The 54,448-nt window shown below is 72.4% G+C and carries 56 protein-coding genes and 1 other RNA gene (2 of these 57 only partly in view); 26 read left to right on the forward strand and 31 right to left on the reverse strand.

Annotated features, from left to right (window positions below; all coding sequences use genetic code 11):
- Positions 1–198, forward strand: partial view of a hypothetical protein gene (locus tag OG514_RS04965; protein ID WP_266891234.1) — the 3' end only. It extends 861 nt beyond the left edge of the window; 198 of the gene's 1,059 nt are visible here — the last part of the coding sequence; the start codon falls outside the window, past its left edge; it ends in the stop codon at positions 196–198.
- Between the two features lie 168 nt (positions 199–366).
- Here OG514_RS04965 and OG514_RS04970 read toward each other — a convergent pair whose 3' ends face one another.
- Together OG514_RS04970 and OG514_RS04975 are read right to left on the reverse strand one after the other, a co-directional pair.
- Complete coding sequence (locus tag OG514_RS04970) at positions 367–1,146, reverse strand: bifunctional DNA primase/polymerase (RefSeq protein WP_266891236.1); 780 nt, start codon at positions 1,144–1,146, stop codon at positions 367–369.
- 136 nt (positions 1,147–1,282) lie between these two features.
- Positions 1,283–1,903, reverse strand: a complete 621-nt coding sequence (locus OG514_RS04975) for a TetR/AcrR family transcriptional regulator (protein WP_266891238.1) — start codon at positions 1,901–1,903, stop codon at positions 1,283–1,285.
- A gap of 209 nt (positions 1,904–2,112) precedes the next feature.
- Here OG514_RS04975 and ddaH point away from each other — a divergent pair, with 209 nt between their 5' ends.
- The gene (gene ddaH, locus OG514_RS04980) at positions 2,113–2,943 is read left to right on the forward strand and encodes a dimethylargininase (RefSeq protein ID WP_353962702.1); all 831 of its coding nucleotides are present in this window, start codon (positions 2,113–2,115) and stop codon (positions 2,941–2,943) included.
- Positions 2,944–3,198: 255 nt separating this feature from the next.
- Here the strand turns inward: ddaH and OG514_RS04985 are convergent, their stop codons facing one another.
- Positions 3,199–4,182 (reverse strand): small ribosomal subunit Rsm22 family protein, encoded by a 984-nt coding sequence (locus tag OG514_RS04985; protein WP_266891240.1) that lies wholly within the window; start codon positions 4,180–4,182, stop codon positions 3,199–3,201.
- A 113-nt stretch (positions 4,183–4,295) separates the two neighbouring features.
- Positions 4,296–5,606, reverse strand: coding sequence for a Bcr/CflA family multidrug efflux MFS transporter (locus OG514_RS04990; protein ID WP_266891242.1), 1,311 nt, complete (start codon positions 5,604–5,606; stop codon positions 4,296–4,298).
- 80 nt (positions 5,607–5,686) lie between these two features.
- Between OG514_RS04990 and OG514_RS04995 the strand changes: the two genes are divergently transcribed.
- Positions 5,687–6,691 carry a Gfo/Idh/MocA family protein gene (locus tag OG514_RS04995; RefSeq protein WP_266891244.1) on the forward strand — a complete coding sequence of 335 codons (1,005 nt, stop codon included), beginning with the start codon at positions 5,687–5,689 and terminating at the stop codon, positions 6,689–6,691.
- Positions 6,692–6,714: 23 nt separating this feature from the next.
- Here OG514_RS04995 and OG514_RS05000 read toward each other — a convergent pair whose 3' ends face one another.
- The gene (locus tag OG514_RS05000) at positions 6,715–8,355 is read right to left on the reverse strand and encodes an alkaline phosphatase (protein WP_266891246.1); all 1,641 of its coding nucleotides are present in this window, start codon (positions 8,353–8,355) and stop codon (positions 6,715–6,717) included.
- 102 nt (positions 8,356–8,457) lie between these two features.
- Between OG514_RS05000 and OG514_RS05005 the strand changes: the two genes are divergently transcribed.
- Positions 8,458–9,249 carry an SDR family oxidoreductase gene (locus tag OG514_RS05005; RefSeq protein WP_266891248.1) on the forward strand — a complete coding sequence of 264 codons (792 nt, stop codon included), beginning with the start codon at positions 8,458–8,460 and terminating at the stop codon, positions 9,247–9,249.
- A gap of 64 nt (positions 9,250–9,313) precedes the next feature.
- Here OG514_RS05005 and OG514_RS05010 read toward each other — a convergent pair whose 3' ends face one another.
- Positions 9,314–9,637, reverse strand: a complete 324-nt coding sequence (locus tag OG514_RS05010; protein ID WP_266891250.1) for a nuclear transport factor 2 family protein — start codon at positions 9,635–9,637, stop codon at positions 9,314–9,316.
- A 103-nt stretch (positions 9,638–9,740) separates the two neighbouring features.
- The gene (locus OG514_RS05015; protein WP_266891252.1) at positions 9,741–10,766 is read right to left on the reverse strand and encodes an excalibur calcium-binding domain-containing protein; all 1,026 of its coding nucleotides are present in this window, start codon (positions 10,764–10,766) and stop codon (positions 9,741–9,743) included.
- A gap of 224 nt (positions 10,767–10,990) precedes the next feature.
- Here OG514_RS05015 and OG514_RS05020 point away from each other — a divergent pair, with 224 nt between their 5' ends.
- Complete coding sequence (locus OG514_RS05020; RefSeq protein ID WP_266891254.1) at positions 10,991–11,425, forward strand: hypothetical protein; 435 nt, start codon at positions 10,991–10,993, stop codon at positions 11,423–11,425.
- Positions 11,426–11,566: 141 nt separating this feature from the next.
- On the opposite strand, the gene OG514_RS05025 is transcribed toward OG514_RS05020, so the two are convergent.
- Together OG514_RS05025 and OG514_RS05030 are read right to left on the reverse strand one after the other, a co-directional pair.
- Entirely contained in the window at positions 11,567–12,313 is a 747-nt protein-coding gene (locus OG514_RS05025; RefSeq protein ID WP_266891256.1) for a response regulator transcription factor, read from the reverse strand.
- A complete protein-coding gene (locus tag OG514_RS05030; protein ID WP_266891258.1) occupies positions 12,310–13,590 on the reverse strand; it encodes a sensor histidine kinase in 1,281 nt (426 codons plus the stop codon). Before OG514_RS05030 ends, OG514_RS05025 begins: the two co-directional genes overlap by 4 nt.
- Before the next feature lie 242 nt (positions 13,591–13,832).
- On the opposite strand from OG514_RS05030, the gene OG514_RS05035 reads away from it, so the two are divergent.
- Positions 13,833–14,903 (forward strand): serine hydrolase, encoded by a 1,071-nt coding sequence (locus tag OG514_RS05035; protein WP_266900748.1) that lies wholly within the window; start codon positions 13,833–13,835, stop codon positions 14,901–14,903.
- Between the two features lie 399 nt (positions 14,904–15,302).
- On the opposite strand, the gene OG514_RS05040 is transcribed toward OG514_RS05035, so the two are convergent.
- Positions 15,303–15,764: a VOC family protein gene (locus OG514_RS05040; protein WP_266891260.1), complete on the reverse strand. Its 462-nt coding sequence runs from the start codon at positions 15,762–15,764 to the stop codon at positions 15,303–15,305.
- A 190-nt stretch (positions 15,765–15,954) separates the two neighbouring features.
- Here OG514_RS05040 and OG514_RS05045 point away from each other — a divergent pair, with 190 nt between their 5' ends.
- The 3 genes from OG514_RS05045 to OG514_RS05055 are packed head-to-tail and all read left to right on the forward strand — an operon-like array spanning position 15,955 to position 17,899.
- Positions 15,955–16,941: a YafY family protein gene (locus OG514_RS05045; RefSeq protein ID WP_266891262.1), complete on the forward strand. Its 987-nt coding sequence runs from the start codon at positions 15,955–15,957 to the stop codon at positions 16,939–16,941.
- Positions 16,942–16,950: 9 nt separating this feature from the next.
- The gene (locus tag OG514_RS05050; RefSeq protein ID WP_266891264.1) at positions 16,951–17,505 is read left to right on the forward strand and encodes an SMI1/KNR4 family protein; all 555 of its coding nucleotides are present in this window, start codon (positions 16,951–16,953) and stop codon (positions 17,503–17,505) included.
- Positions 17,506–17,515: 10 nt separating this feature from the next.
- A complete protein-coding gene (locus tag OG514_RS05055) occupies positions 17,516–17,899 on the forward strand; it encodes a VOC family protein (RefSeq protein ID WP_266891266.1) in 384 nt (127 codons plus the stop codon).
- Positions 17,900–17,950: 51 nt separating this feature from the next.
- Here the strand turns inward: OG514_RS05055 and OG514_RS05060 are convergent, their stop codons facing one another.
- A complete protein-coding gene (locus tag OG514_RS05060) occupies positions 17,951–18,169 on the reverse strand; it encodes a hypothetical protein (protein WP_266891268.1) in 219 nt (72 codons plus the stop codon).
- A 363-nt stretch (positions 18,170–18,532) separates the two neighbouring features.
- On the opposite strand from OG514_RS05060, the gene OG514_RS05065 reads away from it, so the two are divergent.
- On the forward strand, positions 18,533–19,051 hold the full coding sequence (locus OG514_RS05065; RefSeq protein ID WP_266891270.1) for a DUF1203 domain-containing protein: 519 nt from the start codon (positions 18,533–18,535) through the stop codon (positions 19,049–19,051).
- Positions 19,052–19,073: 22 nt separating this feature from the next.
- On the opposite strand, the gene OG514_RS05070 is transcribed toward OG514_RS05065, so the two are convergent.
- Positions 19,074–20,033 carry an SMP-30/gluconolactonase/LRE family protein gene (locus tag OG514_RS05070; protein WP_266891272.1) on the reverse strand — a complete coding sequence of 320 codons (960 nt, stop codon included), beginning with the start codon at positions 20,031–20,033 and terminating at the stop codon, positions 19,074–19,076.
- A 102-nt stretch (positions 20,034–20,135) separates the two neighbouring features.
- Between OG514_RS05070 and OG514_RS05075 the strand changes: the two genes are divergently transcribed.
- Positions 20,136–20,597 (forward strand): Lrp/AsnC family transcriptional regulator, encoded by a 462-nt coding sequence (locus tag OG514_RS05075; protein WP_266891274.1) that lies wholly within the window; start codon positions 20,136–20,138, stop codon positions 20,595–20,597.
- A gap of 73 nt (positions 20,598–20,670) precedes the next feature.
- Here OG514_RS05075 and rnpB read toward each other — a convergent pair.
- Both rnpB and OG514_RS05085 read right to left on the reverse strand, forming a co-directional pair.
- Positions 20,671–21,069, reverse strand: an RNA gene (gene rnpB, locus OG514_RS05080) — RNase P RNA component class A.
- A gap of 46 nt (positions 21,070–21,115) precedes the next feature.
- A complete protein-coding gene (locus OG514_RS05085; protein WP_266900749.1) occupies positions 21,116–21,694 on the reverse strand; it encodes a Uma2 family endonuclease in 579 nt (192 codons plus the stop codon).
- A gap of 133 nt (positions 21,695–21,827) precedes the next feature.
- Between OG514_RS05085 and OG514_RS05090 the strand changes: the two genes are divergently transcribed.
- A complete protein-coding gene (locus OG514_RS05090) occupies positions 21,828–22,601 on the forward strand; it encodes a MerR family transcriptional regulator (RefSeq protein WP_266891276.1) in 774 nt (257 codons plus the stop codon).
- Positions 22,598–23,488: a hypothetical protein gene (locus tag OG514_RS05095; protein WP_266891278.1), complete on the forward strand. Its 891-nt coding sequence runs from the start codon at positions 22,598–22,600 to the stop codon at positions 23,486–23,488. Before OG514_RS05090 ends, OG514_RS05095 begins: the two co-directional genes overlap by 4 nt.
- Here the strand turns inward: OG514_RS05095 and OG514_RS05100 are convergent.
- Positions 23,433–24,875 (reverse strand): RNB domain-containing ribonuclease, encoded by a 1,443-nt coding sequence (locus OG514_RS05100; RefSeq protein WP_266891280.1) that lies wholly within the window; start codon positions 24,873–24,875, stop codon positions 23,433–23,435. The two genes, OG514_RS05095 and OG514_RS05100, sit on opposite strands and share 56 nt — an antisense overlap.
- 145 nt (positions 24,876–25,020) lie before the next feature.
- Between OG514_RS05100 and yaaA the strand changes: the two genes are divergently transcribed.
- Both yaaA and eda read left to right on the forward strand, forming a co-directional pair.
- Positions 25,021–25,788 carry a peroxide stress protein YaaA gene (gene yaaA, locus OG514_RS05105; RefSeq protein ID WP_266891282.1) on the forward strand — a complete coding sequence of 256 codons (768 nt, stop codon included), beginning with the start codon at positions 25,021–25,023 and terminating at the stop codon, positions 25,786–25,788.
- A 64-nt stretch (positions 25,789–25,852) separates the two neighbouring features.
- The gene (gene eda / locus OG514_RS05110) at positions 25,853–26,527 is read left to right on the forward strand and encodes a bifunctional 4-hydroxy-2-oxoglutarate aldolase/2-dehydro-3-deoxy-phosphogluconate aldolase (RefSeq protein ID WP_266891284.1); all 675 of its coding nucleotides are present in this window, start codon (positions 25,853–25,855) and stop codon (positions 26,525–26,527) included.
- Here eda and OG514_RS05115 read toward each other — a convergent pair.
- The 5 genes from OG514_RS05115 to OG514_RS05135 all read right to left on the reverse strand — a co-directional run bounded on the left by OG514_RS05115 (position 26,508) and on the right by OG514_RS05135 (position 31,375).
- The gene (locus OG514_RS05115) at positions 26,508–27,347 is read right to left on the reverse strand and encodes a GNAT family N-acetyltransferase (protein ID WP_266891286.1); all 840 of its coding nucleotides are present in this window, start codon (positions 27,345–27,347) and stop codon (positions 26,508–26,510) included. The two genes, eda and OG514_RS05115, sit on opposite strands and share 20 nt — an antisense overlap.
- 68 nt (positions 27,348–27,415) lie before the next feature.
- Positions 27,416–28,711 carry a bifunctional RNase H/acid phosphatase gene (locus OG514_RS05120; protein WP_266891288.1) on the reverse strand — a complete coding sequence of 432 codons (1,296 nt, stop codon included), beginning with the start codon at positions 28,709–28,711 and terminating at the stop codon, positions 27,416–27,418.
- A complete protein-coding gene (locus tag OG514_RS05125) occupies positions 28,711–29,454 on the reverse strand; it encodes a zinc ribbon domain-containing protein (protein ID WP_266900750.1) in 744 nt (247 codons plus the stop codon). Before OG514_RS05125 ends, OG514_RS05120 begins: the two co-directional genes overlap by 1 nt.
- Positions 29,451–30,269 carry a Nif3-like dinuclear metal center hexameric protein gene (locus OG514_RS05130; RefSeq protein ID WP_266891290.1) on the reverse strand — a complete coding sequence of 273 codons (819 nt, stop codon included), beginning with the start codon at positions 30,267–30,269 and terminating at the stop codon, positions 29,451–29,453. Before OG514_RS05130 ends, OG514_RS05125 begins: the two co-directional genes overlap by 4 nt.
- 71 nt (positions 30,270–30,340) lie before the next feature.
- Positions 30,341–31,375 carry an ABC transporter substrate-binding protein gene (locus OG514_RS05135; RefSeq protein ID WP_266891292.1) on the reverse strand — a complete coding sequence of 345 codons (1,035 nt, stop codon included), beginning with the start codon at positions 31,373–31,375 and terminating at the stop codon, positions 30,341–30,343.
- 256 nt (positions 31,376–31,631) lie between these two features.
- Here OG514_RS05135 and OG514_RS05140 point away from each other — a divergent pair, with 256 nt between their 5' ends.
- Both OG514_RS05140 and OG514_RS05145 read left to right on the forward strand, forming a co-directional pair.
- Complete coding sequence (locus OG514_RS05140; RefSeq protein ID WP_266891294.1) at positions 31,632–32,804, forward strand: hypothetical protein; 1,173 nt, start codon at positions 31,632–31,634, stop codon at positions 32,802–32,804.
- A gap of 48 nt (positions 32,805–32,852) precedes the next feature.
- Positions 32,853–32,987, forward strand: a complete 135-nt coding sequence (locus OG514_RS05145; RefSeq protein WP_266891296.1) for a hypothetical protein — start codon at positions 32,853–32,855, stop codon at positions 32,985–32,987.
- Between the two features lie 109 nt (positions 32,988–33,096).
- On the opposite strand, the gene OG514_RS05150 is transcribed toward OG514_RS05145, so the two are convergent.
- Genes OG514_RS05150 through OG514_RS05160 form a run of 3 tightly spaced genes read right to left on the reverse strand, consistent with a single transcriptional unit; the run spans position 33,097 to position 36,011 of the window.
- The gene (locus tag OG514_RS05150) at positions 33,097–34,041 is read right to left on the reverse strand and encodes a 3-oxoacyl-ACP reductase (RefSeq protein ID WP_266891298.1); all 945 of its coding nucleotides are present in this window, start codon (positions 34,039–34,041) and stop codon (positions 33,097–33,099) included.
- A 14-nt stretch (positions 34,042–34,055) separates the two neighbouring features.
- Entirely contained in the window at positions 34,056–35,132 is a 1,077-nt protein-coding gene (locus OG514_RS05155) for a Zn-dependent alcohol dehydrogenase (RefSeq protein WP_266891300.1), read from the reverse strand.
- 24 nt (positions 35,133–35,156) lie between these two features.
- On the reverse strand, positions 35,157–36,011 hold the full coding sequence (locus OG514_RS05160) for a MaoC/PaaZ C-terminal domain-containing protein (protein ID WP_266891302.1): 855 nt from the start codon (positions 36,009–36,011) through the stop codon (positions 35,157–35,159).
- A 275-nt stretch (positions 36,012–36,286) separates the two neighbouring features.
- On the opposite strand from OG514_RS05160, the gene OG514_RS05165 reads away from it, so the two are divergent.
- The 4 genes from OG514_RS05165 (at position 36,287) to OG514_RS05180 (ending at position 39,883) form a co-directional block, all read left to right on the forward strand.
- The gene (locus OG514_RS05165; protein WP_266891304.1) at positions 36,287–37,222 is read left to right on the forward strand and encodes an ABC transporter ATP-binding protein; all 936 of its coding nucleotides are present in this window, start codon (positions 36,287–36,289) and stop codon (positions 37,220–37,222) included.
- Positions 37,222–37,941 carry an ABC transporter permease gene (locus OG514_RS05170; protein ID WP_266900751.1) on the forward strand — a complete coding sequence of 240 codons (720 nt, stop codon included), beginning with the start codon at positions 37,222–37,224 and terminating at the stop codon, positions 37,939–37,941. Before OG514_RS05165 ends, OG514_RS05170 begins: the two co-directional genes overlap by 1 nt.
- A gap of 10 nt (positions 37,942–37,951) precedes the next feature.
- Positions 37,952–39,124, forward strand: a complete 1,173-nt coding sequence (locus tag OG514_RS05175; protein ID WP_266891306.1) for a sensor histidine kinase — start codon at positions 37,952–37,954, stop codon at positions 39,122–39,124.
- Positions 39,125–39,250: 126 nt separating this feature from the next.
- Positions 39,251–39,883, forward strand: a complete 633-nt coding sequence (locus tag OG514_RS05180; protein WP_266900752.1) for a response regulator transcription factor — start codon at positions 39,251–39,253, stop codon at positions 39,881–39,883.
- Positions 39,884–39,893: 10 nt separating this feature from the next.
- Here the strand turns inward: OG514_RS05180 and OG514_RS05185 are convergent, their stop codons facing one another.
- The 4 genes from OG514_RS05185 to OG514_RS05200 form a co-directional block, all read right to left on the reverse strand.
- Positions 39,894–41,180 carry a phospholipase D-like domain-containing protein gene (locus tag OG514_RS05185; RefSeq protein WP_266891308.1) on the reverse strand — a complete coding sequence of 429 codons (1,287 nt, stop codon included), beginning with the start codon at positions 41,178–41,180 and terminating at the stop codon, positions 39,894–39,896.
- Between the two features lie 19 nt (positions 41,181–41,199).
- Entirely contained in the window at positions 41,200–42,663 is a 1,464-nt protein-coding gene (locus OG514_RS05190; RefSeq protein WP_266891310.1) for an MFS transporter, read from the reverse strand.
- Between the two features lie 74 nt (positions 42,664–42,737).
- On the reverse strand, positions 42,738–43,934 hold the full coding sequence (locus tag OG514_RS05195) for a lipid-transfer protein (protein ID WP_266891312.1): 1,197 nt from the start codon (positions 43,932–43,934) through the stop codon (positions 42,738–42,740).
- A 12-nt stretch (positions 43,935–43,946) separates the two neighbouring features.
- Positions 43,947–46,178, reverse strand: a complete 2,232-nt coding sequence (locus OG514_RS05200) for an acyl-CoA dehydrogenase (protein WP_266891314.1) — start codon at positions 46,176–46,178, stop codon at positions 43,947–43,949.
- Between the two features lie 149 nt (positions 46,179–46,327).
- Between OG514_RS05200 and OG514_RS05205 the strand changes: the two genes are divergently transcribed.
- Positions 46,328–46,774 carry a DUF4259 domain-containing protein gene (locus OG514_RS05205; RefSeq protein ID WP_266891316.1) on the forward strand — a complete coding sequence of 149 codons (447 nt, stop codon included), beginning with the start codon at positions 46,328–46,330 and terminating at the stop codon, positions 46,772–46,774.
- A 143-nt stretch (positions 46,775–46,917) separates the two neighbouring features.
- Here the strand turns inward: OG514_RS05205 and OG514_RS05210 are convergent, their stop codons facing one another.
- The 3 genes from OG514_RS05210 to OG514_RS05220 all read right to left on the reverse strand — a co-directional run bounded on the left by OG514_RS05210 (position 46,918) and on the right by OG514_RS05220 (position 50,104).
- On the reverse strand, positions 46,918–49,116 hold the full coding sequence (locus OG514_RS05210; protein WP_266900753.1) for a DUF4157 domain-containing protein: 2,199 nt from the start codon (positions 49,114–49,116) through the stop codon (positions 46,918–46,920).
- Between the two features lie 287 nt (positions 49,117–49,403).
- Positions 49,404–49,826 carry a hypothetical protein gene (locus tag OG514_RS05215; RefSeq protein WP_266891318.1) on the reverse strand — a complete coding sequence of 141 codons (423 nt, stop codon included), beginning with the start codon at positions 49,824–49,826 and terminating at the stop codon, positions 49,404–49,406.
- Positions 49,827–49,828: 2 nt separating this feature from the next.
- On the reverse strand, positions 49,829–50,104 hold the full coding sequence (locus OG514_RS05220; RefSeq protein WP_266891320.1) for a DUF397 domain-containing protein: 276 nt from the start codon (positions 50,102–50,104) through the stop codon (positions 49,829–49,831).
- A gap of 138 nt (positions 50,105–50,242) precedes the next feature.
- On the opposite strand from OG514_RS05220, the gene OG514_RS05225 reads away from it, so the two are divergent.
- From OG514_RS05225 to OG514_RS05235, 3 genes are all read left to right on the forward strand, one after another.
- Positions 50,243–50,404 (forward strand): ATP-binding protein, encoded by a 162-nt coding sequence (locus tag OG514_RS05225; protein WP_266891322.1) that lies wholly within the window; start codon positions 50,243–50,245, stop codon positions 50,402–50,404.
- Positions 50,405–50,450: 46 nt separating this feature from the next.
- Complete coding sequence (locus OG514_RS05230; protein WP_266891324.1) at positions 50,451–51,083, forward strand: class I SAM-dependent methyltransferase; 633 nt, start codon at positions 50,451–50,453, stop codon at positions 51,081–51,083.
- Between the two features lie 124 nt (positions 51,084–51,207).
- On the forward strand, positions 51,208–51,330 hold the full coding sequence (locus tag OG514_RS05235; RefSeq protein WP_266891326.1) for a hypothetical protein: 123 nt from the start codon (positions 51,208–51,210) through the stop codon (positions 51,328–51,330).
- Between the two features lie 129 nt (positions 51,331–51,459).
- Here OG514_RS05235 and OG514_RS05240 read toward each other — a convergent pair whose 3' ends face one another.
- Positions 51,460–53,121, reverse strand: coding sequence for a hypothetical protein (locus tag OG514_RS05240; RefSeq protein WP_266891328.1), 1,662 nt, complete (start codon positions 53,119–53,121; stop codon positions 51,460–51,462).
- Positions 53,122–53,693: 572 nt separating this feature from the next.
- On the opposite strand from OG514_RS05240, the gene OG514_RS05245 reads away from it, so the two are divergent.
- A protein-coding gene (locus OG514_RS05245; protein ID WP_266891330.1) for an N-acetylmuramoyl-L-alanine amidase crosses the window boundary here: on the forward strand, positions 53,694–54,448 show its 5' portion. 181 nt of this gene lie beyond the right edge of the window; only the first 755 of its 936 coding nucleotides appear in the window; its start codon is at positions 53,694–53,696; its stop codon lies off the right edge, out of view.

Raw genomic sequence — 54,448 nt, forward strand, 5'->3', positions numbered from 1 at the left:
CGGCAGACGGCGGCGCCCGGCTACCGGCCCAAGGTCGGCCCCGACGTCAAGGCGCTGCTGACCGGCGAGGTCAAGAACACCGTCACCAAGGAGTGGGTGTCCAACCAGGCGGCCCTGGTGAAGCCGGCGGGCACGGACCGCGACGGCGTCACGATCAAGGCCCGACTCCAGGGCGTGGTGGGCGCGCAGGGCTCGTAGCAGCCTTCGCCCGGGCACGGTCGGAACCTCGTGCAGGCCTGGCCGGAGCCTCGAACGCGCCTGGGTCGGAACCTCGTGCAGGCCTGGCCAGCGTCTCGAACGCGCCTGGGTCGAAGCCTCGTGCAGGCCCCGCCCGATCCTCGTACGGCCCTGGTCCCGCCCCGGTGGTCAGCGGGTCAGGGGCCAGGCGATCTCGTGGGCCGTGTGCTCGCCGTCGCCCTCCGCCTCGCGCGCGGCCGCGTGGCGGGCGCAGGCGTCCTGGAGGGTCTCCAGGAGGTTCAGCGGGTCGGGCAGCGGGTGCTCGGGGCCGCGGAGCCAGGCGACGACCGGATGGGCGCTCTCGTCCCCGGGGAGCCGGGCGGGCGGTACGAGGACGTAGCTGCCGCGGCAGTGCCAGCGGAGCCCCGGGTGCTCGTCCATGGTCTCGGGGTGGCAGTCGAGCTCACACGGCCACCACTCGTCCTCGTCCTCGGGGGTGCCGCGAGTGGCGGTGAAGAAGAGCATCCGCCCGCCGACCGTGTCGACGTCGGCGGACTCGGCGACGGGCCCGACCTCGACGCCCTCGGCGAGGAGGCGCTCCAGGGCGGCGCGGCCGGCGGCGAGCGGTACGTCGAGGACGTCGTGGACCATGCCGGTGGCGGTGACGAAGTTCGCCTCGGGCTCGTTGCGGGCCCAGCGCTCGATCTGGGCGCGATCGGTGGTCGACTGCGTCTGCCAGGCGAAGGAGACGGGGTGCCGGGCGGGGGTGGGACAGCCGATCCGCTCACAGGAACAGCTGTAGCCGACGGGGTACGCGGCGGGGGCGAGGGGCAGCCCTGCGGCGGCGACGGCCAGGAGCAGCTTCTCGCGGTCGTTCTCGTCGTCGGCCGCGGTGCGTTTCGGGCGCCTGCGCAGCCACTGCGCGAGTTTGCTCTCCGTGCCGCGGTAGCGGCCGATCCCGTCGCCCATCTATCCCCTCACACCTCATGCTCGCCCGTTCGGCTCTGCCCATGGTCCCACCATCCTGCGCCTCAGGTGACCGGAGTGTGGAACCGGGGTGCCGATCCGGTGTGCGGAAACGTCGCGGAGAGGTCGCGGAGACGTTTCAGCCGCGCGGTGCGAGGCCGCGCAGGGCCAGGTCGACGAGGCTGTCGGCGTAGGCGTGGGTCAGCGGCAGGGTGCGGTGGAGCCAGCGGTGGTGGAGCGGACCGACGAGGAGTTCCAGGGCGATGCGGGGGTCGATGTCGGGGTCGACGTGGCCCGCGGCCTGGGCGGCCTCGATGCGGCGGGCGTAGTACGCGAGCTGGGGTTCGAGCAGCGCCTCGGTGAAGCGGGCGCCCAGCTCGGGGTCGACGATGCCCTCGGCGGCGAGGGCGCGGGTGGGGGCGTCGAAGGCGGGGTTGTTCATCTCGTCGACGGTGGCGCGCAGGACGTACTTGAGGTCGGCGGCGAGGTCCCCGGTGTCGGGGATCTCACTGTCGGCGTCTCCGCCGAGCGCTTCGTTGGCCTGCGCGGCGAGGTCGAGGAAGGCGTCGAGGAGGACGGCCGCCTTGGAGGGCCACCAGCGGTAGATGGTCTGCTTGCCGACGCCGGCGCGGGCGGCGATGCCCTCGATGGTGGTCTTCGCGTATCCGGTCTCGGAGACGAGGGCGAGGGCGGCGTCGAAGATGGCGCGGCGGGAGCGTTCGCTGCGGCGGGAGGCGTCGGGGGCCTTGGTCTCGGACATGGCTCCAACCTAGCAGCACGCGAGACGCCGCGTCTCGCCATGGGTGGCCCGGTGCGACCGGGCGGGGCCGGGTGCGCCCGCGTGCGAACCACCCGAACGGTCCACTGCGCGCGGGGCCCGGAAGGCGGACCATGGGGTCCACCGATCCGGCGGATCTTTCCGGCGCCTCGGTCTTCGCTTTCCGTCCGCCCGTCCGTGAGGAGCCCTCATTGCGCACCACTCCGCGCACGTCCTCGCCCCGCCGTTATCTGATGTGCCCACCCACGCACTTCAAGGTGACGTACTCCATCAACCCCTGGATGGACCCCACGAAACCGGTCGACCTGCCGCTCGCCCTCGCCCAGTGGGAGGACCTGCGCGACCGCTACCGCGCGCTCGGCCACAGCGTCGAGCTCCTCGACCCGGACCCGGCGCTGCCGGACATGGTCTTCGCGGCGAACGGCGCGACCGTCGTCGAGGGCCGGGTCCTCGGCGCCAAGTTCGCCCACGCCGAGCGCGCGGCCGAGGCCGGGGCGCACGTGTCCTGGTTCCGCGGAAACGGTTGGGCAGAGGACGCGGTACGGGTCCCGGACCACGTCAACGAGGGCGAGGGCGACTTCGCCGTCACCGCCTCCTGGATCCTCGCCGGGCGCGGTTTCCGCTCCAGCCCGCTCTCCCACGACGAGGCGCAGGAGTTCTTCGGCCGCCCGGTGATCGGCCTGGAGCTGGTGGACCCGCGGTACTACCACCTGGACACGGCGCTCTGCGTCCTGGACGACGCGGCCGACGAGGTCATGTACTACCCGGACGCCTTCTCCCCCGGCAGTCGCGCGGTGCTCGCCCGGCTCTTCCCCGACGCCCTGATCGCGACGGACACGGACGCGGCGGCCCTCGGCCTGAACGCGGTGAGCGACGGCCTGCACGTCCTCCTCCCGCAGGCGGCGGTGGACCTCTTCGACCCCCTGCGCCGACGCGGCTTCGAACCGATCGGCATGGACCTGGGCGAACTCCTCAAGGGCGGCGGCAGCGTGAAGTGCTGCACCCAGGAGCTGCGTCCCTAGGGGGTGGGCGGCCACGGGGGCCGACGGCCCTGAACCGCCTCCGTAAAGTGCCCCTCCTGGTCTGCGGAAACGTGACTGCGGGGGGCATTTGCGGTGGGTACGCACGGCAGGTCCCGGCCTACGACCGCAGCGCCCCGTTCACCCTGCGCAGGAGTGCCCCCGACGGCGAGGCCTGCGGCCCCGTCGTCTGGCAGGCCGGAGTCCGCGCCGACCCCGTACGCGGTCCGGTCTCCCCCGTCCGACCGGGGCGGAAGGTCAGTCCTGGTCCTCCGGCGGCCAGGAGTCGCCCCACTCGGCGTCACGGGCCTGCTTGTAGAGCGAGCCGTGGCGCTTGGTGACCGTGTCGCGGCCGAGGCCGTCCGGGCCGCACAGGTCGAGGAGGACCAGGCCCTTGCGGATCTGCGGCCTGCGGGTGATGCGGGAGGCCGCCGGCGCCGGCGGGAACCGGGTCGCCGCCACATAGCTGTACTTCTCGTCCTCGTACGGCAGCGAACCGCCCTTCACCTGCCGGTGCAGCGAGGAGCGGCTGACCCGCGCCGAGAAGTGGCACCAGTCGGTGCCCGGTTCGATCGGGCAGGCCCCGCTGTGCGGGCAGGGCGCGGCGACCGTGAACCCGGCCTCGATCAGCAGGGTGCGGGCCGCGATGATCCGCTCGTAGCCGTCGGGGGTGCCGGGCTCGACGATCACCACGGTCTGCGCGACGCGCGCCACCTCGGTCACCAGCGCCGTCCGGTCGGCCTCGGTCAGCTCCTTGAGGACGTACGAGACGGTGACGAGGTCCGTGTCCGCGAGCCGCAGCGCGCCGCCGATCCGGGCCGTGCGCCATTCGGCATCCAGGTTCCCGGCGGCGAGTTCGCGCCCGAGGGCGAGGGCGGGCTCCGCCCAGTCCAGGACGGTGGTGCGGGGCGGCTGCTCCTCCCAGGCCTCGGCGACGGCCCAGGTCGCCGCACCCGTACCGCCGCCGACGTCGGTGTGGGTACGCGGCTCCCAGTCGGGTGCGGCCGCGCGCAGGGCGTCGAGGACGCCCCGTACCGCCTCGAAGGTCGCCGGCATCCGGTACGCGGCGTACGCGGCGACGTCGGAGCGGTCGCGCAGCACGGGGGCGTCCGTCGGGGTGGTCCCCCGGTAGTTGGCGATCAGCCGCTCGACGGCCTGGGCGGCCTGCTTGGGCGGCAGCCCGTCGAGGAGCCCGGCGAGGGCGGCGCGCAGGGAGTCGGCGGAGGGAGCGGAGACGTTCACCGAGACAGTCTAGGCGGCGGGCACGGGGGCCTCGGCAGGCCTCGGGACCACCGGACCGGAGGGCCGCCCGGGCGGCAGCCCCGCCTTCCCCGGCGCGACCCGTCAGACACCCCCTAAATCCCCGTGGCCGCCTTCGCCGCGTTCGTAGCCCTGGTCGTCTGCCACGGCCTGCACAGGCCCAGGAAGCAGGCCAGGGCCAGGACGGCGCAGGTCAGCTGGACGACCGCCATCGGGACGGCGGTGTGTTCGCCGGCGATGCCGACGAGCGGGGAGGCGACGGCGCCGACGAGGAACGACGTCGTGCCGAGCAGGGCGGACGCGGACCCGGCGGCGTGCGGGGTGCGCATCAGGGCCTGGGCGTTGGTGTTCGGCATGGCGAGGCCCATCGCGGACATCAGGACGAAGAGTCCGGCCGCGATCGGCACGAGCCCGACCTCTCCGAAGACGCCGCTGGTCATGAGGAGCAGCGCGAGCGAGGAGACGAGGATGGTCCCGAGGCCCCAGCCGAGCGCCTTGTCGAGGCTGACGCGGCCGACGAGCAGTTTGCCGTTGATCTGGCCGACGGCGACGAGTCCGATCGAGTTGAGGCCGAAGAGCAGGCTGAAGGTCTGCGGCGAGGCCCCGTAGATCTCCTGCACGACGAACGGCGACGCCGATATGTAGGCGAAGAGGGCGGCGAACGCGAGCCCGCCGGTCAGCATGTACCCGGCGAAGACCCGGTCGGTGAGCAGGCCCTTCATGGTGCGCAGGGCCTGACCGACCCCGCCCTCGTGCCGGCGCTCGGGCGGCAGCGTCTCGGCGAGGAAGCGCCAGACGACGAGGGTGAGGAGGATGCCGATGACGGTGAGGACGTAGAAGACGCCCCGCCAGTCGGTGATCCGCAGGATCTGGCCGCCGATGAGGGGCGCGATGATCGGGGCGACGCCGGAGATCAGCATCAGAGTGGAGAAGAACCGGGCCATCTCCACGCCGTCGTACAGGTCGCGGACGACCGCGCGGGCGATGACGATGCCGGCGGCGCCGGCGAGGCCCTGGAGCAGCCGGAAGCCGATGAGCGTCTCGGCGGTGGGGGCGAGGGCGCAGACGGCGGTGGCGAGGACGTACACGATCATGCCGATGAGCAGCGGGCGGCGTCGGCCCCACTTGTCGCTCATGGGGCCGACGACGAGCTGGCCGAGGGCCATGCCGGCGAGGCAGGCGGTGAGGGTGAGCTGGACGGTGGCGGCGGGGGCGTTCAGCGCGCCGGTGACCTCCGGCAGGGCCGGGAGGTACATGTCCATGGAGAGCGGGGGCAGGGCGGTCAGCCCACCCAGGACGAGGGTGACGAGCAGCCCGGTCCGCCGGGTGGCGGTGACGGCCGGGGCGCTTTCGGTTATGTGTCCTTGTGTTGTTTTCTGGCCGCTCTCCGGCATCAACCGCTCCATTTCGTTGAATCCTTGCCTATGCTCTCAGCTCGATCGGCATGGTCGAGACCTCTGTGGGACGGATGGGACGGGTGGGGAACATGGGCGACACGGTGCGCTGGGGAATTCTGGCGACGGGCGGCATAGCGGAACGGTTCACCACGGACCTGCTGACGCTCGACGGCGCGGAGGTCGTCGCCGTCGCGTCCCGTACCGAGGCGTCGGCGAAGGCCTTCGCCGACCGGTTCGGGATCCCGCGAGCGTACGGCGAGTGGGACGGGCTCTTCACCGACGAGGACGTCGACGTCGTGTACGTGGCGACCCCGCACCACGCGCACCGGGAGGCGGCCGGGCGCGCCCTGGAGGCGGGCAAGGCGGTGCTCTGCGAGAAGGCTCTCACGCTCAACGCGCGCGAGGCAGAGGAACTCGTCACCCTGTCCCGGGACCGCGGCCTCTTCCTGATGGAGGCCATGTGGATGTACTGCAACCCGCTGATCCGACGCTTCACGGAGCTGGTCCGCGACGGGGCGATCGGCGAGATCAGGACCGTACAGGCGGACTTCGGGCTCGCGGGCCCGTTCGCGGCGGACCACCGGCTGCGGGACCCTGCGGTGGGCGGCGGGGCGCTGCTCGACCTGGGCGTGTACCCGGTGTCGTTCGCACAGCTGCTGCTCGGTGAGCCGGACAAGGTCCACGCGCACGCGCTGCTCTCTCCGGAGGGCGTCGACCTCAACACCGGCATGCTGCTCGGCTGGTCGGACTCGGGGGCGTCGGCCCTGCTGTCCTGCTCGCTCGACGGGGACACGCCTCTGACGGCCTCGGTGACGGGTTCGCTGGGCCGGATCGACATTCCGCGCGGCTTCTTCTTCCCGGATCGGTTCACGCTCCACCGCGACGGCCACGAGCCGGAGGAGTACGTGGCGGAGAACGACCCGCACTCCCTCCGGCACGAGGCCACCGAGGTGATGCGCTGCCTGCGGGCGGGCGAGACGGAGTCCCCGCTCGTCCCCCTCGATGGCTCCCTCGCGGTGATGCGGACGCTCGACGCGGTACGGGACCGCATCGGCGTCCGCTATCCCCAGGAACAGCCGGTCGAGCAGGCGTGATCAAGCGGGCTTGAGGCCCGGGATCACGCCGGCCTGAGGCCCGGGTCGCCCGCCTCCGTGACGAAGGAGGCGGCCGTGGTGACGGGGGCGCCCTGGGTCGTCACGTACGGCACCGTACGGAAGTCGGCCCGGGCGCTCTCCTCGCCGAGCGCGACCGTCACATAGCCGCGCCGCCCGTTGAAGAACCTCAGGTGCGGGTTGGACTGCATGAGCTTGTCGTAGTTCGACGGGCGGTCGGCGCCGTCCTTGCCGCTGCTGATCGAGGTGGCGACGATCTCGGTGCCGACGGTCCGCGAGGCCGGGTCGCGGAAGTCGGCCTTGATGTCGAGGCCGTAGCCGACGTGGACGTCACCGGTCAGCACCATCAGGTTCTCGACGCCGGCGGCCTCCACCCCCGCGAGGATCCGCTGCCGGGACGCCGGGTAGCCGTCCCAGGAGTCCATGGAGAGCTTGAAGTCGGCGGTGGGCCGGTCGCGGCGCTCGGCGAAGACGACCTGCTGCGGCAGCACGTTCCAGCGGGCCCGGGACCGGCGCCAGCCGTCCACCAGCCACCGCTCCTGCGTGGCGCCGGTCATCGTCCGCGCCGGGTTCTCGGACTCCGGTCCCGGCACCTGCCAGCCGTCGCCGTACGCCTGGTCGGAGCGGTACTGGCGGGTGTCGAGGATGTCGAACTGTGCGAGCCGCCCGAAGCCCAGCCGCCGGTAGAGCCGCATGTCGGGGCCCTCGGGCCGCTGGGGGGCGCGGAGCGGCTGGTGCTCCCAGTAGGCGCGGTAGGCGGCGGCGCGGCGGAGCAGGAACTCCTCCGGCGGGACGCCGTTCTCGGGGATGCCGCCCGCGTAGTTGTTCTCGGTCTCGTGGTCGTCCCACGTGACGACGAAGGGGTGGGCGGCGTGCGCGGCCCGCAGGTCGGGGTCCGACTTGTAGAGCCCGTACCGGAGCCGGTAGTCGTCCAGGGTGAGCGTCTCGCGGTTGAAGACGGCCGGGAGGGTCCGGTCGGTGTAGGCGCGGGCGCCGCCGGTGGCGTTCACGGCGTACTCGTACAGGTAGTCGCCGAGGTGGAAGACGACGTCGACGTCCTCCTGCGCGAGGTGGCGGTAGGCCGTGAAGTACCCGTCGTGGTACGCCTGGCAGGAGACGGCGGCGAGCTTCAGACCGGCCTTGTGGGCCCAGGGCGCGGGCGCGGTGCGGGTGCGGCCGACGGGGCTGGTCCAGTCGCCGACCCGGAAGCGGTAGAAGAACTCGCGGTCCGGGTCGAGGTGGTCGACCTCGACGTGGACGGTGTGCGAGAACTCCGGGTGCGCGGTGGCGCGCCCGCGCCGCACGGTCCGCCCGAAGCGCTCGTCGCGGGCCAGCTCCCAGTGCACGGAGACCCGCTCGGCGGGCAGCCCGCCGCCGGGCTCGAAGGGGCGGGGCGCGAGCCGGGTCCAGAGCAGGACGGACCCGGGCAGCGGGTCGCCGGACGCCACGCCGAGGGTGAACGGGTTCTCGGTGACACGCCGGCCGTCGAGCTCGGCGGCGGCCGCGGCACCGGCGACGGGCAACTGGGTCGCGAAGGCGAGCGCGGCGGCGGCCCCGGTGACGGTGAGGAACCGGCGTCGGCCGAAGTGCCGTGCGGCGGCGCGGAGTTCCTCGGAATGCTCGTGGACGTCGTGTACGCGGTTCATGTGACCCTCCCCAGACGGATGCTGTCCGTCCGTCATTCGAGGGGGGCGGGACGACCTCACGTTGTCGGGTACAGAACATCCACGTGTCGGGACAATGAGTTCATGGGGCACGCGTCTCGCGTACGCTGCGCGCCCATGAGCATCGCAGTGGTGACGGGAGCGGGTTCGGGCATCGGCCGCAGCGTGGCCCACGCCCTCGCGGCGGCCGGCTGGTCGGTGGCCCTGGCGGGACGCCGGGCGGACGCCCTGGAGGAGACGGCGGCGGCCCTGCCCGCCGGGGACACCGGGCCGGGCGACTTCCTGGTCGTCCCGACGGACGTGACGTCGGCGGAGGAGGTCACAGCCCTCTTCGCGGCGGTACGGGACCGCTACGGCCGCGTCGACCTGCTCTTCAACAACGCCGGTACGTTCGCGGGCGGCGGCGTCCCCGTCGAGGACCTGGACCCGGACACCTGGCGCACGGTCGTCGACGTCAACCTGACGGGCGCGTTCCTCTGCGCCCAGGCGGCCTTCCGGACCATGAAGGAACAGGACCCGCAGGGCGGCCGGATCATCAACAACGGCTCGATCTCCGCCCACGTACCGCGCCCGCACTCGATCGCGTACACGGCGACGAAGCACGCGATGACGGGCCTGACGAAGTCCCTGTCGCTCGACGGACGCCCGTACCGGATCGCCTGCGGTCAGCTGGACATCGGCAACGCGGCGACGGAGATGACGGCCCGCATGCAGACCGGCATCCTCCAGGCCAACGGGGAACTGGCGGTGGAGCCGGTGATGGACGCGGCGGACGTGGCGGCGACGGTGGTGCACATGGCGGCACTGCCGCTGGAGGCGAACGTGCAGTTCGCGACGGTGATGGCGACGGGCATGCCGTACATCGGGCGGGGATGACCCCGCCCGACGCACGGACGGTGGGCGGGGACGGCCCCGCCGGACGCACGGACGGTGGGCGGGGTCAGGCCTGACCGGTCTCGAAGCGGGAGATCTTGCCGCCCTCGACGACGAAGTGCCAGCGGGTCTTCATCTCGCCCCAGGTGTCGTTCCGGAAGCGGGCGACGAGATCGAGACCGCCGCCCTTCTCGGACTCGATCTCCATGTGCCCGCGCGAGGCGAAGATCTCTTTCTCCGTCCATTCGTCCAGGTCCCGGTCGGACCCGTCGTCGGACATGGTCGCTCCGGGAGCCAGGGTCTCCAGGAAGGCCGTCTGGTCATTGGCGTTGAGGGCCGTGACGAACGCACGCACGGCCGGGTCGGTGAGCCGGTCAACGGGAAGGGTCATGCCCTAGCCGTACACCGCGCCGGGCCCCCGGCGCGTGTCGCACGCCGAAGGGACCCGGCAGGCTGCCCCGGATGACCGACAGCGGCCGGGGGCGGGCGGCCCGTCAGGACCAGTCACAGGCCTTGCCGTCGTTGTCACGGTCGAGGCCCGAGCGGTAGCCGGGCTGACCCCGGTAGATGGGGGCCTTGCCGGCGGCCCGGACGGCGTCGCAGTTCTTGTAGTAGGCGAGGCCGCCACCGGAGCCGCCGGAGCTGCCGCCACCGCTGCCGTGGCGGTTCGGGTCGGCGTCGCGATCCGAGTACCGGTCCGAGTCCCGATCCGAGTCCCCGTACAGGCGGGCGTAGTCCTCGCTCGGGCAGGACAGACCGGGCCGGGTCAGGGAGAGGCGTACGGACATGTGGGCGGGCCGCTCGACGTCCTCGCCCGCCTCCGGGTCCTGGAAGCAGATCCGCCAGTCCTCGTGCCGGGCGCTCAGCTCCACGTCCGTGTACACGCTGGCCCCCCGGATCTCCGTGAGACCCACCTCGCGGAGTTCGGCCGAGCCCTTCGCGAAGGTCATGCCGACGACGTTCGGCACCTTGGGGAAGACGACGGCCACCCCGTCCCGCGCCGGACACGGGCTGCTCTTCTCGACGACGGCGAACTCGATCCTGATCCGCCGCCCCTTCGAGGCCGTGGCCGTCTCCCCGGCGGCCGGCTCCTGGAAGCACACCTTCCAGTTGCCGTCCACGAGCTGCATCTTGTCGTCCTCGGTCGCGTCGTGCGACCGCGCACGGAACCCGGCCTCGTACGCCGCCCGCGACGCCGTCTCCAGATTCTGCCCCCGGTAGTCGGCCACGACCCGCCGCACCGTGGGGGTCGGGGTGGGCGTGGGCGGGGTGTAGGGGGCGAAGGCCGTCGGACGCGTGCCGACGAGCGGCTTGGCATCGGCGACGGTGGGCTTGTCCGCGGACGAATCGCTCGTGCCCACGGCCACGAACCAGACCCCGGAGAGGACGGTCGCGAGCACCTTCCGGCCCGGCGACCACCGGGTCCGCCAGGCCAACACGATGCCCGCCGGGGGCATGAGGACGAGACAGAGGACGACGAACCCGGGCCGCCGCCACCAGCGTTCCCCGGTCGACCTCACGGACGCCGGGCCGTTCGTGCCCCGCGACACGTCCGACCGCCCCCGAGACCCGCTCCCAAACCCACCCTGATCCTGACTCCGATCGTGCTCCACGGCGCGCGGGACCTTCCCCTCCCTGACGACTTCTCAGCGCCACACAGCCTATGACCTGCGTGTTCGCTGGCCTCGGGCAGGGCCGTACGGGCAGTGTCCGCGTAACCGCCGTACCCACCCCAGGAGGAGCGATGTCGAACGCCGGCAAGGTCGTCAAGCTGTACGCGAAGGGGGCCCCCGTCGGGGCCGAGGACGGGGCCCTGGTCGGCTTCCTCGCCGACCCGACCCGGGCCGGGGAGTGGCTGGTCACCCGGGAGGACGGGGGCTTCCGGATGACCGCGAAGGGCACGGAGGAGACCATCGCCTCGGCGGGCACCGAGCGCGCCCCGGCGCTCGTCCGCCCCGACGACTCCCCCGCCTCCGTCTGGCGCCTCCAGCGCGTCGACGCCGACGGCACCACCACGATCACCTCGCTCGTCGACCTCAAGGACGGCACGTACGTGATCGACCAGAACGGCCTGGCCCTCGGCCGCGACCTCTTCGAGGACCGGTCCCTGCTTCCCAAGCGCGTCTTCGTCCGCACGGACGACCGGGACCCCCAGTGGAGGATCGAGGTCCTCGCCTGAGTTCGTAGAACCGGAGCACACACGCCACCGCCCCATCCGGGCCCCCGGGTGGGGCGCAGCCATGACCAGTCGCCCGTTCGGTCCGGCCAGGTGTCCCCCTGGCCGGGCCCTCCCGGGCCCGGGAACACACAACAGGCCGCGTCAGCCGGTGAACCCCGGCACCACCAGACCGGACTCGTACGCGATGACCACCGCATGGGTCCGGTTCTGTGCGCCCAGCTTGGTCAGCACGTTCCCGACGTGCGTCTTCACCGTCTCCAGGCTCACCGTCAGCGACTCCGCGATCTCCGGGTTGGAGAGGCCGGTGGCCATCAACCGCAACACCTCTTCCTCCCGCCCCGTCAGCGCCGCCTTCGGCAGCGCCGCTGCGGAGTCCAGCGGACGGGCGGCGACCATCCGGCGCAGCGTCGCCGGGAAGAGGATCGCCTCCCCCGCCGCCACCACCCGCACGGCCTCCGCGATCTGCCGGACCGGAAGCCGCTTGAGCACGAACCCGCTGGCCCCCGCACTGAGGGCGGCGGTGACGTAGTCGTCGTTCTCGAACGTGGTGATGACGACCACCTTCGGTGGCGCGAAGGAAGGGCCGACCGAATCCGCCGGCTCCGGAGACTGCGGAGACTGCGGAGACTGGGCCAACTCCGGCGACTCCGCGAGGAGTTGCCGGGTGGCCTCGATCCCGTTGCGGCGTGGCATCCGTACGTCCATCAGGACCACGTCAGGACGCAGCCGCCGCGCCCGCTCGACCGCCTCCACACCGTCGGCGGCCTCCCCGACCACCACGATCCCCGGCTGCGCCGCGAGCAGGGTACGCAGACCACTGCGCGTCACCTCGTCGTCGTCCGCGATCAGGAGGGTCGTCACGGTCTCGCCGGTGTCGGGGCCTGTCATGCCGACAACCGTACGGGCAGCCTGACCGCCAGTCGCCAGTGCCTCGGCCCGTCCGGGCCCGCCTCGATCTCCCCGTGCAGCAGGCGCACGCGCTCGACGAGACCGGGCAGGCCGTGCCCGGAAGTGGGGAAGGCCTTCCGGCGGCCCGGCCCCGCGCCCACCCCCGTACCGGCCCCGGTCCCGTTGACCACCCCTAGCTCAAGAACGTCCGGTCCGGCCGCCACCCACACCTCGATCGGACCGCCCGCTCCGTGCCGCATGGCGTTCGTCAGCCCCTCCTGCAGGATCCGGTACGCCGCCCGCGACAGCGTCCCCTGCACCTGCGCCAGATCCCCCGACCGTTCCCACTCCACCGCCGCGCCCGCGTGCCGCAACCGGTCGAGCAGCTCGGGCAGATCGGCCAGGGTGCGGGTCGGCGCCGTCTCCGCCTCCTGCTCGCGCAGCACCCCGAGCACGTAGTCCAGGTCTTCGAGCGCGGCACGGGCCGATTCCTCGATGCTGCGGAGGGCGGCACGCGCCGCCACCGGGTCGGCGGACATCAACTCGCTCGCGACAGCGGCCTGGATCGTGTTCGTCGTCAGCGTGTGCCCGATGGAGTCGTGCAACTCGTGGGCCAGCCGGTTGCGTTCGGCCAACCGCAGTTCCCGCTCGGCCGCGAGGGCGAGCCGCTCGGCCGTCGACGGCCCGAGCAGCCTCGGCGCCGACCACCGCAGGGCGTTGGTGACCAGCACGCAGACGGCTGCCGCGAGCAGCAGACAGCCCAACGCCACCGCCCAGCTCTGCCAGCCGCCCTCCACCCGCACCGACCGGCCGAACAGGCTCAGTTCGAACTCGGCGCCGAGCCAACCCCCCGGGAGGGCCAGGGCCACGAAGAGCAGCACACCGCTCGCGAGCGCACCCGTCCAGCCCAGCGCCACATGCAGCAGCAGCCAGAGAGGAGTCCGCCAACGGTCGGCGACGGACGGAACGGACGAGGAGACGGACGAGGGGACGGCGGCCCCCGGGGCGGCCGGGGTCGGCAACGCCACCCTCAGCAGCCGACGGGCGGACACGACCAGGACCCGCCGAGTGGTGCGGGCCAGACCGATCAGGCCGATCAACGCCGCCCAGACGAGGAGGACCACGACGACCTGGACTCCCTCGGGAGCGGATCGCCAGGCCAGCGCCGGCAGCAGCGCGAAGGACAGCAGGGGAAGGCTGGCCAGAACGGCGCCGTAGGCGAACAACGCTCCCGAGTACGTGGAACGGCGCAGCAGCGGCCGGAGTCCCTTGATCATAATCGGCCAGTATGTACGGGCGGTTCACGAGCGTCCTCCCCCGATCGGGGGAGCAAAAGCTCCCGCCTTCCCGCGATGCGCGTCCGCCCCCCTGGAAAACATGATCGTGTCCTGCCCGATCGACGAAAGGACAGCTGATGAACACGCAAGCGAAGAAGGCGTCGAGGTTCCGCTTCTCCCGACGGCAGGCGGGAGGCCGCCGCGGAGGAGCGGCCGCTGCGGCCGCGGTGGTCGTCGCCGTCATGGCGGCGGGAGCCCTGGCGCCGCCCACGGCGTTCGCCGCCCCGAAGCAGGACACCGTCCAGCAGGGCCTGAACGCGCTGGTGAGGGAGGGCCAGCCCGCCGCGCTGGCGAGCGTCAAGGACAGTGAGGGCCGCACTCGTACGTACGTCGCCGGGGTGGGGAACCTGGCCACCGGAGCGAAGGTGCCGAGGGACGGTCAGGTGCGGATCGGCAGCAACACGAAGACGTTCACGGCGGTGGTCGTCCTGCAATTGGTCGGTGAGGGAAAGGTCGACCTCGAAGCGTCGGTCGACACGTACCTCCCGGGCCTCGTACGCGGGGAGGGCATCGACGGAAATCGCATCACCGTCCGTCAGCTCCTGCAGCACACGAGCGGAATTCCCGAGTACTCGGAGGACATCAGCGACGAAGAACTCCCGTACCGGTACTTCGAACCCCGCGACCTCGTCGACATCGCGCTCAAGCACAAGGCCGAATTCGAGCCGGGGAAGAAGTGGAGCTACAGCAACACGAATTACGTACTGGCAGGCCTGATCATCCAGAAGGTCACCGGCCGGCCGTTGGCGGAGGAGATCGACCGACGCGTCATCAAGAAGATCGGACTGCGCCACACGTATTTCCCCGCTCCTGGTGACAAGAGCATCCGGGAACCCCACCCGAGGGGCTATCACAGGACGAAGGCGGGGGAGCCGCTGCGCGACTTCACGGAACTCGACCCGTCGGCGGGCTGGGCGGCGGGCCAGATGATCTCCACCAACTCGGACCTCAACCGCTTCTTCGGCAAGCTCCTCGGCAGCGACCTCCTCCTCGCCGAAGCCCAACGCACCCAGATGCGCACGACCGTGCCGATCGAGGGCACCCAGTTCCACTACGGCCTGGGGCTCATGAGCAGGCCGCTGTCGTGCGGCGGCGTCTACTGGGGCCACGGCGGCGACATCGCGGGCTACGAGACCAGGGGCGGGGTCACCGACGCCGGCCGGGCCGCCAACGTGGCGGTGACGAGCATCCCGATGGAGAAGGCGGGCATCAACGGTGTGCAGAAGGTCGTGGACACGGCTTTGTGCAGTTGAGCGGGGGGCCTGGGGGTACGGGTCTGTGAGGTGCCTGGGGGTGGGCCGGGCTCGTGGGCTTCTGGTGCGGGACCCGGCCTACGCAGAGCCCCGGGCAGTGTCCGGGGGTTGCTTGCGTCTGGCGGCCGGTGGGTGGGGCCCGGCGGTGACCCCGCCCCCCGGACCGCCCTCCGAGAGGTCTTTCGCTCCTGGAGGCGGTGGGTCAAGGGTGGCCGAAGGCCATCGCGCAGCGACGCGACCGCAGGGAGCGCCCTTGACGCACCGCCGGAAGGAGCGACTCTCGGAAAGAGGGCGGTCCCACCCGCACCAAGGAAGTGGGCCCACGCCAAGAACCTGCCCACCCGACACCCACCCACCCGGCCCACCCCACGCGCCTGAGAAACCCCACTCACCAGACCCTCAGTCCAAACAGAACTCGTTGCCCTCAGGGTCCGCCATCACGATCCACCCGGTACTCATCGGAGGCTCCGGCTCGAAGCGGCGCAGCCGCTTCGCCCCCAGCGCGACCAGCCGCTCGCATTCGGCCTCCAGGGCCGCCATCCTCTCCTCCCCCTCCAGTCCGGGCGCCGCCCTGACATCGAGGTGCACCCGGTTCTTGGCCACCTTGTCCTCCGGCACCTGCTGGAAGAACACCCTCGGCCCCTGACCCTCCGGGTCCTCCAGCGCCGACCGCGTGTTGCGCTCCTCCTCCGGCACCCCGAGCTTCGCCAGGAAGTCGTCCCACGCGGCCAGCGGGTCCGCGCCCTCCGGCAGCTCCACCCCGGGCGGGGCGGGGTGGACGTAGCCCAGTACGTCACGCCAGAAGGTCGACAGCGCCCCCGGGTCGTGCGCGTCGAACGTGACCTGGAATTGACGGCTCATCGTGCTGCTCCGTTCGTTGCGCTGTGCAGGTAGCGGTCGCGCAGCTCCGCGTCTGCGTCTGCGTCTGCGTCTGCGTCTGCGTCTGCATCTGTGTCCCCATCTGCTTCTGCGTCCGCCTCTGCGTCCATGGATCCACCCTGGCACCCAAGGCGGACAGAATCGGTCCGCCTTCTCTGGCAGGCTGGTCCACATGGACGAGCGGGGTACGACCGAGCGGGTGCTCACCCTCCTCGGGCTGCTGCAGCAGCGTCATCTCTGGACCGGCCCCGAGCTCGCCGAACGGCTGCGCGTCACGCCCCGTACGGTCCGGCGCGATGTCGAACGGCTGCGCACGCTGGGCTATCCGGTCCATGCCGGCCAGGGAGTGGGCGGCGGCTACCGGCTCGGCCGGGGGCAGGCCCTGCCGCCGCTCCTCCTCGACGACGAGGAGGCGATCGCCACGGCGGTCTCCCTGCTCGCCGGCGCGGCCGCGGGCACCGGCGACGCCGCGCTCCGGGCGCTGACCAAGCTCGACCAGGTGCTGCCGACCCGGCTGCGGCACGAGGTGCGCACCCTGTCGGGCTCGGTGGAGTTCTTCGGCGCGGGCGGCCGCACGCCGGTCGATCCCGAGGTGCTCATGACGCTGGCCGGAGCCTGCCGCGCGGAGGTCGAGGCGGGCTTCGACTACCCCTCCGGAGACACGCCACTACCGCGCCGGGTCGAGCCCCACCGTCTGGTCGCCTCCGACCGGCGCTGGTACCTCCTCGCGTACGACCTCGACCGGGACGACTGGCGCACCTTCCGCGTGGACAGGATGACGGCGGTGACGGCCCGGACGTGGCGCTTCCGCCCCCGCGCGGCGCCGGACGCGGCGGAGTACGTACAGGAGGGCGTGGCGAGCCGGGTCTACCCGCATCGGGCGCGTTTCCTCGTCCATGCTCCGGCGGACACGGTCCGCGCACAGATCCCTCCGTCGGCGGCTCTCGTACGAGAACGGGGCAAGGACCGTTGCGAGGTCCGGAGCGGCGCGGCGAGCCTCGACCGCGTGCTCATGCACGTACTCCTCCTGGGGCACGAGTTCGAACTGCTCGACCCTCCGGAGCTCAAGGCCCGCTGCCAAGCCCTGGCGGAGAAACTCCTGTCGGCCGCCGCAGCGGCGGCCCCTCCACGACCGGGCGACGGGCAGGCGGAGGCATAGGGCCGGGGAATGGCGAGCTGGGACGAGACCGAGGTGCGCACTCGGATACGGGAGCTGGCGGCGCGGGACCCGGAGTGTGCGCGTTTCGGGTCTGGCATGCACCGGTACGAGCTGCGCCCCGCGCTCCCCGAGGCGGAGATCAGCGCGTTCGAGGAGGAGCACGGCATCCGACTCCCCCCGGACTACCGTGACTTCGTGGCGGGGGTGGGCGACGGCCCCGCCGGCCCGGCCCACGGGTTGCTGCCGTTGACGACTCCCCGCCCGGAGGCGGGGGACGACTGGGCCGTGGACGGCGAGTGGGAGGAGGACCGCCGGCCGGGCCGGCTCGCCACGCGGTTCCCCCTCACGGATCCCCTCCCCGGCGTGATCGGCGGCAGGGAGGAGGAACTGACCCCGGGCACGCTCACACTGGCGGAGGAAGGCTGCGGCATGTACGTCCGGCTGGTCGTGACGGGACCGCGGGCGGGCGAGATCTGGCGACTGGATCCGGACTGGGGCGGCTTCGTCCCCGCGTACCCCGATTTCCGGGCCTGGTACACCAACTGGCTGCGCACTCCTGCCTAGAATGACGGCCATGGCATGCCGCATCAGTGAACTGGTCATCGACTGTGCCGATCCCGAGCGGCTCGCCGCGTTCTGGAGCGAGGTCCTCGGGTACGTCGAGCTCGGCCGGGAGGACGACGGAAGCATCGAGATCGGTCCGCCCGACGCCGGCTTCGGCGGCCCGCAGCCCACTCTCGTCCTGAGCCCCAGCAGCGACCCGCGCACCGGGAAGCTTCCGCTCCACATCGACGTCAACCCCACCGACCGCGACCAGGACGCCGAGCTGGAGCGGCTGCTGGCCCTCGGCGCGAGGCCGGCGGACATCGGTCAGACCGGCGCCGAGAACTGGCACGTCCTGGTCGATCCGGAGGGGAACGAGTTCTGTCTCCTGCACCGGCGTCTCCAGCCGCTCTGACAGCTCTGCGGGTACTCTGCCCGCTCTGCGGGTGCTGTGCCCGTCACGGACCTATGCGGGGTTCACGGACCACACGTCGTTCGAGCCGAGGGTGGCGTTCATCGCATACGTGCCGTCGAAGGGGACGAGCACCGCGTTCGTGATCTCCTCGATGTCCAGCACCTCGCCCTGTTGGAAGGTGCCGGCCGTCACCCAGTACTCGGGATGCGGCGTGAACGGCAGGATGGCGCCGGGCTCCGCCTGCACCGCGAAGACCGGGGCGCCGGTCATGCCGATGCCGACCGAGGCGGTCCCCTCCGGTACGCGCGGCCCCGCCCATGAGGAACCCCCGCCGGGAGGGTGCGGAACCTTGGGCGTGAGCCGGCACGTTCGCCTCCATGGGATACATCGCCGGCGCCGTGGGTCGGCGCGGACGGCGCGGAATGTGACGACCAGACTGGGCGCGGGGGTCCCGCCGACCGTGGTGATCGCCGTGTCGGTCGTCCGGACTGTCCCGCGTCTTCACCCGCCGGGGGATCGCGGACCCGCCGGCCGACCCGGGTCTCCGCTCGCAGGCCGACCCGGGTCTCCACCCGCATCGCCGCGTCCGAATTCCGCCAGCGACCAGGCCACCCGCCGCGCGACCCTGGCCGCATGAGCACCCAGACCACCACCACGACCGCCTACGCCGCCCGCGCCATCGCGCCCTCCGCCCTCGCCGAACTGCGCGTCACCGACGACGCGGGCCGCGCCTGCGTTCCGTACGCCGCCGACGAGGGCGGCGACCCCCTCCGCTGCTGTCTGCGTCTCTCCGTCCCGGGTGAGCGGATCGCGCTCGTCTCGTACGCGCCGCTGCGTCGCTGGGCGGCCGAGACCGGGGCCGAGCCGGGCGCGTACGACGAGCAGGGGCCCGTCTTCGTCCACGCCGAGGAGTGCGGCGGTCCCGCACCCTCGGAGACGTACCCCTTCGCCCGTGCGGAAGCGCTCCGGACCCTGCGTCGCTACGACGCGGCGGGCCGCATCGTCGGGGGCCGACTCCTGGAGATCCCGGAGGCGACGTCCGAGGGCTTCGACCTGGCCTTCGACGAGGCCTTCGCCGACCCGGCCGTGGCACTGGTCCACGTCCGGGCGGTCGAGTACGGCTGCTTCCACTTCGAGGTCCGTCGCCCCTGAACGACACTCTCCGCCGGCCGGTTCAGCGGGACCGCGGGTCCAGCCAGGGCCTGCGCCCCGGTCCGGTCGGGTGGGTGCCCGTGACGGCCATGACCACCGAGTAGAGGCTGGTCTCGGCGGCGATGAAGAGGCGGTTGCGCTTGGCTCCGCCCCAGGCGATGTTGGCGACCGCCTCGGGAACGTCGAGCCGCCCGATCAGGGTGCCGTCGGGGTCGTAGCAGTGCACTCCGTCGTTCATGGCGGCCGCCCAGAGCCGGCCGGCGTCGTCGAAGCGGAGGTTGTCGAAGCGGGCCGCCTCCCGGGCGCCCGCTTCGGCGAAGATCTTGCCGTCCGACAGCGTGCCGTCCTCGCGTACGTCGAAGACCCTGATGAAGCCCGCCCGGGTGTCGGAGACGAAGAGCTGCCGCTCGTCGGCCGAGAAGACGAGGCCGTTCGGGGCGGCGAAGCAGTCGGCGACCAGCCGTACTTCGCCCGTGGCGGGATCGATGCGGTAGACGTTGTTGGAGCCGATCTCGCTCTCCGCGAGGTAGCCCTCGTAGTCGCTGGTGATGCCGAAGTCCGGGTCGGAGAACCAGATGGAGCCGTCGGACTTGACCGCCGCGTCGTTCGGGCTGTTCAACCGCTTGCCCTGCCAGCGGTCGGCGAGGACGGTGATCGTGCCGTCGTGTTCGGTGCGGGTGACCCGGCGGTTGCCCTGCTCACAGGTGATCAGCCGGCCTTGGCGGTCGAGGGTGTTGCCGTTGGTGTGTCCGGCGGTGCGGCGGAAGATGCTGACGGCGCCGGTCTCCTCGTCCCAGCGCAGCATCCGGTCGTTGGGGATGTCGCTCCAGACCACCTGCTTCCAGGCGGGCAGGTAGATCGGCCCCTCGGCCCAGCGGCAGCCGGTGTAGAGGACCTCCAGGCCGTCGTCACCGTTCATGCACCGTCCGGTACGGAACCGGTCGTCGAACATCTCGTACAGTGCGGGGCGCTCGCTGGTCATGCGCGTTCCTTCCATCCTGACAGATGCCGAATGTCATACGGCCTGTTAGCAAGATTGGTGGATGAGATACGGTCATCGCAAGATCAACCCGAACGGAGAGTTGTGGATCAAATCGATCGCGTCCTGCTGGCGGAGCTCCAGCAGGACGCCACCCAGTCCTACGCCGCACTGGGCCAGGCCGTGGGCCTCTCCGCCGGGGCGGCCCATGAGCGCGTGCGGAAGCTGAGGGAACGCGGTGCGATCCGGCGCACCACCGTGGAGGTGGATCCCGCGGCGGTGGGCAGCGCCGTCCTGGCCTACGTGATGGTCGACTCGGTCTCCTGGATGGGCGATTCGGCGCAGGACTTCGCCGCGCTCCCCGAGATCCTGGAGGCGCACGTCATCGCCGGCAGCGCGTCGGTGCTGGTGAAGGTCAGGACGGCCACCACCGAGCAGCTGCAGGACGTGCTGCGCCGCATCTACGCCATCGACGGGGTCAGCGGAACGCAGGCCACGGTCGTCCTGGAGACCTTCTTCGAGCGGCCGGTCTCGCCGCGGCTCGGTGACCCGCCGCTGCCGGGATGACCGGGCCGGTCGAACGAAAAGGGCCCCCGCCCAGGCGCATTGCCTGGGCGAGGGCCCTTCTCACGTGGGCCGACAGACGAGTCGGGCTGTACGCCGGGTTCTGTGCCCCGGGACCTCGCGGTCGTCGGGGCGACGGCCATCCATCTAGGACCGGCGTTGCCGCCGGCCTCCTGCGGTCTACCCGCGGACTCGGGCGAGCAGCCCTCGAACATCCGCGCAGGGACACCGAAGTGTCCCCTCTTGACCTTGCTCCGAGTGGGGTTTACCTAGCCGCCTGAGTCACCTCAGGCGCTGGTGGTCTCTTACACCACCGTTTCACCCTTACCGAGGACCGAAGTCCCCGGCGGTCTGTTTTCTGTGGCACTGTCCCGCGGGTCACCCCGGGTGGCCGTTAGCCACCACCCTGCTCTGTGGAGCCCGGACGTTCCTCGGGAAGATCCGAGGATCTCCACGCGGCCGCCCGCCCGGCTCGTCTGCCGTGCCGACCATGCTACCCGCCGTTTCGGAGGCGGCCGGCCTCAGAGGAAGTCGGCCGTCTCCAGGTCGAAGCCGAAGGGGGCGGGGAGGGGAAGGGGCTTGCCGAACGGCACGGCGTGAAGCTCGCGATAGTCGCCGCGTTCCGGGTCGGTGAAGAGCGTCACGGTGGACGTGTCCCGGTCGACCAGCAAGTAGAGCGGGACGCCTCCGCCGGCGTAGCAGCGCCGCTCGGTCTCGCGGTCGGCGTTCGGCCGGCTGGAGGTGACCTCCAGCACCATCACGACACCGTCACCAGGCATCCAGGGGTCGGCTCCCGCGAACAGGTCGGCGTCGACGGGGGCGAACGTGAGGTCCGGGATGACGTGGTTCCTCGGTCGCTCCGCAGCACTCGCCATCTTGAGGCCCTTGTTCCCCGAGGCATCCATGTCGGTCGCCGATTTCCTGATCACCTGCCTGAGGATGCGGCTGATGTACTTCTCGTGGTCCCCGTCCGGCGGCGGCGTCACGACGATCTCCCCCTCGATCAGCTCCGCGCGGAAGCCCTCCGGCGTGCCCAGCGCCAGAAAGCCCTCCACCAGGATGTCCGCCCGCGTGAGCGAATCGTGCGGCATGGCAGTCATGTCGTCAGACTCGGACATCGAGGCACCTGCCGTCCATCGGATGGGGGTCGTTCCCTCGATCGTGGCACATGATCCGGACGGTACGGCGGACCACGCTTGACCTTGCCGCAGCGTCAGGGTTTCTACTGGGCGCATGCGTATCGGCGAGATCGCCGCCCTGGTCGGGGTCACCCCCCGCGCCGTGCGGCACTACCACCAGTCGGGCCTGCTGCCCGAGCCCGCGCGGCGGGCCAACGGATACCGGGAGTACGGCGTCCGGGACGCCGTACTGCTCGCACGTATCCGGCGGCTCACCGAGCTGGGGCTCGGGCTCGACGAGGTACGGGGAGTGCTCGCCGACGACGAGGGGCGGGGCCTCGCGGACGTGCTGGAGGAGCTCGCGGAGGACCTGGCACGGCAGGAGGCGGAGATCCGGGCGCGCCGGGAACGTCTCTCCGCGCTCCTCGACGAGGCCCGGGCCGGGCGGCTCCCCGCCGACGGGCCCATGTCGCCGGAGCTCACCGCCCTGCTCGCGGGCCTGGGCGAACTGCCCGAGTCCCCGATGGCGGCGAAGGACCGGGAGATCCTGGCCCTGCTCGACGTCGTCGTACCCGAGAGGGAACGGGCCCGGCTGATGGGCCTGATGGAGGGGGCGGCGGAGCACGCGCACGAGGTGTACCCGCTGCTCGACGCCCTCTCCGGGGCGGAGCCGGACGACCCCCGGGTCGCCGAGGCGGCGCGGGTGCTCGCCGCCTGCCTGCCGGACGAACTGGGGGTCGAGATCCCGGCCGCCGCGCCGGGCGGCACCACCGGTACGTCCGACACCTCCCTCGCAGACACCCTCTTCGCGGACCTCGCCCCGGCGCAGTCCGCGGCCATCCACCTGGCGATGCGCCTGGTCCGGGACCGACGGGAGCAGAGCCGATGACCGGAGCAGGAGCGACGACGTCGGCAGAGCCCATCACCGGCCGCAGAAGTGGCGGGCTCCGGCTTCTCCGCCTCGTCGCCTACGTCGCTCTCCCCGCCGAGGTCGTCCTCGCCGTCCTTCTCGTCGGTGGGGTCCGGATATCCGCCGCCGTGTGGGCCGGCGCCGAGCTCCTCATGGTCGCGCTCCTCCTCGCCGAAGGGCTCGCCTATCTGCGCCTGCGCCGGAGGGGGTTCTCCCGGCGGGCTGCCGTCCACGAGCTCGTGCCCGGGCCGGTGCTGCGGATCATGGGGCACGAGCTGCGGATCATGGCGAGTCTGGGGCGGTGGGTGGCACGGCGCCCACACGGGGTCGAGGGCGTCGACGGGGTGTTCCCGCACGCGCGGGACCAGGCAGCGCTCATGTCCGGCTTCGCGTTCGTGTGCCTGATCGAGAGCGTCGGCATGTCGTATCTGCTCGCCGACTGGCCCGTCGTCCACGCGATCGTGCTCGTCCTGGACGTCTACACCGTGCTCTTCGTCCTCGGGCTTCACGCCGCCTCCGTGACCCGCCCGCACACCCTCGCCGGGGACGTCCTGCGGCTGCGGCAGGCCGCGCACGTCGACGTGTCCGTGCCCCTCGACCGGATCGCGTCCGTCCGTCACGAGCTGGTGTTCTCGCACGAGAAGGCCGAGGGCGAGCTGAACCTCGCCGTCGGTTCGCAGACCTCCCTCACGATCGAGCTGGCCGAGCCCGTCGACGCGCCCCGCTTCTTCGGCGCGCCCCGGCCCGTACAGCTGATCCGGTTCCACGCCGACGACGCGCGCGCCCTGTACCGCGAGCTGGGCCCGGCCGTCACGCGGGCGCGAACAGCACCTTCGCCGTTCCCGGGTCCGCTTCCGCGAGTCTGACCCGCAGCCACTCCCCCAGCGGCAGGCGGGAGTCGCCGCCCTCGATGCGGGCGACGACCGCCGGGTCGTCGAGGTGGACGGTGCCGACGGCCGGTTCGCGTTCCTTCACGTCGATCACGTACGCGTCGAAGATCTCGCCGACGCGTTCCCGCAGGAGCGCCGCCTCGACGATGTCGACGCTCTCGCGTTCGACGGTGTTCGCGCGGCGCGAGCCGTCGGCCATCTCGTCGGGGAGGGCGGGCAGGGCGGCGCGTACCCACTCGGGCGGTTCGTCGCCCGCCACGGCCGCGACGCACAGCTCGCCCGCGTACCGGTCGACGAGGCGGCGCAGGGGCGCGGTGCAGTGGGTGTACTCGTCGGCGACGGCGGCGTGCACGGCGGGGGTGGGGATGTGGCCGTCGGTGAAGACGGTGTATCCGGCGCCGCGGAGCAGGGTGGTGCACTCCTGGAGGAAGGCGGCGTGGCGCGGGTCGGTGGGGTCGGCGGAGCGGACGACGTCGGCGTACGAGACGTGGTGGGGCCAGTCGACGCCGAGGGCCTGCGCGGAGCGGCGCAGGCGGGCGACGGCGCCGTCGGGGGCGGTGGGGAGGGTGCGCAGGATGCCGGTGCCGGCGGCGGTCATGAGGTCGGCGGCGGCCATGCCGGTGAGGAGGGAGATCTGGGCGTTCCAGCCGTCGGCGGGGAGCGGGGCCCGGTAGGCGAGGGAGTAGGTGTGGTCCTGCTCGACGATCTCCTGTTCGGGGGCGTTGAGGGAGATCCCGCCGCGTTCGGCTTCGAGGGCTTCGCGGAGGCGTCCGATGTCGCGGAGGAGGGCGACGGGTTCCTCGGCCGTGCCCGTGTCGATCTGCTTCTGCACGCCCGCGTAGTCGAGTTTGGCGCGGCTGCGGACGAGGGCGCGGCGGACGTCGGTGGCGACGCGGCGGCCTTCCGCGTCGAGGTCGATGCGCCACAGGAGGGCGGGGCGGGGCTCGCCGGGGAGGAGGCTGGCGGCGCCCTCGGAGAGGACGGTGGGGTGGAGGGGGACCTTGCCGTCGGGGAAGTAGAGGGTGAGGACGCGCCGGTGGGCCTCGGCGTCGAGGGCGGAGCCGGGGGTGACGAAGGCGGCGACGTCGGCGATGGCGTAGTGGACGCGGTAGCCGCCGTCGGACCTGCGGGCCAGGTGCATGGCCTGGTCGAGGTCGGTGGAGGTCGGCGGGTCGACGGTGAAGAAGGGCAGGTCGGTGGCGTCGTACGCAGGGAGCCGGGGGGCTTTCGCGACGGCCTCGGCTTCGGCGAGGACGGCCGGCGGGAAGTCCTCGGGGATCGCGAGCTCGGTACGGAGTGCGCGCAGGGCGGCCCGCAGCGGAGCCTCGGCTGCGCCGGTCACGTGAATGTGGCGGCGGGGCATGGACCGAGCGTATGGGGCGGGGCGGGGGGCGGCACCTCGTAGGGGGTGGGCGCGGCGCCTGTCCGTGCGGGGAGGGGTGCGGCACCTCGTACGCTGGGCTCCTGGGGCCGCACCCCCATCCCCGTACGGACGAAGGAGAACCACCGTGCTCGTGCTGTTGCCGCCCTCCGAGGGCAAGGCCTCCTCGGGGCGCGGGGCGCCGCTCAAGCCGGAGTCGCTGTCCCTGCCGGGGCTCGCGGAGGCGCGGGCGGCCGTCCTGGACGAGCTGGTCGAGCTGTGCGCGGCCGACGAGGAGAAGGCGCGCGTGGTGCTGGGCCTGAGCGAGGGCCTGCGCGGCGAGGTCGCGAAGAACGTGGACCTGCGGACGGCGGGCGCGCGGCCGGCCGGGGAGATCTACACGGGTGTGCTGTACGACGCGCTGGGTCTGGCGTCCCTGGACGCGGCGGCCAAGAGGCGGGCGGGGCGGTCCCTGCTCGTGTTCTCGGGGCTGTGGGGCGCTGTGCGGGTGACCGACCGGATTCCGTCGTACCGCTGCTCGATGGGGGTCAAGCTGCCGGGGCTCGGCGCGCTCGGCGGGCATTGGCGGGACTCGATGGCGTCCGTCCTTCCCGAGGCGGCCGGGGACGGTCTTGTCCTGGACCTGCGTTCGTCGGCGTACGCGTCCGCGTGGAAGCCGAAGGGGGAGGTGGCGGCGCGGACGGCGACGGTGCGGGTGCTGCACGCGCCGACCCGGAAGGTGGTCAGCCACTTCAACAAGGCGACGAAGGGCCGGATCGTCCGGAGTCTCCTGGAGGCGGGCGCGGTGCCGCGCTCGACGGAGGAGCTGGTGGTGGCGCTGCGGGACCTGCGGTACGTGGTGGAGGAGAGCGGGAAGCCGGGGGCGCTCGACGTGCTGGTGGACGAGATCCACTAATCACTCGTTGCACCCTGCGCAACGCTCGTTGCGTGTGACGCTCGCCGTGGGCAGGATGAGGCCCATGACGAGCGTGTTCGACCTTGCCCCGGAAGCCTCCCCTGTCCCGGGAACCCCCGGCGTCCCCGTCGTCCCGGTGGTCGTGATCGAGGACGCCGCCGACGCCGTGCCGCTGGCCCGGGCCCTGGTGGCCGGCGGGCTGCCGCTCGTCGAGGTCACCCTGCGCACCCCGGCCGCGCTCGACGCCGTACGCGCGATCGCGGCCGAGGTGCCGGACGCGGTCGTCGGCGCGGGCACGGTCGTCTCGGTCGCCGGAGTCGCCGACGCGGTGGGCGCCGGGGCCCGGTTCCTGGTCAGCCCCGGGTGGACGGAGCGGCTGCTCGGCGCGATGCGGGAGTCCGGAGTGCCGTTCCTGCCGGGGGTGTCGACGACCTCGGAGGTCGTGGCGCTGCTCGAACGGGGCGTGGAGGAGATGAAGTTCTTCCCGGCCGAGGCGGCGGGCGGCGTCCCGTACCTGAAGTCCCTGTCGGGGCCGCTCCCCCAGGCCCGTTTCTGCCCGACGGGCGGGGTCTCCCTCGCCTCCGCCCCCGCCTACCTCGCGCTGCCGAACGTCGGCTGCGTCGGCGGTACGTGGATGCTGCCGCCCGACGCCCTCGCCGCCCGCGACTGGGCCCGGGTGGAGACGCTGGCGCGGGAGGCGGCGGCGCTGCGGGGGCCCGTCAACGGGCGGGTCCGTTGAACGCGACGCCCAGGTGGTCGGCCACCGGGCGGTAGCCGAGGCGCTGGTAGAGGGCGTTGCTGGTGGGGTTGGAGAGGTCCGTGAAGAGCAGGACCTGGGCGGCACCGAGGGCGTCGGCCGCGAGCCGACCGACGGCCTCGGTGGCCCCCGCCGCATACCCGTGGCCGCGCTCGGCGCGCGGGGTGTAGACGAGGTGGACGCGGGCCTGGCCCTCGATCGTGCGGGAGACGGCGGCCATCGAGACCGCGCGGCCGCCGGGCGTGTCCCAGAGGATCAGGCGGCCCTCGGAGATCCGCTCGGTGACGAAGCCGGTGTAGTCATCGGCGGGCTCGTCCCCGATGGCCTCCGCGAACTCCCTCGTCCAGGCCGCGACGAGCGGGACGTCGGCCTCGGTCGCGATCCGGTGCCGGCCGGCCGGGGCCGGGTCCGGCGGGGTCGGCTCGCCGAGCCGGAAGAGCCGCATCCGGACGACCGGCGCCCAGGGGCGGCCGGAGGCCTCCGCGTACGCCTCCACCGTGCCCGTCTCGCCACGGACCTCCGTGGGCTCCTGACCCGCTCGGAGGGCGAGGACGGGCTCCTCCCCCGCTCGGCAGGCGAGGGCGAGGGCCGCCTCCTCCGTGGTCGCCCCGAGGTCGAGGACCCCGGACGGGGAGACCGCGAGGACCCCGGTGACCCGGCCGTCGGGCTCGGCCCACCAGCCCAGCCGGTCCGCCCGGTCCATGAGGGTGAGCACGGCGGTGTTACGGGCGGGCTCGGCGGCGAGGTGTTCCCCCGCCGCGGCGCGGAAGGCGGCGGTGTCTTCGGTGAAGTGCCAGGTCATGACGGGATGGTGGTACGGGGCGTGGTCCCCGCGCCAGCCCTTTGCGGGGGCTCGCCGCCCCTGCCCGGCTACCGCAGGTGGGAGGTGTCGTTGAGGAGCCGTACGGACGCGTTGCCGTCGGCGTAGTAGGCGACCGCCGAGATCGACGCGGCCGACAGCTCCATCCGGAACAGCGACTCCGGCGGGGCGCCGAGCGCGAGCCGCACCAGGGTCTTGATCGGCGTGACGTGGGTGACCAGGAGGACGGTCCGGCCCGCGTGGGCGGCGGTCAGCCGGTCCCGAGTCGCGGCGACGCGCCGGGCGACGGTCGCGAAGCTCTCGCCGCCGCCGGTGGGCGCGGCCTTCGGCGAGGCGAGCCAGGCGTCGAGGTCCTCGGGGTGGCGCTCCCGCACCTCGCCGAAGGTCAGCCCTTCCCACGCGCCGAAGTCGGTCTCGCGCAGCCCCTGCTCGACGTGCACGTCGAGCCCGAGGCGGGCGGCGACGGCGGCGGCGGTCTGGCGGCAGCGGGTGAGCGGCGAGCTGACGATCTCCTGGATGGTCCCGCGTGCGGCCAGCGCCGCCGCGACGGCCTCGGCCTGCCGGAGCCCGGCCGCCGAGAGCTCGGGATCGGTGCCCCCGCTCCCGGAGAACCGCTTCTCGGGCGTGAGCGCGGTCTCGCCGTGGCGCAGGAGTACGAAGGTGGCGGGCGCGCTCATGTCGGGCCCGCCGGACCAGCCCTGACCTGGGGCGGCCGTGGTGGCGGGGGCCGGCTGGGCGGCCGGGGCGGTGGGCCCGGTGGCCTCCGTTCCGCCCGGCCGCGCACCGAGCGCCGCGCGGGCGCGGGCCGCGCCCGCTGTCGCGTCGCCGGGCGGGCCCGACGGGGGCGGGGTCGCGGCGTTGCGGGCGGCCGAGGTGTCCAGCGCGGCCGTCGACGCGGACGGTTCCCACTGGCGGCCCTGCTTGCCCGCGTCCATCGCCTCGTTCGCGAGCCGGTCCGCGTGCTTGTTGCGCTCGCGCGGGATCCACTCGTAGCGGACCCGGCCCGCCGGGAAGACCCGGCCCGCCTCGGCCGCCAGCGGCTTCATGTCCGGGTGCTTGATCTTCCAGCGGCCGGACATCTGCTCCACGACCAGCTTGGAGTCCATCCGGACGTGGACGGTGACGTCGGGGAACAGTGCCCGCGCCGCCTTCAGGCCCGCGACCAGGCCCTTGTACTCGGCGACGTTGTTCGTCGCCACACCGATGTACTCGGCCGCCTCCGCGAGCGTCTCGCCCGTCACGGGGTCGAGGACGACCGCCCCGTACCCCGCGGGCCCCGGGTTGCCCCGGGAACCCCCGTCGGCCTCGACGATCACCTCACGCGAAGACGGGGACGGAGACGTCATTACAGGCCGGACTCCGAGGTGCGGACGAGGATGCGGTGGCAGTTCTCGCAGCGCAGGACCTCGTCCTTGGCGGCGGCACGGACCTCGTTCACCTCGGTGATGTTGAGCTCGATGTGGCAGCCCTCGCACTTGCGCTGGTACAGCCGGGCCGCACCGACGCCGCCCTGCTGGACGCGCAGCTTCTCGTACAGCTTCAGGAGGTCCGCCGGGACGGTGCCCGCGACGAGCTCGCGCTCCTTCTCCACGGACGCCTCCTCGGCGTCGAGCTCGCCCTCGGCGGCGTCGCGGCGTGCGGTCGCGTCGTCCGTCTTGGCCTGGACGGCGGAGACCCGCTCGGTCAGCTCGGCGAGGCGCTCCTGCACGGACTCGCGGCGCTCCATGACCTCAAGGACGATCTCCTCCAGGTCGCCCTGGCGCTTGGCGAGCGAGACGATCTCGCGCTGCAGGCTCTCCAGGTCCTTCGGGGAGGACACGGCGCCGGAGTCGAGGCGCTGCTGGTCGCGCGCGGCCCGCTGACGGACCTGGTCGACGTCCTGCTCGGCCTTGGTCTGCTCACGGCCGCAGTCGCTCTCCTCGGTCTGCGCGGCGACGAGCAGGTCACGCAGCTGGGTGAGGTCCTTGGTCAGCGACTCGATCTCGGCGTGCTCGGGCAGCGACCGGCGCTTGTGCGCGAGCTGCTGGAGGCGGACGTCGAGGGCCTGGACGTCGAGGAGGCGGATCTGGTCGGCGGGCGCGGCGTTCAGTTGGGGGCTCCAGGGGAGGTGTGGTGGGAGGACCAGGGGTCGGTGACCGTCTTCGAGACGTGGACGCGGAGGTCCCAGCCGTGACGGTCGGAAATCTCGTCGAGCTGGGCGGCCGCCTGCTCGCACCAGGGCCATTCGGTGGCCCAGTGGGCGGCGTCGACCAGGCCCAGAGGCGACTGCTGGGTCGCCTCCGAGACGGGGTGGTGGCGCAGGTCGGCGGTGAGGAAGGCGTCCACTCCGGCGGCCCGTACGGCGTCGAAGAGGCTGTCGCCGGAGCCGCCGCTGACGGCGACGCGGCGCACGGTCATGCCGGGGTCGCCCGCGATCCGGATGCCCTGCGCGGTGGCGGGCAGCCGCTTCGCCGCGCGGGCGGCGAACTCGGCGAGGGTCTCGGGGTGGTCGAGCTCGCAGATCCGGCCGAGGTTGTTCTCGGGCACGAGGGGGCCGGTGACGCGGAGGTCGAGGGCGCCGGCGAGGGCGTCGGAGACGCCGGGGTCGGCGGTGTCGGCGTTGGTGTGCGCGACGTGGAGGGCGATGTCGTGCTTGATGAGGCTGTGCACGACGCGGCCCTTGAAGTGGCCGGCCGCGACGGTCGTCGTCCCGCGCAGATAGAGCGGGTGGTGGGTGACGATCAGGTCGGCGCCGAGAGCGATCGCCTCGTCGGCGATCTCCTGGACGGGGTCGACGGCGAAGAGCACACGGGTGACCTCGGCGTCGGGGTCACCGCAGACGGTGCCGACGGCGTCCCACGACTCGGCCCGCTCTGGTGGCCAGAGGGTGTCGAGCGTGGCGATGACTTCAGACAGGCGGGGCACGAGGAAAGGCTACCTGTCCTCAGTGCCCCGCAGTCCGGCCCGGTGTCCGGGTGTACGGAAGTCCGCTTCCGTCACTTCTTCACGAGGTAGCCGCGCAGGTCGTCGAGGACGCTGTTCGCCGCCGTCACGCCGAGGCCGAGGTACCAGGTCTCGTCCGGGACGTCCTTGGCCTGGCCGGCCTTGACGGCCTTGAGGTTCTTCCAGAGCGGGTTGGCCTGGGCGGTGTCCTTCTTGGTGGCCTTGGCCTCGCCGTACACGCCGGTGAAGATCCAGTCGCCGTCGGCCTCGTCGATCTTCTCCGGGCTGATCTCGGCCGCGAGGTCGTCGATCTGCTGGTTCTCGGGCCGCGGCAGGCCGGTGTCCTCAAGGATCGTGCCGATGAAGGACGCCTTCGCGTACAGGCGGATCTTGCCGGGGAGGTAGCGGACCATCGAGACGGTCGGCTTGTTCGTGCCGAGGTCCGTGCCGAGCTGCTTCGCCTTGGTCTCGTACGCGGCGAGCTTCTCCTTCGCCTCGGAGGTCTTGTCGAGCGCGGCGGCGTTGAGGAGGTAGTTCTCCTTCCAGGTGAAGCCCGGACGGATGGAGAACACGGTCGGCGCGATCTTCGACAGCTCGTCGTACTTGTCGGCGGCGCGCAGCTGGCTGCCGAGGATCAGGTCGGGCTGGAGGTTGGCGATCGCCTCGAGGTTGAGGTTGTTGATCGTGCCGACGGACTTCGGGGTGCCGGCGTCCTTCTTGAGGTAGCCGGGGATGCCGTCGTCGCCTTCGGCGGGGGCGTAGCCGACGGGCTGGATGCCGAGGGAGACGACGTTGTCGAACTCGCCGACGTCGAGGACGACGACCCGCTTGGGGGCGGCCTTCAGCTCGGTCTTGCCGAGGGCGTGGGTGAGGGTGCGCGGGAACTGGCCGGCCTTGGCGTCCGTACCCATGGCCGCGGTCTTCGCGGCGGCGTCGCCGAAGTCCTTGCCGCCGGTGGCGACGTCCTTCTTCTTGGTCGCGTCCTCCTTCGCGGAGGCGTCGGATCCGTCGCCTCCGCCGCAGGCCGCGAGCGAAAGGGCGGCGGCGAGGGCGACGGCGGCGGCGGTGCCGCGACGGCGGAGGGACATGAGAAGGCTCCTGTACGTGTCCTGGCGGGGATACGGGCGCGACCGGCCGGAGCGTACGTCCGTCCGGGTGAACGGGCGGAGTCACAGGCTCCGTTTAGGTTCGCCTTACCTTACTCACCACCGGTAACTCCAGCACAACCGCCCCCCACCCCTCAGTCGAATCGCCGCACAGCCACCCTTATGTGTGAAGTGACCCTGCTCGTGTTGTTCGGCTGGAAGTGCGAAAACTAGCTTCGTGGCCGGAGGTGACGAGTCGATGACAGCGTGTGCCATCGAGACCACGGCCGAGGACGACGACCGCGACGGGGAGCGCCCCGGGGGCGCCGCCTGGCCGACGGGCTTCACGATCACGGCGAACGGCGCGTACGCGGCCAGGCTCGCAGGCGACGGGGACGCCCTGTACGTGGAGAGGTGGACCCTCGACGGCCCGGAGCCGTACGCCGTCCCGCTCCCCCTCGACCAGCCGGAGGAGCCCGGCACCCAGTTGCTGCCCCTCGCCGACGGCCGGGTCCTGGTGGCCCGCCGGGTGGACGGGCGGCGGAACACGTTCTCGCTGCTCTACCCCACGGGCCCGGCCACCGGGGAGCTGCGGCTCGGCGCCGTGGAGGCCCCGGGCTCCGAGCACCTGGTGCTGCTGCCGCCCTCGCCGGACGGCATCTGCGCGTACGCGATGTGCGTGGGTCCCGACACGACATCCCTGTGGCTGGTCGCGGGCGGGGCCTTCGGTCCCGGGCAGGTGGCGGAGGTCAAGGGCCGCTGCTCGGGCGGGGTGTGGCTCGACCGTACGGGCCGGATGCTCGCGCTCGACCGGCGGCTCGACGGCGGGCCGGTGAAGGCGGTCGCCGTCGACCTGGAGCGGGGCGGGGAGGTGACGCCGCTGCTGCAGATCGCCGAGGACAGCAACGACCGGCTGCTCCTGGCGGATCCGGACAGCGGGCTGCTGCTGATCCGTTCCGACGCACCGTCACCGGGGCACGACCGGCTGGGCTGGGGTGTGCTCGGGAGCCTGTTGCCGGTGCGGTTCCCGGAGTGTCTGCGGCTGGACGACGCGGCGGTGACGCCGTTCGCCGTGCAGCCGGGGCAGGTACTGATGCCGGAGAGCTGCGCGGTGGCGCTGCGGATCGACGCGGCGGGCGGCAGCTGGGTGGGAACCTGGCAACCCTCGGCCCGCCGGATGGGCCAACTGGCCGCACCCGTGGGGTGGCAGGCGGGGGCGGGCCTGTGGACGGCCGGGGGCGTGCTCCGGCTGCCGTACGCGACGGCCGGGGCGCCGTGCGGGCTGGCCGACGTGGAGCTGCCGACGGAGCCCGAACCGGGGCCCGGGGCGGCCCCCGGGCCGATGGCGGCGGAGGTCGTCGAGGAGCCCCGGGTGTGCCGTCCGGTGCCGTTGCAGCAGGCTCCTCTCACCGACGGGAAACCCGCTGGCTAGACTCTCGGGCTGCACAGCAGGACCGATGTCAACGGGGTGAGTTCGACCATGTCGGAAACCAGCACGGACGGGCAGGAGCGGAACGGCTCCGGCAAGCACCGCGGTGAGGCCGCGCCGACGGAGGACTCCGCGTCCTCCCCGCACGGCCGCCACCGCCGCGAGCCCGACGCGCACGGCCGCTGAGGCCGGTTCAGGGAGCGGTAGGGCGAAGGGCCCCGGGTCACCCCGGGGCCCTTCGTCTTCCCCACCATCCCCCCGGCCGAACCGCACCCCGGCCGGTGGTCGCCCGGTCTCAGCCCTTCTTCAGGCCGAGCACCTCCGACGCCGCGAACGTCTCGCCCGCCGGGCGGGACGCGTAGTGCGGGGTCAGGAGGCCGTCGAGTTCCTCGTACGTGAACGCCTCCTTGGCCGTGTCGAACTTCGCCGCGACCTTGGGCCGGTCCACGATCGCGACCATCCCGCCGTGGACGACGAGCAGTTGGCCGTTGACCCCGGCCGCCGCAGGGGAGGCGAGGTAGCCGACGAGCGGCGCCACGTGCTCCGGGGACAGCGGGTCGAGGTCACCCTCGGCCGTCGGCTCGGCGAAGCCGGCGAAGACGTCCTCCGTCATCCGGGTGCGCGCCCGCGGGCAGATGGCGTTGGCCGTCACCCCGTAGCGGGCGAGCGCGAGTGCCGACGAGGTGGTCAGGCCCACGATGCCGCCCTTGGCCGCCGCGTAGTTGGGCTGACCGGCCGAACCGGCGAGGAAGGCCTCGGACGAGGTGTTGACGATCCGGCCGTACACGCCGGGCTCCCCCGCCTTCGCGCGGGTCCTCCAGTGCACCGCGGCAAAGTGGGTGGTGTTGAAGTGGCCCTTGAGGTGGACCCGTATGACCGAGTCCCACTCCTCCTCGCTCATCGAGAAGACCATCCGGTCGCGCAGGATGCCCGCGTTGTTGACCAGGATGTCCAGCTTGCCGAACTCGGCGACGGCCAGGTCGATCAGGGCCCGCGCCGTCTCGAAGTCGGCGATGTCGCCGAGGTGCGCGACCGCTGCGCCGCCCGTCGCGCGGATCTCCGCGGCGACCTCCTCGGCGGGTGCGGCGGAGGCCGCTCCCGAGCCGTCGCGGCCGGGCTGGCCGTAGTCGTTGACGACGACGGCCGCGCCGAGCCGGGCCAGTTCCAGGGCCTCGGCGCGGCCGAGCCCCCGGCCCGCGCCGGTGACGATCGCGCTCAGTCCCTCAAGAGGGAGTGACATGGGTCGGGGTCCTCTCAGATCTCGATGCAGGTACGGAGCGCGGCACCCGTCCGCATCTGCTCCAGGGCCTCGTTGATGCCCGCGAGCGGGACGCGGTGGGTGATGAGCGACTCCAGGTCGATGCGGCCGGCCCGCCAGAGCGCGATGGCCCGCTCGTAGGAGCGGAGGACGTCGCCGCCGCCGTACATGGAGGGCAGGATCCGCTTCTCGTCGAAGAACAGCTCGAACATGCTGAGCTGGAGGTAGTCGTCGAGGGCGCCCGCGCCGACGACGCAGAGGGTGCCGCCGCGCCGGGTGTTCTCGTACGCGGTGCGGGCGGTGGCGGACTTGCCGACGACCTCGAAGACGTAGTCGAAGCCCTCGCCGGCGGTGATCCGCTGTTTGGCGTCGGCGAGCGCGTCCGGGGCGACGGCCTCGGTGGCGCCGAAGCGCAGCGCGGCCTCGCGGCGGGACTCGACGGGGTCGACGGCGATGATCTGGGCGGCGCCCTGGAGTTTGGCGCCCTGGATCGCGGAGATGCCGACGCCTCCACAGCCGATGACGGCGACCGAGGAACCGGCCTCCACCTTGGCCGTGTTGATGGCGGCGCCGAGTCCGGTGGTGACGCCGCAGCCGATGAGGGCGGCGATGTCGAAGGGCACGTCGTCGGGGATGGGGACGGCACAGCCCGCGTCGACGACGACCTCCTCGGCGAAGGTGCCGGTGCCGGCGAAGCCGAAGACGTCCCCGCCGGGGCGCTTGAAGTTGGGTGTTCCGGCGTTCATGAAGCCGGCCAGGCACAGCTGGGTCTGGCCACGCTTGCAGGCGGGACAGCTGCCACAGGCGGGCAGCCAGCAGAGCAGGACCCGCTGGCCCTGGGCGAGTCCGGTGACGCCGTCGCCGACGTCGAGGATCTCGCCCGCGCCCTCGTGGCCGGGGATGAAGGGGGCGGGCTGCGGGAGGACGCCGCTCATCGCGGAGACGTCGGAGTGGCAGAGGCCGGTGGCTCGGACCCGGATCTTCACCTTGCCGGGGCCGAAGCCCACCGCCTCGACGTCGTCGACGACTTCGAGCTTGTCCTGGCCGATCTCGTGCAGTACGGCTGCGCGCATGGTGCGGCTCCCTCCGGGATGGGTCTACGAGTGTTCGACGAGGGTGTCGGCGAGCACGGGCGCGTCGGCGCGCTCCGCGGCCGTCACGGTCACCTGGACGCGGCCCTCGTCGGCCCACATCCGGATGCGCAGCGTCTCGCCGGGGAAGACGATCCCGGCGAATCGGGTGCGGTACGAGCGGACGCGGGCGACGTCTCCGCCGAGCATCGTGTCCACCACCGCCTTGAGGGTCATGCCGTACGTGCAGAGTCCGTGCAGGATCGGCCGGTCGAAGCCGGCGAGCGCGGCGAACTCGGGGTCGGCGTGGAGCGGGTTCCAGTCGCCGGAGAGCCGGTAGAGCAGCGCCTGGTCCTCCCGTACGGGCCGTTCGACGGTCTTGTCGGGGTCGCGGCCGGGGAGTTCGAGGCGCTCGGAGGGTCCGCGGTCGCCGCCCCAGCCGCCCTCTCCCCGTACGAAGATCTGCGCGTCGCTGGTCCACAGCGGGCCGTCGTCGTCGGCGATCTCGGAGCGCAGGACGAGGACGGCCGCCTTGCCCTTGTCGTACACGGCGGCGACGCGGGAGGTGGTGACGGCCCGGCCGGCCACGGGGACGGGGCGGTGGAGGGTGATCGACTGGCCGCCGTGCAGGACGGCCGCGAGGTCGATGTCGATGCCGGGGGCGGAGAGCCCGCCGACGACGCCCATCCCGGCGCCCGCGACGGTGGCGAAGCTGGGCAGGACGTGGAGCCTGGATTCGAGGGTGTAGCGGAGCTCGTCGGGGTCGGTCGCCGGGGTGCCTGCGCCCAGGCCCAGGTGGTAGAGCTGGACGTCCTTGTGGTCCCAGGAGATCTCGGCGCTGCGGGGTTCGGCGGCGACGGCCTTGGCGGGGTCGATGGGCATCGGGCTGCTGCTCCTCGTGGCGGGGAAGACCTCGGCACGGCCGTCCGCACCGTCGGCCGCACCGAGGCCGTGCGGGGACCTTCCCGTACGCGGCCGTTCTAGAACGCGTTCTAGGTCGGTGGTCCCCATGTATAGCCGAGGCGGGGAGAGTTGGGAAGCCTCCCGACAGCCGCCACCTGACGGTACGTCAGAAGTGTCTCTCGGTACATTTGTCACGGCCAGGTCCGTACGTACGCGCCTGCCGGTGGGGGCGGCGGATTCGTAACGTCGTCCTCATGACAAAGGACCCCCTGACAAGGGACACCGACGAACCGGCGGTCGCCTTTCACGACGTGACCAAGACCTTCGGCGCCGTCCGCGCCGCCGACGGGCTCGACCTCACCGTCCGGCGCGGCGAGACGGTGGCCCTGCTCGGCCGCAACGGCGCCGGAAAGTCGACCGCCGTCAGCCTGCTCCTCGGCCTCGACGAGCCCGACAGCGGCCGGGTCCGCCTCTTCGGCGGGACCCCGGCCCGCGCCGTCGCGGCCGGGCGGGTCGGCGCGATGCTCCAGGAGGGCCGCACCACCCCCAGGGTCACCGTCGGCGAGGTCGTCTCCTTCGTCGCCCGGACCTACCCGTCACCGATGCCCGTCGCCGAGGCCCTCGCCCTCGCCGGACTCACCGAGTTCGCCGGGCGCCGGGTGGGCCGGCTCTCCGGGGGCCAGGCGCAGCGGGTCCGCTTCGCGATCGCGCTCGTCGGAAACCCCGAGCTGGTCGTCCTGGACGAGCCGACCGCCGCCCTCGACGTCGAGGCCCGCCAGGAGTTCTGGGAGGCCATGCGCGGCTACGCACGGCGGGGCAACACCGTCCTCTTCTCCACCCACTACCTGGAGGAGGCCGACGCGTACGCCGACCGGATCGTCGTCCTCGACGCCGGCCGGATCGTCGCCGACGGAACCGGCGAGGAGCTCAAGCGGGCCGCCGGCGGCAGCCTCGTCTCCTTCGACCTGGCGGGCAGCCCGACGGAGTGGCTCGGGACGCTGCCCGGGGTCACCTCCGTCGAGATCCGGGGCGACCGCGCCCGGCTGCGTACCGAGGACTCCGACGCCACGGTCCGCGCCCTCGCCGCGCGGGACGCGATCCGCTCCCTGGAGGTCACCCACGCCTCCCTGAACGACGCCTTCCTCACCCTGTCCCACCGGAACCGCGAACGACTGGAGCCCGCGCGATGATCACCGCGTACGTACGCCTCGAAGTCCGTCGCGCCCTGCGCGAGACCGGATTCGTCATCGGCAGCATCGGCGTCCCCGTGATGATGTACCTCCTCTTCACCAACCTCGGCGGCCAGAACGAGCCCGAGTGGCGGACCGCCTCCATGGTCGGCATGGCGGCGTACGGGGCCCTCGGTGCCGCGCTCTCCGTCGGCAACGGAGTCGCCGAGGACAAGACGACCGGCTGGTTGCGCCAGCTGCGCATCACACCCATGACACCCCTCCAGGTGGTGACCGGCCGCACCCTGACCGGCGCGGTGGTCGTCCTCCCGGCCATCGCCGCGGTCCTCCTGGCGGGCGGACTCGTCAACGGCGTGCGCATGGCGGCCTGGCAATGGCTCGCGGTCGCCGTCACGCTCTGGCTGGGCTCGCTGCCGTTCACGCTGCTCGGCCTCGGCAACGGGTACCGGCTCACGGCCCAGACGACGGGTGTCGTGAACGTCGCCTGCAACCTGGGGCTGGCGGTCGTCGGCGGTCTGTGGTTCCCGGTCGTCCTCTTCCCCGACTGGCTGCGCACGATCTCGGAGTTCACGCCGACGAACCGTTTCGCGGAGCTGGGCGTGAAGATCGCGGAGGGGACGGCGCCGGGGGCGGCGACCCTGGCCGTACTGCTCGGATGGGCGACGCTGTTCGGCACGTACGCGGCGATCTCGTACCGTCGTTCCGCGAAGACGGCATGAGGGGGCGGACATGTGCAGACACTGGGGACGCGTCGCGGCCGCACGCGCGCGGGCACTACCGGACCGGGGCCCGAACGGGCTGAGCCTCCTCCCGTGGCTGCTCATGGGCCTGGGCGCGCTCTCCCACCTCCTCGGGGGCGAGGCCCCGAACCCCTGGATCGGCGCCCTCGGCCTCCTCACCTTCAACACGCTCTACATCGCGATCGTCATCCGCGCCTTCCACCCGCCCAGCCGGGAGGCGCCCCTGACCTGGGGGCTGCTCGCCGCCCTCGGCGCACTGACCTTCGGGCTCGCCATCGGCTACGGGCGGGAGTGGCTGCTCCTCTTCCCGCTGCTCGGCCTCGCGGTCGGGGCGGTCGTGCGACGCGGGTGGCTCCTGCGGTGGATCACCCTCCCGCTGGTCGTCGCGGTGGGCGTGGTGACGTTCTGGCGGGACGGCTGGGACTCCGCCGGCGTCGTGTACGGCACGTTCATCTCGGTGATGGTGACGGCGGCGATCCTCGCCCTGGACGAGACGGTCCGGCAGCTGCGGGCGACCCGGGAGGAACTGGCCAGGGCGGCCGTCGAGAAGGAGCGGCTGCGGTTCTCCCGCGACCTGCACGACCTGCTCGGTCACACGCTCTCGGTGATCGTGGTGAAGTCCGAGGTGGTACGCCGCCTGGCGCCCCACGACCTCGACGCCGCACTCGCCCAGGTCACGGACATCGAGTCCGTCGGCCGCCAGGCGCTCACCGAGATCAGGGAGGCCGTCACCGGCTACCGCGAGGGCAGCCTCGCCACCGAGCTGGACCGGGCGCGCGACGCGCTCTCCTCGGCCGGCATCGAACCGGTCGTACGCCGCTCGGGCCCGCTCCTGGAACCGCAGACGGAGGCCCTGCTCAGCTGGGTGGTGCGGGAGTCCACGACGAACGCGGTACGGCACAGCGGCGCGTCCCGCTGCGTGATCGCCCTGGACGGCACCACCGACCGGGTCCGCCTCACGGTGACCGACGACGGCCGGGGCCCGGTCGTCGCCCCCGACGCCACCCCGGGCAGCGGCCTACGAGGGCTGCGCGAGCGGGTCGCGGCGGCGGGCGGCACTCTCGACTCGGGACCGGCTCCGCGGGGCGGGTTCCGGGTCACCGCGGAGCTCCCCGCGGAGAACCCCGGCCCGCCCGCCTGCGAGGAAGACCGAGCTCACTGATCCGGCGTCCTGATGCCCCTCGGCATCGGGCCCATGGGAAGCGGCGTGTTGCTCATGCGGTCACTCCGGGCGGCGCACCACCCCTGTCCAGCGAGCCGTCCGTCCTACCCTTTGATGGTGACCGAGATGCCGCAGGACCACCGCCCGGGAAAGTCTGTGAGAGTCCTCCTCGCCGAGGACCAGGGCATGATGCGCGGGGCGCTGGCCCTGCTGCTCGGTATGGAGCACGACATGGAGGTCGTCGCGCAGGTCGGGCGGGGTGACGAGATCGTGGACGCGGCGCTGCTCGCGCGGCCCGACGTGGCGCTGCTCGACATCGAGCTGCCGGGCCGCTCGGGCCTGGACGCGGCGGCGGACCTGCGGACGGAGGCCCCCGACTGCCGGGTGCTCATCCTCACGACCTTCGGGCGTCCGGGCTACCTCCGTCGTGCGATGGAGGCGGGCGCGGCGGGCTTCCTGGTGAAGGACGGCCCCGTGGAGGAGTTGGCCGAGTCGATCCGCCGGGTCCTGCGCGGGGAGACGGTGATCGACCCGGCCCTCGCCGCGGCGGCGCTCGGCGCGGGGCCGAACCCGCTGACGGCCCGCGAACGGGACGCCCTGGCGGCTGCGGTGGACGGCGCGACGATCGCTGACATCGCCGCGACCCTCCACCTGTCGGAGTCGACGGTCCGGAACTACCTGTCGTCGGCGATCGGCAAGACGGGCACCCGCAACCGCATGGAGGCGGTCAGGGCGGCCCGTCAGCAGGGGTGGCTGTAGGTCCTGTCGCCTACAGGCCCGCGAGGGCGGCCGCGCGCTGGGCCTCGAAGTTCCCCACGTACGCGTCGAAGACCGTCGCGTCCTCGTACTTGAGCAGCGCCTCGTCGTTGTACTTGAGCGCCGTCGTCGTGTAGGTGTGGCTGCCGGTGAAGACGATCTTCTTGTCCACGCCGCCGTAGTACGTGCCCTCGACCAGCAGGTACTTGGTGTGGGAGTCGGAGCCGCCGCGCTTGTCGTTGTCGAGCTGGTGCAGGGTGATGCGGCCCTTGCCCGTCACCGGCCTGGTCAGCCAGTTGGCTACCTGTCCCATGGGCTGGTCGCCGGCCGTCCAGTTGTCGAGCGACCGGTAGACGACCTCGATGTCGCAGCCCGCGTTGGCGAGTTCCCACAGCTTCCTGGCCACCTCGGTGCGGGTGATGTGGCCCTGGGCGATACGGATCTTCGTACGGCCATCCGCGGTGCCGAAGCCCGGGGAGTTGCCCGCGCAGGAGTCCGGGGTGCCGACCGGCGCCACCGTCCCGAGGATGTTGACGACCGTGTCGGTGCTGGACCGCGGGAAGAAGTAGACCTTCGCCTTGCCCGCCTGGGTGTCGTGCGCGTAGTCCGCGACCTGGGGCGTCTGTCCGATGGCGGCCGCCGCCTGGTCGTCGAAGTACCCGGTGTACGCGCCGAACAGTTCCGCGTTGTCGGCGACGGTCAGCGCGTCGTTCCACCAGTCGTCGGTGTCGTTGCTGGTGAGGTTCGCGGAGGACTGCACCACGACGTTGTCGACCAGGACGGTGCCCTTGCCCTTGGTGCGGGAGAACAGGAAGAACTTGTTGTGGTTGACGTTGTCGTACGTGCCGTTCGGGTCCGCCGCCGTGGTGCCCGGGTCCAGGGCCAGGCAGGCTTCCTCCGCCTTGCAGCCGCGGACCCAGGAGCCGGGGCTGCCCGCCGGGTCCGCCAGCCGGGTCTTCAGGGTGTCGAGCCCCGTGGACCTGCTGTCGTCGTCGACGACGACCTGGACGGAGACGCCCCTCTTGTGGGCGTCGCCCAGCTTGTTGGCCAGGTACACGGAGTGGAACAGGTACAGGGAGATCCGGATGGTCGACCCCGCCTCCGCACCGTCGACGAGGCCCGCCAGGTGAGAGAGGATCCGCCCCCTGGCGGAGGCGTCCGTGCTGTTGGGGTCGTTGAACACGGCGCCGGTGGTCACGGCCAGGACCGGCTCCGCCGAGGCCGACGGCGCGACCACCAGGGTGGCGCCGACGGCCAGCGCGGTCGCGGCAGTTCTGAACTTGCTCTTGATCGATATCACGCGGGCATTGTCACCCGGGTCACCCGCGGCGCCCCGCCGACTGCGCGGACTTCGCGTGCTTCGGCAGCCACAGGAACATCAGCACCGCCGCCCCGATGAGGATCGCCGTCGCCGTGCGGAAGGCCGTCGCGTAGCCCGGGACCAGGGACGAGGGGTCCGCCGCACCCGAGGTGGCGAGGGCGGGAGTGGCCGCCGCGGCGATGGTGGAGAGGATCGCGAGACCGAGGGCACCGCCCATCGTGCGGGAGGTGTTGACCAGGCCCGAGACGAGGCCCGCGTCGGACGGGGCGGCGCTGGAGGTGGCGAGGGCGGCCAGGGGCGTGGTGGCCAGGCCGAGGCCGGCCATCATCAGGATGCCGGGGCCCAGGATCGTCCCGAGGAAGGTGCCGTCGGCCGTGAGGGTCGACTGCCAGGCGAAGCCCGCCGCCCCGACGAGGGCGCCGAGGACGGCGAGGTTCCGGGCGCCGACGGACGGCATCAGGTGCGGGGCCAGCTTGGAGCCCAGCACGACGGCGAGCGAGCTGGGGACCAGGGCGAGACCGGCCTGGAGCGGGGTGTACGCGAGGACGCTCTGCGCGTAGGTGGTCATGAAGAACCACATGCTGAAGGAGCTCGAACCACAGAGCAGGATGGCCACGTTGGCCGCCGTCACCGTGCGCGTACGGAAGATCTTCAGCCGCATCAGCGGCTCCGCCGTGCGCGCCTCCACCACCACGAAGACGCCGAGGAGCGCCAGGCCGCCGAAGAGGGTCATGAGGGTGGCCGGGGCCGTCCAGCCCGCCTCCTCGGTCTGGACGATGCCGTACGCGAGGGTGGCGAGCCCGGCGGTGACGAGGACGGCGCCGGGCAGGTCGAGGCGGCGGCCCGCGCCGGTGCGGGACTCCCGGAGCCAGAGCAGCCCGCCCGCGAGGACGAGGGCGCCGACGGGGACGTTGATGAGCAGGACCCAGCGCCAGGACAGCAGGTCGACGAGGAGACCGCCGACGAAGCCGCCCGCCGCACCCCCGGCCGCGCCGACCGCCGTCCAGGTGCCGATGGCCCGGGTGCGGGCGGCCCCGGCCGGGACGGCGCTGGTGACCAGGGTCAGCGTGGCGGGCGAGAGGACGGCCGCGCCGAGGCCCTGCACGGCGCGGGCGGTGACGAGTTGCCAGCCCTCCTGGGCGAGGCCGCCCGCGACGGAGGCGGCGGTGAAGAGCCCGAGACCGAGCAGGAACATCGCCTTCCGCCCGTAGAGGTCGCAGGCGCGTCCGCCGAGCAGCATGAAGCCGGCGAAGGCGATCGCGTAGGCGTTGAGCACCCATTGCAGGCCGAGCGCCGAGAGTCCGAGGTCGGTCCGCATCGAGGGCAGCGCCACGTTGACGACGGAGACGTCGAGGACGACGAGGAACTGCCCGGCGCAGGCGGTCAGGACGACCGTCCAGGGGCGGGGCGTACGTATGGGGTCGGAGGCGGGTGTCGTCCGTACGGAGTCGGTCTGCGGCATGGATGTCATGGTCGCAGACCGCCCTCGACCCGTACATACGTCGAAGGTCCCGCCACCGGACTAGGCCCTTCGACCTACGGCCTGCGCAGCAGCGTCACCACCGCGGCCCCGCCGAGTCCGATGTTGTGCGCGAGCCCGACCCGCGCCCCCGTCACCTGGCGCGCCGCCGCCTCGCCCCGGAGCTGCCACACGAGTTCGGCGGTCTGCGCGAGGCCCGTGGCGCCCAGGGGGTGGCCCTTGGAGATGAGTCCGCCGGAGGGGTTCACGACCCAGCGGCCGCCGTACGTGGTGGCGCCGGACTCGACGAGTTTGCCGGAGGCTCCCTCCTCGCACATGCCGAGTGCCTCGTAGGTGAGGAGTTCGTTGATGGAGAAGCAGTCGTGGAGTTCGATCACGTCGACGTCCTCGATGCCGAGCCCGGAGCGCTCGTACACCTGCCGGGCGGCGGCCCGGGACATCGGGCGGCCGACGGCGTCGATGCAGGAGCCGGAGGCGAAGGACTCCTCGGTGTCGGTGGTCATCGCCTGCGCGGCGATCTCCACCGCCCGGCCCCGCAGTCCGTGTTCGTCGACGAAGCGCTCGGAGACGACGAGAGCGGCCGCCGCGCCGTCCGAGGTGGGCGAGCACTGGAGCTTGGTGAGCGGCCGATGGACGGTCTTAGCGGCGAGGATCTCGTCGACGGTGTAGACGTCCTGGAACTGGGCGTTGGGGTTGTTCGCCGAGTGCTGGTGGTTCTTGGCGCCGACGGCCGCGAGCTGCACCTCGGTCGTCCCGTACCGCTCCATGTGCTCGCGGGCGGCGTTGCCGAAGATCTGGGCGGTGGGCGGGCTCGCCTCGAAGCCGTGGCCGGCGGCCATGATCCCGTAGTGCCGGGCGACGGGCGAGGTCTTGAAGTCCCCGGCGCCGGACCCGCCGCCGAGCGCGCCGCGGCTCATCTTCTCGAAGCCGAGCGCCAGGACGCAGTCGGCGATGCCGCCCTCGACGAACTGGCGGGCCGTCATGAGGGCGGTGGAGCCGGTGGCGCAGTTGTTGTTGAGGTTGTAGACGGGGATGCCGGAGAGCCCGAGTTCGTAGACGGCGCGCTGTCCGGCGGTGGAGGCCTGGAAGCAGTAGCCGACGGCGGCCTGCTCCACGCGCGCGTAGGGGACGCCCGCGTCGGCGAGGGCGGCGGTTCCGGCCTCCTTGGCCATGTCCCAGTACTGCCAGTCCCGGGTCTCGGGCTTCTCGAACTTGGTCATCCCGACCCCGACGACGTACGCCTTGGTGGTCATCTCGGTTCCCCCTCAGTCTCGCGGCAGGCCGAGCAGCCGCTCGGCGACGACATTGAGCTGTACCTGGGTGGTGCCGCCCGCGATGGTGAGGCAGCGGGACATGAGCAGTCCGTGGACGGCCCGTTCGCCGGGGCCCTCGCGCACGGCGCCTTCGGGGCCGAGGAGTTCGAGGGTGAGTTCGGCGAGTTTCTGCTGGTGGAGGGTCTGGACGAGCTTGCGGACGCTGGCGCCCGCGCCTGGTTCGAGCCCGGACACCTGGAGCAGGGTGGTGCGCAGACCGATGCACGCGAGCGCGTGCGCCTCGGCGAGCAGGGCCCCGATCCGTACGCGTACGGAGCTGTCGGCCCGGTCCGCCCGGGCGATGACGGCTTCGAGGCCGGTGTCGAAGGCGACCTGGTCGGCCATGTGGACGCGTTCGTTGCCGAGGGTGTTGCGGGCGACCCGCCAGCCGTCGTCGACCTCGCCGACGACGGCGTCGGCGGGGAGGATCGCGTCGTCGAACCAGACCTCGTTGAAGAGGGAGTCCCCGGTGATCTCCTTGAGCGGCCGTATGTCGATCCCGGGGGTGTTCCGCATGTCGACGAGGAAGTACGTGAGGCCCTTGTGCTTGGGGGCGGTGGGGTTCGTCCGGGCGAGCAGGATGCCGTGGTGGGCCCACTGGGCGGCGCTCGTCCACACCTTCTGGCCGTTGATCCGCCAGCGCCCGTCCTCGGTGCGTTCGGCGCGGGTCCGGAGGGAGGCGAGGTCGGAGCCGGCGCCTGGCTCGGAGAAGAGCTGGCACCAGAGGCGTTCGCCGCGCAGGGTCGGGCCGAGGTGCTCGGCCTGCTGGGCGGGGGTGCCGTGGGCGAGGAGGGACGGTACGACCCAGGTGGCGATGCCGAGTCCGGCGACGGTGATCCCGGCCTCGTCCAGTTCCCGCTGGACGGCGAGCTGCTGGAGGGGGCCGGCGCCGAGACCGTACGGCTCCGGGAGGTGCGGGGCCGCGTAGCCGGTGGGGGCGAGGGCGCGCCGGGCGGCGGCCGGGTCGAGGCCGGCGGCGGGGGCGACGGCCTCCCGGGCGGCCGCGCGGTACGCGTCGGCCTCGGGCGGCAGGTCGAGCCGGAGGCCGCGCCGGACGCCCGCGGCGGCGTGCCGCAGGGCGGCGAGCCGGTGCCGGTCGCCGGTGCCGAGGAGTTGGCGGGCGACGAGGGCGCGGCGGAGCAGCAGGTGGGCGTCGTGCTCCCAGGTGAAGCCGGTGCCACCGAGGATCTGGATGCAGTCCTTGGCGCAGGTGTACGCGGTGTCGAGGGCGGTGGCGGCGGCGAGCGCGGCGGTGAGGGGCCGGGCGTCGTCGTCCCCCGCTCTGGCGGCGTCCCAGGTGAGGGCGCGGGCCTGTTCGAGCCGGACGAGCATGTCGGCGCAGAGGTGTTTGACGCCCTGGAACTGTCCGATGGGGCGGCCGAACTGTTCGCGGGTACGGGCGTGTTCGGCGGCGGTCTCGACGGCGCGGGCGGCGGTGCCGCAGGCGTCGGCGGCGAAGAGGACGGCGGCGAGGTCGTGGACGAGCGCGGTGTCGAGGGCGAGCTCACGGGCGGCGGGGACGTGACTGGCCCGGGCGGTGATCTCGGCGGTGGGCCGGGTCGGGTCGGCGCTCTCGTGGGCGCGGACGGCGAGGGCGTCGGTGTCGACGGCGAGCCAGACGCTGCCGTCGGCGGTGGCGGCCCGCAGGAGCACGAGGTCGGCCTGTGCGCCGCCGAGGACGGGGGGCGCGGCGCCGTCGAGGAGGTAGCCGCTCGCGGTACGGACGGCGGTGAGGGTACCGGGGCCGATGCCGCCGTCCCTGTCACTGCCGGGGCCGGTGCCGGCCTCGGGGCCGGTCGTGTCGAGGCCGCTTCCGGCAAGGGCGACGGCCCCGATGCGTTCCCCGCGCGCGAGGGCGGCGGCCAGCTCCCCCTGCCCGGCCCGGTGCAGCAGCTCGGCGGCGAGCACGGAGGGCAGATGGGGCCCGGGCAGCAGGGCCCTGGCGGCCTCCTCCACGACGACGACGAGGTCCCCCAGGTCGCCGCCCCCTCCCCCGTACTCCTCGGGAAGGTGGAGCCCGAGGAGCCCCTGCTCGGCGGCGGCGTCCCAGTACGCCGGACGGCCGGTGGCGGTGTCGGGGACGTCCAGGTGTTTACGGACTTCCTCGGGAGGTACGGCGCGGGTGAGCCAGCCCCGGACGGATCGGGCGAGCTCCCGCTGTTCGTGCGTGATGGCGATGCCCATGCGCGGCAGACTAGAACACGTTCCATTCTGACGGAAGGTCAGATACGGGGTCGCGTGGTCCCGGGGCGCGACAGATCGGGCGTTGTCAGTGGTGCCTGCCACGCTGTCGGTACAGCTGAACGACCGAGCACGGAGAGAGCGAGCACGCCATGGGCACCTGGGACATCGGCCCCTTCGACAACGACACCGCCGCCGACTTCTCGTACCGGGTGGACGAGGCCCCGGCGGAGAAGAAGGCGGAGGTGCTGCGCACGACCTTCCGCGACGTGATCGAGACCGGCGACGAGTACCTGGACGCGGACGTGGCGGTCGAGGCGATCGCCTCGGCGGCCCTGGTCGCGTCCCAGTGCCCGGCCGGCGACCCGGTCACCACCGCGTACGGCCCGAAGGACCCCCTGCCGCCCCTCCCGGCCGAACTCCGCCCGCAGGCCGCGGCCTCCCTGGACCGGATCCTCACCGAACCCTCCGAACTCCTCGAACTCTGGGAGGAGTCGGACGGCGAGGAGTGGAAGGAGGGAGTACGGAAGCTGCGGGCGGTACTGGCCGGGGCGGACGCGGATGCGGGTGCGGGTGCGGACACCGTGACGGACGCCTGACGCCGACACGGGCCCCGACACAGGCCCGACGCGGGCATCGACCTGTCCGCCCGTCAGATCGGTGCCCGCCTCCACGCTCCGCTCCGGCCGCTCAGCGCATCGCACACCTCACCGCGCGAGAACGCGTCAGGCCTGCGGCGCGACTACCCCTTGCGGGCCCTGTCCTTCTCGTCCTGCTTCAGCTGCTCTTCGATCCTCTTACGGATCGCCTTCTTCTTCTTCGGCCCCAGTACGGAGCTGCCTTCGAGTGCATCACGACTGCTCTGATGCAGCGGGTGGGACGAGTGCCGGAACTCCTCATCCGTCGCCCTGGGTTCGGTCGTGGTGCTCTCGGAGCCGAAATAGAATCCCAAGGCGTCGCGGATCATTCCCTGATCCTGCTCCCCGAAGGGGCCTGCCCAATGGGGATCATTACTGGCCCCGTCATTCTCCCGGGCCTGGCCGAGGAATGCCCGTCCGTAGTTCGGGCCGAAGACCGCCTCCAGCTTGCCGCCACGCTCCCAGCCCTTGGACGGGTACTCCTCCACCTTCGCATTGTCGTCGATCGCGCCCTCCGCGGCCATGGACCGGGACGGGGATATGTCGATGGACAGGGTCTTGATTCCCGCGAATGCGAACTGATCGGTGACGCCACTGCGCATTCCCACCGCGCCGAGGATGTTGAACTTCTTCTTGAGGAACCTCAGCAGTGCGAGCTGGGCGCGGCGGTCCCTCGCCTCGGGCCATCGCCAGTATTCGAGCAGGTGCGGCCCGTCGACACTGCCCGGAGCCGGAAACCCGCCGATGGGGACCGCCTTCACCCCGGCCCCGAGCGCGGCATTCGCCTCGACCATGCTCTGGATCTGCGCCAGGCCCTCCCGGCCGGTGTCGAGCGCGGGGGCGTTCCCCTCCCCCGTATGACCGCTGTCCCGGAAGTTCACGATGACGTACGGGACGCCCTCCCGGAACCTGCTCAGTACGTGAGCGGGGTTCCCACACGCCGCCTCGAACGCCTGCTCGGTAGCGGTGTCCGGGGCCGCGTACTCCTCGTAGAACCGCTCAAGCTTTTCCGCGCCGCCGTCGGCTCCGGCCCACGTTCCCTCGGTGAGCATGGCCTGCTTGAACTGCTCGGTGGCGAGATTCTCCCCACCACCGTGATCGAGCCCGAGCCCTTCCCCCGAAGTCTTCTTGGTGTAGAAGATCCGACCGGGCCCCAGATCCGCGTTGAGCTGGAACATTCCCAACGCCTTCCGGTCGAGGGCCGCCTTCTTTGCGGGGCGCTCGCCCCTCTCGCGGTCGATCTCACTTCCGGCCCTTACCCTGATCGTTTCCGCAAGTCGCGCCCGCTCCGTCTCCACACGGGTCACCTCGCCCTGCTTGAACGCGTCGATCCTTGTCTTGTATTCCGCCTTGACCGCCACCTTGTCGGCGCCGGCTGCGCCCGCTCGTTGCCCCGCTTCGATTTGGAGGCGCTTCAGTTCGTCCTTGTATTCTTGTACCGAGCGTTGAGAACTCTGACCCGAACTCGCCTCCGCCCGCTCGGTATTGCCCACCCTTTCAGTGATCCTCGCACTGTCCTCAGTCTCGTTGAAGTCGTCCAACAGGCCGTACATGACAAGCTTGAGGTTCCTGTCGACGAGCATGGCAGCCCGGATGTGGTACATGTCGCCGGAGTGCCCTGCGGCTACGACGAGGGTGTTGTCCTTCGTGAGCTGATGCTGCTGCGCATCCGCCTTGCTACGGAGTTCGATACCGAAAGACGGCCCGGCCGCGGCCGTGGATACCTGCGTGATCGTCACGGGGGGTGGCGCCATGGCGGACGACGACGTCTCCTGGGTCGCGCGCTGAAGGGAACGCTGAGCCGGCGGCGGCCGGACGTCACTCCGCGGCGCGACTTCCCCCGACGGAGCCGAGCCCGACAGCGCACGTCGCGCATTCGCCTCCGCTTCTCGCTCGAAACGGTCGGACGGGTCGGACACCTTCAGGCCGGAGCCTTTGTCGGTTCCGGCGACCGGCCCTTGGCGCTGTTGGATGACATGGGTCAACTCGTGGGCGAGGGTGTGCCTGTCGGCGCCCCCGTCGCCGATGACGACATGGTTGCCGGAGGTGTAGGCCCGGGCCCCGACCTCGGTCGCGGAGGCCTTCGCCGCGGCGTCCGTATGGATCCGCACATCGGAGAAGTCCGCGCCCAGGCGCGCCTCCATGTCGCTGCGGGTGCCCTCGTCCAGGGGACGCCCGCCGGAGCGCAGCACATCGTGGACGGCGGAGCGCTGCACAGTGGGTGGCTCCGCCTGGTGCCCGCAACCACCGCCGTGCTGATGCGGTTCGGGCGCGGCCCAGGGGTGACCGGCCTGACGGAGCATCTGGACGACCGCGGCGTTGCCGGCCGCGGCTTGCAGACCCAGCAGGCCCAACTGCTGTCCGGACAGCGACCGCTCGGGTTTGCGGGAGGAGATACCGTCCCTGTCGGCCTCGGCGGCTTTGGCGTTCTCGTGATCGCGCACGGGGATCTCTCTGGTGGCGTGGGTTCGTCGGCTCCTTCTGGATACGCCGCCGGGAACCGCCGACGCCAGGTGCGTCGGGGCAGCATGAACTGGCCGAACGGGCAAAACTGACCGGACGGGCCATTCAGGACGGTTCCCGCGCTCCCCTAGCGGTGACGCCTGAGCCTGAGGACGACGCTCGTCACGGTCGCGCCGACGGCGGTCACCGCGAGGACGAGGAGGCCCGGATTGACCCACCACGGAACGACCTCGATGCCGTGGCACACCAGACTCACGGGCAGCGCGCTGCTGGAGTCCGGGTAGTCCTTGATCCCCACGCCGAAATAGCAGGCGTCGTCAGGAAAGAGGAACGGCAGGTACGACAGTCCGTACACGTGCACCGCCCCGCCCGCGAGGTAGGCGAGCCCGGCGACCCAGGCGGCCGTCCTGGCGGGCGAGCGGCCGGGCCGGGGCAGCCGGGGCTGGGGTAGTTCGTCACCCCGCCGGGCCCGGACCAGCCCGACGTAGGTGATCCCCGCCCAGGCCGGCAGGCCGATGGCGAGGATCATCGTCCCTATGAGGGTCGCCATGATCAGCGACCGCCGATACGCCCGTCGACGGCGGCCTTCACGAAGGCCGTGAAGGCGGCGGGGGTGGCGAGGAAGGCGGGGCCTTCGGGGTTCTTGGAGTCACGGACGGCGATGTGGGCGGTGAGGTCGGCCACCTCGATGCACTGCCCGCCGTTGTCGCCGCTGTACGAGGACTTACGCCAGGCGGCGGGGCCGAGCGGGGCGCACTCGATGCACTCGCCACCGTTGGGGCCGCTGTAGGACGACTTACGCCACCGCAGGACCTGGCTGGTGCCCATACCGCTCCTTCATCACGCGTTCGATCAGCGCCGCCGATGCCTCCCGGGAGACGGCCGAGGCTTGCAGCCGAGCGTAACTGACGGACACCCAGCCGGCGGTGCTCGGTCCTGGTCCTGCGGGAGCCGTACGGGCTGCGGGTGGAGGTCGCGAACGGGGTGCCCGGAGCCGTGTTCGCGAAGGCGGCCGATCCACTGGACGAGGGTGGGCGGGGGCTGGTCGTGGTGGAGGCGGTGACGGACCGGTGGGGGGCCGAGGAGCGGGCCGGCGGGAAGACGGTGTGGTTCGAGTGCGACGCGTAGGGCACGATGGGCGCCCGTACCCGCGTACCCGCCAGTAGGAGTCACCATGTCCGTGCCCGAGCCCGAGATCCTTGCCGCCTTCGAGGCCGCGAAGGGCTTCATGCCCGTCGGGGAGGGCCTCGCGCTGTACGAGGCGGCCACGGACGCCGCCAAGCTCGGGCTGCCGCTCCTGGAGGTCGGCACGTACTGCGGGCGCTCCACGATCCTGCTCGCCGACGTGGCCCGGCAGGCGGGGACGGTCGCCGTGACCGTGGACCACCACCGGGGCAGCGAGGAGCAGCAGCCGGGGTGGGAGTACCACGACGAGACCGTGGTCGACCCGGAGGTCGGGCTCATGGACACGCTGCCGACCTTCCGGCGGACGCTGCGCAAGGCGGGGCTCGAAGAGCACGTGATCGCCGTCGTCGGGCGGTCGCCGCAGGTCGCGAAGGTGTGGGGCGGGCAGCTCGGTCTCGTGTTCATCGACGGCGGGCACACCGACGAGCACGCCACCAACGACTACGAGGGCTGGGCCCCCAAGGTCGCCCCCGGCGGCCTGCTCCTCATCCACGACGTCTTCCCGAACCCGGAGGACGGCGGCCAGGCCCCGTACCGGATCTACCTCCGCGCGCTGGAGTCGGGCGACTTCGAGGAGATCTCGGTCACCGACTCGCTGCGGGTCCTGCGCCGCCTGGGCTGACCGTCGTCCGCGGCCGTGTCCCGTGTCCCGTGTCCCAGGAATGACGACGGGACGCACCTGGTCTGCAGGGGCGGCACCGAGGCGGGCTGGTGGGGCTCCGACGGGGCGTTCTGGATCTCGGCGGGTGAGACGCGCAACCTACACGTTCGGGGTCGGCCGCGACTCCCACACGTCGTGCAACGTCCGGCTGTTCGACCGTAACAACGGCGGCTGGTGGGAGACCGAGGTCATCTACTGGGGCGAGTGACCTCCCGACCTCCCGGCCTCCCGGCCTCCCGGCCTCCCGGCCTCCTGGCCTCCTGGTGGCCCGACAGCCCGACGGCCGCCACCTCGGAAGGTGACGGCCGTCGGGTGAAGGCGCCTCGCGGGGGTCGGGTCAGAACCCCGAGGTCACGTACAGGCAGTTGGTGTAGCTGTAGCCCGATTCGATCTTCGCCTTGCTCGTCTTGGTGTCCCCGGCCGTGGACGTGCCGGTCGAGGCCCGCTTCTGGAGGAAGTGGTAGTCGCCGGCGGGCAGCAGCAGGGTCGCCTTCGGGTACTTCGAGGACGGACCGGTGCAGGCCTTGATCTTCTTGCCCTGCGAGAAGATCGGTCCCGGGTACTTGGTGCAGGTCCCGCATGCCTTCAGGGTGACCTTGCCGGTCATCGGACCGGTGTAGAGCAGCTCGACCTCACCCGGGCCGTCGTTGCTGACCACCATCACCATCCGCGCGCCGCCGGGCACGTCGGCCGAGGGCAGCTTCTTGCCCGCCGCGGGCTCCTCGTCGGCGATCTCGGCGGCGATGGCGATGGAGCGGGCGTGCGCCGCGTCCGGGCTGCTCGGGTAGTCCTTGGCGTACTGGGTCATGGTCTTGATCGCGTCGTCGTACGCCTTGCTCTTGAACTGCGAGGTCCCGCAGGCGAAGTCGCCCCGCTGGACCGCGCCGGCGGCCTCCTTCGACGCGTCTTCGAGGGCGGGGTCCGTCATGTTGTCGACGGAGGAGTGGAGCGCGCGCAGCTCCTTGGTGGTCTCGCACGGAGTGGCGCCGCCGGTGAGGGCGGTCGTCCGGGTCTTGATCGCCGCGCGGACCGCCGGCTCGACACGGGTCGCCTGGGCCGACTTCGGGAACGTGTCGTACAGCGCGTTGAGGCTCTCGCTGGCCGGCGGGTCGGCGGCCTCCACGCCGAGCGCGTCCGTCCCGCACTTGAAGAGGGACTCGGCCAGCGGCTCGTCGGTCTTGGCGGGCCGGACGCCGAGCAGCTCCTTGTCGACGGTGCCGTCGCCGGCGAGCCCGCGCAGGTGCTTGAGCGGTGCGACGGCCTCGCAGTACGCCTTCTTCGCGTACGGGCGGGAGACCGTCTCGTAGTACGTGTCGAGGCGCGCGGGGACCAGCTTCCCGGCCCGCGAGCCCGCGTGCCTGGTTCCGAGCTCCTGGTAGGTGGCGAGCGCCTTTCGGTAGGTCGGCTCGGCCTTGTCGAAGGTCAGGCCGTCGTCGGCGGTCTCGACCAGCGCGTCCGCCGCCGAGAGGCGTTCGAGCAGGGCCTGCTCCTTCGCCTCGTCGCGGGCCGCCCCGTACGCGAGCGAGCCGCCCGCGGGCACGGCGAGCAGCACGAGGGCGAGCGGCAGCGCGAGGCGGCGGAAGGAGGCGCCGATGCTGAGGGTGGCGCGCAGCCCGCGTCTGGCGCCGTCGGCGGCGGCGAGCAACAGGAAGGCGCCGTAGCCGACGAGAAGCCCGAGGGGCACGCCGTCGACGTCGGCGGGGAGCGCCATGACGAGGAGGGCGGCGGTGGCGATCCAGCAGATCGCGGCGCCGACCCAGTTGCGCAGGAGGACGTAACCGAGGCCCAGGCAGGAGAGGTTGAGCAGGCCGATCATGGCGGCCTGTGCGCCGTTCGCCTCGCCGGGCGGCTGCGCGGGCGGCTGCCCGCCGTCCCCGGCGGGCGGGCCGTACCCGGGCGGGCCGTAACCCGGCGGCCCGTAGCCGGGCGGGGTGCCGGGCGGCGGCGGCGTCCCGGCACCGGCCCAGCCGGGCGCCGCGGCGGGACCCGCCGCGGGCACGGGGCCCTGAGCAGGACCGTAGGCAGGACCGGAAGCGTGGCCGGACGCGGCGGCGGGGCCGGGATCGCCCCCGGCCGGCGCGCCATGGGCGGCAGCCGCAGCGGCGGCGGCCGGCGGCGCTCCGAAGCTCAGCGTGGGCGGCGACGCGACCGGCGCGGCGGGTGGTGCGGGCGCTGCGGGCGCGGGTGGCGCGGGTGGCGCCTCCCACGGTGCCGCGGGAGTCCGCGGGTCCGGCACCCGGCCGTCTCCGACAGGCGGCCGGTCAGACGGTTCCGGACGTACGCCGGACGGTTCGGGACGCGTGTCGGACGGTTCCGGACGTGCGCCGGACGGTTCGGGACGTGCGTCGTTCGGTTCGGGACGTGCGTCGTTCGGTTCGGGACGTGCGTCGTTCGGTTCTTCCCCCACCACGGTTCCCCCTCGTGGGCCATGCGCGGTGACACCCCACCGTCGCCTCTTCTCACCTACCCTTCACGGTCTCCCCACACGCGTCCACCGTTCCGGGAAGCGGTGACCAACCTGCGACCTACCCCCTACGGGATTTCGTCTCATACAGGGCCTAGAGTCGCCAGGTGCCGTACGACCACCGGAAGACCACCCGCCGTACTCTCGCCCTCGCCCTCGCCGCCGCGGGCTGCTGCGCGGTACTCGCCGGCTGCGCGACCTCACAGGCCTCGCAGCAGGACAGCGGGAAGCAGCCGAGCCCGTCGCTCGCCTCCGGCACCGCAGGAAACTCCGGCGACTCCGGCGGACAGCCGACCCGCTCCCCCGTGGCGACCGGGACCACCGGGACCACCGCGGCGACCGGATCGAAGCCTCCGAGCCAGTCGAACCGGCCTCTCGCCGGGCGGAGCGTCGTCATCGACCCCGGCCACAACTCCGGGAATTTCCGGCATACCTCGGAAATCAACCAGAAGGTGAATATCGGGACCACTCATAAGGAGTGCGACACCACCGGCACCTCGACGAACGCCGGATACACCGAGGCCTCGTTCACCCTCGACGTCTCCCACCGGCTGCGGGACCTCCTCACCGCGCGCGGTGCCGAGGTGGTCCTGACCCACGACGCCGACCGCCCCTGGGGCCCGTGCATCGACGAGCGGGCGAAGATCGGCAACGCGGCCCGCGCCGACGCCGTCGTCTCCGTCCACGCGGACGGTTCGGCCGTCGGCAACCGCGGATTCCATGTGATCCTTCCCGCACGCGTGCGGGAAGGATCCGCCGACACCGCGAAGATCGTCGCCCCCTCCCGGGAACTGGGCGAGCGGATCGTGGACCGGTTCGCCCGTGCCACCGGAACGGCTCCCGCCAACTACCTTGGTTCCGG

Source organism: Streptomyces sp. NBC_00572 (assembly GCF_026341815.1).
GTDB lineage: Bacteria > Actinomycetota > Actinomycetes > Streptomycetales > Streptomycetaceae > Streptomyces.

Coding starts and splice junctions, on each gene's coding strand:
- OG514_RS05115 (WP_266891286.1), bottom strand. CDS start 27,347: ATGACCTGGCACTTCACCGAAGACACCGCCGCCTTCCGCGCCGCGGCG.
- OG514_RS05085 (WP_266900749.1), bottom strand. CDS start 21,694: ATGACTGCCATGCCGCACGATTCGCTCACGCGGGCGGACATCCTGGTG.
- OG514_RS05030 (WP_266891258.1), bottom strand. CDS start 13,590: ATGATCAAGGGACTCCGGCCGCTGCTGCGCCGTTCCACGTACTCGGGA.
- OG514_RS05165 (WP_266891304.1), top strand. CDS start 36,287: ATGACAAAGGACCCCCTGACAAGGGACACCGACGAACCGGCGGTCGCC.
- OG514_RS05005 (WP_266891248.1), top strand. CDS start 8,458: ATGGGGCACGCGTCTCGCGTACGCTGCGCGCCCATGAGCATCGCAGTG.
- OG514_RS05160 (WP_266891302.1), bottom strand. CDS start 36,011: ATGCCCATCGACCCCGCCAAGGCCGTCGCCGCCGAACCCCGCAGCGCC.
- OG514_RS05230 (WP_266891324.1), top strand. CDS start 50,451: ATGTCCGTGCCCGAGCCCGAGATCCTTGCCGCCTTCGAGGCCGCGAAG.
- OG514_RS05180 (WP_266900752.1), top strand. CDS start 39,251: ATGCCGCAGGACCACCGCCCGGGAAAGTCTGTGAGAGTCCTCCTCGCC.
- OG514_RS05035 (WP_266900748.1), top strand. CDS start 13,833: ATGGCGGCGGGAGCCCTGGCGCCGCCCACGGCGTTCGCCGCCCCGAAG.
- OG514_RS05215 (WP_266891318.1), bottom strand. CDS start 49,826: ATGGCGACCCTCATAGGGACGATGATCCTCGCCATCGGCCTGCCGGCC.
- OG514_RS05100 (WP_266891280.1), bottom strand. CDS start 24,875: ATGCCCCGCCGCCACATTCACGTGACCGGCGCAGCCGAGGCTCCGCTG.
- OG514_RS05045 (WP_266891262.1), top strand. CDS start 15,955: ATGGACGAGCGGGGTACGACCGAGCGGGTGCTCACCCTCCTCGGGCTG.
- OG514_RS05025 (WP_266891256.1), bottom strand. CDS start 12,313: ATGACAGGCCCCGACACCGGCGAGACCGTGACGACCCTCCTGATCGCG.
- OG514_RS05120 (WP_266891288.1), bottom strand. CDS start 28,711: ATGACGTCTCCGTCCCCGTCTTCGCGTGAGGTGATCGTCGAGGCCGAC.
- OG514_RS04970 (WP_266891236.1), bottom strand. CDS start 1,146: ATGGGCGACGGGATCGGCCGCTACCGCGGCACGGAGAGCAAACTCGCG.
- OG514_RS05000 (WP_266891246.1), bottom strand. CDS start 8,355: ATGAACCGCGTACACGACGTCCACGAGCATTCCGAGGAACTCCGCGCC.
- OG514_RS05195 (WP_266891312.1), bottom strand. CDS start 43,934: ATGACCACCAAGGCGTACGTCGTCGGGGTCGGGATGACCAAGTTCGAG.
- OG514_RS04990 (WP_266891242.1), bottom strand. CDS start 5,606: ATGGAGCGGTTGATGCCGGAGAGCGGCCAGAAAACAACACAAGGACAC.
- OG514_RS05205 (WP_266891316.1), top strand. CDS start 46,328: ATGGGCACCTGGGACATCGGCCCCTTCGACAACGACACCGCCGCCGAC.
- OG514_RS05155 (WP_266891300.1), bottom strand. CDS start 35,132: ATGCGCGCAGCCGTACTGCACGAGATCGGCCAGGACAAGCTCGAAGTC.
- OG514_RS05220 (WP_266891320.1), bottom strand. CDS start 50,104: ATGGGCACCAGCCAGGTCCTGCGGTGGCGTAAGTCGTCCTACAGCGGC.
- OG514_RS05020 (WP_266891254.1), top strand. CDS start 10,991: ATGTCGAACGCCGGCAAGGTCGTCAAGCTGTACGCGAAGGGGGCCCCC.
- OG514_RS05150 (WP_266891298.1), bottom strand. CDS start 34,041: ATGTCACTCCCTCTTGAGGGACTGAGCGCGATCGTCACCGGCGCGGGC.
- OG514_RS05190 (WP_266891310.1), bottom strand. CDS start 42,663: ATGCCGCAGACCGACTCCGTACGGACGACACCCGCCTCCGACCCCATA.
- OG514_RS05090 (WP_266891276.1), top strand. CDS start 21,828: ATGCGTATCGGCGAGATCGCCGCCCTGGTCGGGGTCACCCCCCGCGCC.
- OG514_RS05175 (WP_266891306.1), top strand. CDS start 37,952: ATGTGCAGACACTGGGGACGCGTCGCGGCCGCACGCGCGCGGGCACTA.
- OG514_RS05040 (WP_266891260.1), bottom strand. CDS start 15,764: ATGAGCCGTCAATTCCAGGTCACGTTCGACGCGCACGACCCGGGGGCG.
- OG514_RS05145 (WP_266891296.1), top strand. CDS start 32,853: ATGTCGGAAACCAGCACGGACGGGCAGGAGCGGAACGGCTCCGGCAAG.
- OG514_RS05095 (WP_266891278.1), top strand. CDS start 22,598: ATGACCGGAGCAGGAGCGACGACGTCGGCAGAGCCCATCACCGGCCGC.
- OG514_RS05060 (WP_266891268.1), bottom strand. CDS start 18,169: ATGACCGGCGCCCCGGTCTTCGCGGTGCAGGCGGAGCCCGGCGCCATC.
- eda (WP_266891284.1), top strand. CDS start 25,853: ATGACGAGCGTGTTCGACCTTGCCCCGGAAGCCTCCCCTGTCCCGGGA.
- OG514_RS04975 (WP_266891238.1), bottom strand. CDS start 1,903: ATGTCCGAGACCAAGGCCCCCGACGCCTCCCGCCGCAGCGAACGCTCC.
- OG514_RS05140 (WP_266891294.1), top strand. CDS start 31,632: ATGACAGCGTGTGCCATCGAGACCACGGCCGAGGACGACGACCGCGAC.
- OG514_RS05210 (WP_266900753.1), bottom strand. CDS start 49,116: ATGCTCCGTCAGGCCGGTCACCCCTGGGCCGCGCCCGAACCGCATCAG.
- OG514_RS05135 (WP_266891292.1), bottom strand. CDS start 31,375: ATGTCCCTCCGCCGTCGCGGCACCGCCGCCGCCGTCGCCCTCGCCGCC.
- OG514_RS05070 (WP_266891272.1), bottom strand. CDS start 20,033: ATGACCAGCGAGCGCCCCGCACTGTACGAGATGTTCGACGACCGGTTC.
- OG514_RS04995 (WP_266891244.1), top strand. CDS start 5,687: ATGGGCGACACGGTGCGCTGGGGAATTCTGGCGACGGGCGGCATAGCG.
- OG514_RS05200 (WP_266891314.1), bottom strand. CDS start 46,178: ATGGGCATCGCCATCACGCACGAACAGCGGGAGCTCGCCCGATCCGTC.
- OG514_RS05065 (WP_266891270.1), top strand. CDS start 18,533: ATGAGCACCCAGACCACCACCACGACCGCCTACGCCGCCCGCGCCATC.
- OG514_RS05050 (WP_266891264.1), top strand. CDS start 16,951: ATGGCGAGCTGGGACGAGACCGAGGTGCGCACTCGGATACGGGAGCTG.
- OG514_RS05055 (WP_266891266.1), top strand. CDS start 17,516: ATGGCATGCCGCATCAGTGAACTGGTCATCGACTGTGCCGATCCCGAG.
- OG514_RS05010 (WP_266891250.1), bottom strand. CDS start 9,637: ATGACCCTTCCCGTTGACCGGCTCACCGACCCGGCCGTGCGTGCGTTC.